General features: G+C 73.0%; 48 protein-coding genes and 3 pseudogenes (1 of these 51 running past the window's edge). 36 read left to right on the forward strand and 15 right to left on the reverse strand.

Features of this window, described 5'->3' with window-relative positions; translation table 11 throughout:
* Positions 1-1162, reverse strand: a 1162-nt coding sequence (locus tag ESG85_RS19245) for an IS110 family RNA-guided transposase (protein WP_128980783.1), incomplete at its 3' end; no start/stop codon positions are given.
* Between the two features lie 212 nt (positions 1163-1374).
* Between ESG85_RS19245 and ESG85_RS19255 the strand changes: the two genes are divergently transcribed.
* Entirely contained in the window at positions 1375-2613 is a 1239-nt protein-coding gene (locus tag ESG85_RS19255) for a cytochrome P450 (protein WP_128980889.1), read from the forward strand.
* 153 nt (positions 2614-2766) lie between these two features.
* Here the strand turns inward: ESG85_RS19255 and asnB are convergent, their stop codons facing one another.
* From asnB to ESG85_RS19280, 5 genes are all read right to left on the reverse strand, one after another.
* Positions 2767-4608, reverse strand: a complete 1842-nt coding sequence (gene asnB, locus ESG85_RS19260; RefSeq protein ID WP_128980891.1) for an asparagine synthase (glutamine-hydrolyzing) — start codon at positions 4606-4608, stop codon at positions 2767-2769.
* Positions 4609-4646: 38 nt separating this feature from the next.
* On the reverse strand, positions 4647-5144 hold the full coding sequence (locus tag ESG85_RS19265) for a hypothetical protein (RefSeq protein ID WP_128980893.1): 498 nt from the start codon (positions 5142-5144) through the stop codon (positions 4647-4649).
* Positions 5141-5479 carry a ferredoxin gene (locus ESG85_RS19270; protein ID WP_128980895.1) on the reverse strand — a complete coding sequence of 113 codons (339 nt, stop codon included), beginning with the start codon at positions 5477-5479 and terminating at the stop codon, positions 5141-5143. The genes ESG85_RS19265 and ESG85_RS19270 overlap by 4 nt, the downstream gene beginning before the upstream one ends.
* On the reverse strand, positions 5476-6678 hold the full coding sequence (locus ESG85_RS19275; protein WP_164986274.1) for a cytochrome P450: 1203 nt from the start codon (positions 6676-6678) through the stop codon (positions 5476-5478). Before ESG85_RS19275 ends, ESG85_RS19270 begins: the two co-directional genes overlap by 4 nt.
* 210 nt (positions 6679-6888) lie before the next feature.
* On the reverse strand, positions 6889-7920 hold the full coding sequence (locus tag ESG85_RS19280; protein WP_128980899.1) for a methyltransferase: 1032 nt from the start codon (positions 7918-7920) through the stop codon (positions 6889-6891).
* Between the two features lie 267 nt (positions 7921-8187).
* On the opposite strand from ESG85_RS19280, the gene ESG85_RS19285 reads away from it, so the two are divergent.
* The 3 genes from ESG85_RS19285 to ESG85_RS19295 are packed head-to-tail and all read left to right on the forward strand — an operon-like array spanning position 8188 to position 11259.
* Complete coding sequence (locus tag ESG85_RS19285) at positions 8188-8985, forward strand: SDR family NAD(P)-dependent oxidoreductase (RefSeq protein WP_128980901.1); 798 nt, start codon at positions 8188-8190, stop codon at positions 8983-8985.
* Complete coding sequence (locus ESG85_RS19290; RefSeq protein WP_128980903.1) at positions 8985-10166, forward strand: methyltransferase; 1182 nt, start codon at positions 8985-8987, stop codon at positions 10164-10166. The genes ESG85_RS19285 and ESG85_RS19290 overlap by 1 nt, the downstream gene beginning before the upstream one ends.
* Positions 10167-10194: 28 nt before the next feature.
* Positions 10195-11259: a methyltransferase gene (locus tag ESG85_RS19295; protein WP_164986275.1), complete on the forward strand. Its 1065-nt coding sequence runs from the start codon at positions 10195-10197 to the stop codon at positions 11257-11259.
* 62 nt (positions 11260-11321) lie between these two features.
* On the opposite strand, the gene ESG85_RS19300 is transcribed toward ESG85_RS19295, so the two are convergent.
* Positions 11322-11846 carry a MarR family winged helix-turn-helix transcriptional regulator gene (locus ESG85_RS19300; protein ID WP_128980907.1) on the reverse strand — a complete coding sequence of 175 codons (525 nt, stop codon included), beginning with the start codon at positions 11844-11846 and terminating at the stop codon, positions 11322-11324.
* Positions 11847-11978: 132 nt separating this feature from the next.
* On the opposite strand from ESG85_RS19300, the gene ESG85_RS19305 reads away from it, so the two are divergent.
* The 12 genes and pseudogenes from ESG85_RS19305 to ESG85_RS19355 all read left to right on the forward strand — a co-directional run bounded on the left by ESG85_RS19305 (position 11979) and on the right by ESG85_RS19355 (position 26954).
* Positions 11979-13715 (forward strand): MFS transporter, encoded by a 1737-nt coding sequence (locus ESG85_RS19305; protein ID WP_128980909.1) that lies wholly within the window; start codon positions 11979-11981, stop codon positions 13713-13715.
* A 286-nt stretch (positions 13716-14001) separates the two neighbouring features.
* Complete coding sequence (locus ESG85_RS19310; protein WP_128980911.1) at positions 14002-15657, forward strand: FAD-dependent monooxygenase; 1656 nt, start codon at positions 14002-14004, stop codon at positions 15655-15657.
* A gap of 171 nt (positions 15658-15828) precedes the next feature.
* Positions 15829-16452, forward strand: a complete 624-nt coding sequence (locus ESG85_RS19315; protein WP_128980913.1) for a hypothetical protein — start codon at positions 15829-15831, stop codon at positions 16450-16452.
* Between the two features lie 78 nt (positions 16453-16530).
* Positions 16531-18696: a multicopper oxidase family protein gene (locus ESG85_RS19320; RefSeq protein ID WP_128980915.1), complete on the forward strand. Its 2166-nt coding sequence runs from the start codon at positions 16531-16533 to the stop codon at positions 18694-18696.
* A gap of 125 nt (positions 18697-18821) precedes the next feature.
* Positions 18822-20210, forward strand: a complete 1389-nt coding sequence (locus ESG85_RS19325; RefSeq protein ID WP_219825200.1) for a cytochrome ubiquinol oxidase subunit I — start codon at positions 18822-18824, stop codon at positions 20208-20210.
* 26 nt (positions 20211-20236) lie between these two features.
* Positions 20237-21250 (forward strand): cytochrome d ubiquinol oxidase subunit II, encoded by a 1014-nt coding sequence (locus tag ESG85_RS19330; protein WP_164986276.1) that lies wholly within the window; start codon positions 20237-20239, stop codon positions 21248-21250.
* A gap of 774 nt (positions 21251-22024) precedes the next feature.
* A complete protein-coding gene (locus ESG85_RS19335) occupies positions 22025-23569 on the forward strand; it encodes a peptide MFS transporter (RefSeq protein WP_128980920.1) in 1545 nt (514 codons plus the stop codon).
* A 103-nt stretch (positions 23570-23672) separates the two neighbouring features.
* Positions 23673-24070, forward strand: a pseudogene (locus ESG85_RS19340) (transposase); the annotation flags it as partial.
* A 17-nt stretch (positions 24071-24087) separates the two neighbouring features.
* Entirely contained in the window at positions 24088-24228 is a 141-nt protein-coding gene (locus tag ESG85_RS35045; RefSeq protein WP_164986277.1) for a hypothetical protein, read from the forward strand.
* A gap of 106 nt (positions 24229-24334) precedes the next feature.
* Entirely contained in the window at positions 24335-25120 is a 786-nt protein-coding gene (locus ESG85_RS19345) for a DUF4253 domain-containing protein (RefSeq protein WP_246095159.1), read from the forward strand.
* A gap of 37 nt (positions 25121-25157) precedes the next feature.
* Positions 25158-26001: pseudogene (locus ESG85_RS19350) on the forward strand (IS5 family transposase).
* Between the two features lie 72 nt (positions 26002-26073).
* Positions 26074-26954 (forward strand): IS5 family transposase gene (locus ESG85_RS19355; protein WP_128980922.1). Its coding sequence is split into 2 segments (ribosomal slippage): positions 26074-26434 and positions 26434-26954, totalling 882 coding nucleotides; the frame shifts between segments, so codons are not numbered across the junction.
* Positions 26955-26985: 31 nt separating this feature from the next.
* Here ESG85_RS19355 and ESG85_RS19360 read toward each other — a convergent pair.
* On the reverse strand, positions 26986-27390 hold the full coding sequence (locus ESG85_RS19360) for a hypothetical protein (RefSeq protein ID WP_128980924.1): 405 nt from the start codon (positions 27388-27390) through the stop codon (positions 26986-26988).
* Positions 27391-27608: 218 nt separating this feature from the next.
* Positions 27609-28478, reverse strand: coding sequence for a hypothetical protein (locus ESG85_RS19365; RefSeq protein WP_128980926.1), 870 nt, complete (start codon positions 28476-28478; stop codon positions 27609-27611).
* 728 nt (positions 28479-29206) lie between these two features.
* Here ESG85_RS19365 and ESG85_RS19370 point away from each other — a divergent pair.
* The 5 genes from ESG85_RS19370 (at position 29207) to ESG85_RS19390 (ending at position 34772) form a co-directional block, all read left to right on the forward strand.
* Positions 29207-31249, forward strand: coding sequence for a DUF11 domain-containing protein (locus tag ESG85_RS19370; protein WP_128980928.1), 2043 nt, complete (start codon positions 29207-29209; stop codon positions 31247-31249).
* Between the two features lie 92 nt (positions 31250-31341).
* Positions 31342-31782, forward strand: a complete 441-nt coding sequence (locus ESG85_RS19375; protein ID WP_374050386.1) for a cell division protein SepF — start codon at positions 31342-31344, stop codon at positions 31780-31782.
* A gap of 736 nt (positions 31783-32518) precedes the next feature.
* The gene (locus ESG85_RS19380; RefSeq protein ID WP_246095175.1) at positions 32519-33784 is read left to right on the forward strand and encodes an AAA family ATPase; all 1266 of its coding nucleotides are present in this window, start codon (positions 32519-32521) and stop codon (positions 33782-33784) included.
* Positions 33771-34142: a nucleotide pyrophosphohydrolase gene (locus tag ESG85_RS19385; protein WP_128980932.1), complete on the forward strand. Its 372-nt coding sequence runs from the start codon at positions 33771-33773 to the stop codon at positions 34140-34142. Before ESG85_RS19380 ends, ESG85_RS19385 begins: the two co-directional genes overlap by 14 nt.
* 135 nt (positions 34143-34277) lie before the next feature.
* Positions 34278-34772: a DUF6099 family protein gene (locus ESG85_RS19390; RefSeq protein ID WP_181019069.1), complete on the forward strand. Its 495-nt coding sequence runs from the start codon at positions 34278-34280 to the stop codon at positions 34770-34772.
* Here the strand turns inward: ESG85_RS19390 and ESG85_RS36970 are convergent.
* A pseudogene (locus tag ESG85_RS36970) lies at positions 34769-34909 on the reverse strand (pyridoxamine 5'-phosphate oxidase family protein); the annotation flags it as partial. The gene ESG85_RS19390 and the pseudogene ESG85_RS36970 sit on opposite strands and share 4 nt — an antisense overlap.
* 291 nt (positions 34910-35200) lie before the next feature.
* Positions 35201-35383 carry a hypothetical protein gene (locus ESG85_RS19400; protein ID WP_128980934.1) on the reverse strand — a complete coding sequence of 61 codons (183 nt, stop codon included), beginning with the start codon at positions 35381-35383 and terminating at the stop codon, positions 35201-35203.
* A 378-nt stretch (positions 35384-35761) separates the two neighbouring features.
* Here ESG85_RS19400 and ESG85_RS19405 point away from each other — a divergent pair, with 378 nt between their 5' ends.
* From ESG85_RS19405 to argF, 9 genes are all read left to right on the forward strand, one after another.
* A complete protein-coding gene (locus ESG85_RS19405) occupies positions 35762-36349 on the forward strand; it encodes an SMI1/KNR4 family protein (RefSeq protein ID WP_128981178.1) in 588 nt (195 codons plus the stop codon).
* A 277-nt stretch (positions 36350-36626) separates the two neighbouring features.
* Positions 36627-36845, forward strand: coding sequence for a hypothetical protein (locus tag ESG85_RS19410; RefSeq protein WP_128980936.1), 219 nt, complete (start codon positions 36627-36629; stop codon positions 36843-36845).
* A gap of 312 nt (positions 36846-37157) precedes the next feature.
* Positions 37158-38099 (forward strand): metallophosphoesterase family protein, encoded by a 942-nt coding sequence (locus tag ESG85_RS19415; protein WP_128980938.1) that lies wholly within the window; start codon positions 37158-37160, stop codon positions 38097-38099.
* On the forward strand, positions 38096-38788 hold the full coding sequence (locus ESG85_RS19420; RefSeq protein WP_128980940.1) for a 4'-phosphopantetheinyl transferase family protein: 693 nt from the start codon (positions 38096-38098) through the stop codon (positions 38786-38788). Before ESG85_RS19415 ends, ESG85_RS19420 begins: the two co-directional genes overlap by 4 nt.
* A gap of 246 nt (positions 38789-39034) precedes the next feature.
* A complete protein-coding gene (gene mmuM / locus ESG85_RS19425) occupies positions 39035-39946 on the forward strand; it encodes a homocysteine S-methyltransferase (RefSeq protein ID WP_128980942.1) in 912 nt (303 codons plus the stop codon).
* Positions 39947-40053: 107 nt separating this feature from the next.
* Positions 40054-41724 carry a 3' terminal RNA ribose 2'-O-methyltransferase Hen1 gene (locus ESG85_RS19430; protein WP_128980944.1) on the forward strand — a complete coding sequence of 557 codons (1671 nt, stop codon included), beginning with the start codon at positions 40054-40056 and terminating at the stop codon, positions 41722-41724.
* Positions 41721-44270, forward strand: a complete 2550-nt coding sequence (locus tag ESG85_RS19435; protein WP_128980946.1) for a polynucleotide kinase-phosphatase — start codon at positions 41721-41723, stop codon at positions 44268-44270. The genes ESG85_RS19430 and ESG85_RS19435 overlap by 4 nt, the downstream gene beginning before the upstream one ends.
* 510 nt (positions 44271-44780) lie before the next feature.
* Entirely contained in the window at positions 44781-46013 is a 1233-nt protein-coding gene (locus tag ESG85_RS19440; protein WP_128980948.1) for an arginine deiminase, read from the forward strand.
* Between the two features lie 185 nt (positions 46014-46198).
* Complete coding sequence (gene argF, locus ESG85_RS19445) at positions 46199-47212, forward strand: ornithine carbamoyltransferase (protein WP_128980950.1); 1014 nt, start codon at positions 46199-46201, stop codon at positions 47210-47212.
* Positions 47213-47383: 171 nt separating this feature from the next.
* On the opposite strand, the gene ESG85_RS19450 is transcribed toward argF, so the two are convergent.
* Positions 47384-47830 (reverse strand): MerR family transcriptional regulator, encoded by a 447-nt coding sequence (locus ESG85_RS19450; RefSeq protein WP_128980952.1) that lies wholly within the window; start codon positions 47828-47830, stop codon positions 47384-47386.
* 48 nt (positions 47831-47878) lie between these two features.
* Between ESG85_RS19450 and ESG85_RS19455 the strand changes: the two genes are divergently transcribed.
* Positions 47879-48709: an MBL fold metallo-hydrolase gene (locus ESG85_RS19455; protein WP_246095160.1), complete on the forward strand. Its 831-nt coding sequence runs from the start codon at positions 47879-47881 to the stop codon at positions 48707-48709.
* A gap of 56 nt (positions 48710-48765) precedes the next feature.
* On the opposite strand, the gene ESG85_RS36015 is transcribed toward ESG85_RS19455, so the two are convergent.
* Positions 48766-49260 (reverse strand): ATP-binding protein, encoded by a 495-nt coding sequence (locus ESG85_RS36015; protein ID WP_246095161.1) that lies wholly within the window; start codon positions 49258-49260, stop codon positions 48766-48768.
* 391 nt (positions 49261-49651) lie between these two features.
* On the opposite strand from ESG85_RS36015, the gene ESG85_RS19465 reads away from it, so the two are divergent.
* The 4 genes from ESG85_RS19465 to ESG85_RS19485 all read left to right on the forward strand — a co-directional run bounded on the left by ESG85_RS19465 (position 49652) and on the right by ESG85_RS19485 (position 53742).
* A complete protein-coding gene (locus ESG85_RS19465; protein WP_128980954.1) occupies positions 49652-50479 on the forward strand; it encodes an enoyl-CoA hydratase family protein in 828 nt (275 codons plus the stop codon).
* A gap of 170 nt (positions 50480-50649) precedes the next feature.
* Entirely contained in the window at positions 50650-52896 is a 2247-nt protein-coding gene (locus ESG85_RS19475; protein ID WP_181019072.1) for a bifunctional salicylyl-CoA 5-hydroxylase/oxidoreductase, read from the forward strand.
* 166 nt (positions 52897-53062) lie between these two features.
* Entirely contained in the window at positions 53063-53356 is a 294-nt protein-coding gene (locus ESG85_RS19480; protein ID WP_128980956.1) for an ArsR/SmtB family transcription factor, read from the forward strand.
* A complete protein-coding gene (locus ESG85_RS19485) occupies positions 53353-53742 on the forward strand; it encodes a VOC family protein (RefSeq protein ID WP_128980958.1) in 390 nt (129 codons plus the stop codon). Before ESG85_RS19480 ends, ESG85_RS19485 begins: the two co-directional genes overlap by 4 nt.
* A gap of 30 nt (positions 53743-53772) precedes the next feature.
* On the opposite strand, the gene ESG85_RS19490 is transcribed toward ESG85_RS19485, so the two are convergent.
* On the reverse strand, positions 53773-54582 hold the full coding sequence (locus tag ESG85_RS19490) for a PaaX family transcriptional regulator (protein WP_128980960.1): 810 nt from the start codon (positions 54580-54582) through the stop codon (positions 53773-53775).
* A gap of 5 nt (positions 54583-54587) precedes the next feature.
* Positions 54588-56429 carry an AMP-binding protein gene (locus ESG85_RS19495; RefSeq protein ID WP_128980962.1) on the reverse strand — a complete coding sequence of 614 codons (1842 nt, stop codon included), beginning with the start codon at positions 56427-56429 and terminating at the stop codon, positions 54588-54590.
* 184 nt (positions 56430-56613) lie between these two features.
* Here ESG85_RS19495 and ESG85_RS19500 point away from each other — a divergent pair, with 184 nt between their 5' ends.
* Positions 56614-57671, forward strand: the 5' portion of a protein-coding gene (locus tag ESG85_RS19500; RefSeq protein WP_246095162.1) for an acyl-CoA dehydrogenase family protein. 496 nt of this gene lie beyond the right edge of the window; 1058 of the gene's 1554 nt are visible here — the first part of the coding sequence; its start codon is at positions 56614-56616; its stop codon lies beyond the right edge, outside the window.

The raw sequence follows: 57671 nt of genomic DNA on the forward strand, positions 1-57671 counted from the left end.
GGTTGTCGCGCAGGAGGGCCCACAGGACGCTGGCTCGTCGGCGGGCCAGGGCGATCACGGCCTGAACGTGCTTGCAGCCCTCGCCGCGCTTCTTGAGGTAGAAGTCTCGGTTCGGTCCCTCGCGGATGATGCTGGTCTGCGCGGACATGTAGAAGACCCTGCGCAGGCGGCGGCTGTAGCGCTTGGGCCGGTGGAGGTTGCCGGTTCGGCGGCCCGAGTCGCGTGGGACTGGCACCAGCCCGGCCGCGGAGGCGAGATGGCCGGCATCCGCGTAGGCCGCAAGGTCACCTGCAGCGACGATGAACTCGGCGCCGAGTATGGGGCCCATGCCGGGCAGGGACTCGATGATCTCGGCTTGCGGGTGGCTGCGGAACGTGTCGCGGATCTGCTTGTCGATCCGCTTGAGCCGGTCGTCCAGGTCCAGGATCTGCGTGGCCAGGTCGGCCACGATCTGGGCGGCGACGTCCTCACCCGGCAGGGCGGTCTGCTGGGCCTGGGCGGCTTCGAGTGCGGTTGCCGCGACGGCGTCGGCGCCGCGCACACTGCGGTTGGCGAGCCAGGCCGTGAGCCGCGCCCGGCCACGTCGGCGGATGGCGGCTGGGGTCTGGTAGCCGGTCAGCAGTACCAGCGCACCTTTGTGGGCGGAGTAGTCGAAGGCCCGTTCCAGGGCGGGGAAGACACCGGTCAGCACGTCGCGGAGTCGGTTGATCATTCGCACCCTGTCGGCCACCAGGTCGGTTCGGTGGGCGGTCAGCAGGGCAAGGTCCGCGGCGAGTTGGGCGGGCACTTCGATGGTGGCGAAGTCCCGGCGGTGGCGGGCGGTTTCCGCGATGACGTAGGCGTCGCGGGCGTCGGTTTCGGCCTCGCCCCGGTAGGCGCCGGACATGCGGTTGACCGTGCGGCCGGGCACGTAGACGGCCTGCTGGCCATGGGCCGCGAGCAGGGCAAGCAACAGCGCGGAGGACGTACCGGAGATGTCCACCGCCCACTGGACTTCGTCGGCCAGCTCCAGGATTTCGCCGAGTGCGGTCAGGATCTCCGACTCGTCGTTGCCGATCTTCTTCGACCACAGAGTCGCGCCGGTTTCGTCGACCACCGCCGCCCAGTGATGGCCCTTACCGGCGTCGATGCCGACCCAGACCCGGGCCCGTCGCTCGTTCACTCGCCCCTCCTCGTTCCGCACGGCGTGCCGTCGGCCCAAGGAACACCCCGCTGTCATCTCCGTAATCAGCGACCGCACAAGGCGCGCACATCTCAATCAGCAGTCAGGGCGCCCCGGAGAACCGGGCGGCCACTCCTGAGAAGCCACTGAAGGCAAGAACCCATAAGCCACACCCGGCCCTCCCGGGCCACCAAACAACTTACGGAGGACCCATGACCGCCGAGAGCACCGACACCGCCGGGCGCACCGACACCGCCGGGCGGGCCGAGCGGACCTTTCCGCTGCCCGTGCCGGATCCGCTGGAGCCCGCGCCCGCCTATGCCGAGCTGCGTGCCACCGAGCCCGTCGCCCCGGTGACGCTGCCGACCGGGCACCGGGCCTGGCTGGTGACCCGCTACGAGCACGTACGGCAGGTCCTCGCCGACCCGCGGTTCAGCAAGGCGGCGCTGACCGAGCCCGACGCGCCCCGGCTGCTGCCGGTCGCCAAGGGCTCCAAGTCCCTGTTCACCATGGACCCGCCGGAGCACACCCGGCTGCGCAAGCTGGTCGCCCGCGCCTTCACCGCCCGTCACATCGAGCGGATGCGTCCGCACGTCAAGGAGATCACCGACCGGCTGCTCGACGGCATGGCCGCCGACGGCGCGCCCGCCGACCTGATCGCCCACCTGGCCCAGCCGCTGCCGATCACCGTCATCTGCGAGCTGCTCGGCGTGCCGCTCGCCGACCAGGACCGGTTCCGGGTCTGGTCCGACGTCATGCTGTCCGTGTCCGCCCACTCGCCCGACGCGGTCATGGAGGCCCGGCGCGGCCTCAACGGCTACCTCGGCGAGCTGATCGCCGCCAAGGCGAAGGAGCCCGCGGACGACCTGCTCACCCATCTCATCGAGGCCCGCGAGGAGGACGGCGACCGGCTCTCCGAGGAGGAGCTGCTGGCCTTCGGCCACACCCTGCTCGTCGCCGGATACCACGCCACGACCGGCGAGCTGGTCGGCGCGCTGATCACGCTGCTGCGCGAGCCGGATCTGTGGGCGCGGCTCGTCGCCGACCGGAGCCTGGTGCCGGGCGCCGTGGAGGAGCTGCTGCGCTTCTCGGTGGCGGGCGGCGGCGCCGGCGCCATGCGCATCGCGACCGAGGACGTCGAACTCGGCGGGGCCACGATCCGCAAGGGCGACGCGGTCCTCCCGGCGATCACCTCGGCCAACCGGGACGAGCAGGTCTTCGCGGCGGCGGAGCGGGTCGACCTGGAGCGGGAGAGCAACCCGCACCTGACGTTCGGCCACGGACTGCACCACTGCCTGGGCGCCCAGCTCGGCCGGATGGAGCTCCAGCTGGCGCTCGAAGGCCTGCTCGACCGCTTCCCGGGACTGCGTCTCGCGGTGCCGACCGACGAGCTGACCTGGGTGTCCGGGATGGCGTTCCGCCGGCCGGCGCGGCTCCCGGTGGCCTGGTGACGCACCCACAACCGGGCCGTACCACCCCCAGGGCACCCGCCCCGCACCCCAGCGGGGCGCTCGCCCCCCCCGCACCATCTCGCCCCCCCGCACCATACGGAAGCTCCCCCGTCCGGCCCGGACGGGGGAGCTTCCGTGTGCTGCGGCCGGTGCTCAGACGGCCAGGTCGAGCCCGTACGACGCGATCCACTCGTCGAGGTGCAGCGCCATGTCGATCTCGATGCGGGTCAGTCCGGCCGCGGCCGTCGGGTCGCGGCGCACGTCCTCCACGACCGTCGGGTTCAGCAGCGGCAGCACGGCCGCGTCGCCGCCGGCCACCAGCTTCGCGAACCGCTCCTGGACGTAGCGGTCGTAGGCGGCGTCGTTGGAGATCGGGTAGCCCGTCTTCGGACGGTTGAGCACCGCCTCCGGCAGCAGGTCCTTCGCCGCCGCCCGCAGCAGGCTCTTCCACTGACCGTCGAAGGTCTTGAACTCGAACGGCGCGTTGAAGACGTAGTCCTGCAGCCGGTGGTCGCAGAACGGCACCCGGACCTCCAGGCCGACGGCCATGCTGAGCCGGTCCTTGCGGTCGAGCAGGGTGCGCATGAAGCGGGTCAGGAAGAAGTACGTCGACTCCCGGAACTGCCGGGCCCGGCCGCTCTCCCCGGGCATCCGCGGTACCGCGGCCGCCGCCTGCCGGTACTGCTCCGCCTGGTAGCCGCGGACGTCGACCCGGGTGGTGACCGGGCCGAACAGGGCCGGCATGCCGAGGTTGTGGGCGAGGCTCCACGGCAGGGTGCCGGGCTGCCCGTACTCGGGGTGGTGGAACCACGGGTAGCCGCCGAACAGCTCGTCCGCCGACTCGCCGGTGAGCGCCACCGTGGACCGTCCGCGGATCGCCCGGAACAGCAGGTACAGCGAGATGTCCATGGAGCCCGGGCCGGCGATGAGCACCGGCCAGTCGAGCGCCTGGACCACCGCGCGGCGGGTCGGGGCGTCGATCATCTCCGCGTTGCCGAGCAGGATGTGCCGGTGGTCGGCGCCGACGTGCTCGACGACCTGCCGGACGTACGGCGAGTCCGCGGTGGGATGGGTCAGGTCCGGCTCGAAGTTGTCCAGGTAGCCGACGAAGTCGACGTCGAACGAGCGGACCTTTCCGCTGCCGTCGCGCCGCTTGGCGAGCGACGCCAGGGCGGTGAGCGTCGAGGAGTCGAGACCGCCCGACAGCATCGTGCACAGCGGGACGTCGGAGACGATCTGCCGGGTGACGATGTCCTCGAGCAGCTCGCGCACCGTGCGGATGGTGGTGGGCAGGTCGTCGGTGTGCTCGTGCGCCTCCAACTGCCAGTACCGGCGCAGCCGGTGGCCGTCGCGGTTCACCCGCAGCACGTGCCCCGGAGCCAGCTCGGGCATCCCGGCGATCACGCCGGCGCCCGGCGCCTTCACCCCGCCGAACAGCTCGCGCAGCCCGTCGGCGTCGACCGTGCGGCTCGCCCGCGGATGGGCGAGGATCGCCTTCGGCTCGGAACCGAACAGCACCCCGCCGCCGGGCAGCAGCTGGTAGTACAGCGGCTTGATGCCGACGCGGTCGCGCACCAGGAGCAGCTCCTCGGTGCGCGCGTCCCAGATCGCGAAGGCGAACATGCCGTTGAGCCGGTCGACGAAGTCCTCGCCCCACTCCAGGTAGGACCGCAGCACCACCTCGGTGTCGCTGCGGGTGGTGAAGCGGTGCCCCTTGAGGACGAGTTCCTCCCGCAGCTCGCGGAAGTTGTACACCTCGCCCGCGTACGTCAGGGCCGCCTGGACCCGGCCGCCCTCCTCGGCGACCATGGGCTGCCGTCCGCCCTCCAGGTCGATGATGGCGAGCCTGCGGTGGCCCAGTGCGGCGTGCGGAGCGATCCACACGTCGCCGGCGTCGGGGCCGCGCAGGGTCATGGTCGTCGTCATCTCCCGTACGACGGCGGCCTCCTGACGCAGATCACGTGCGAAGTCCACCCAGCCGGCGATGCCACACATGCCAGCACTCTCCTTTGCTCTGTCCCGGCCGCGGCCGGTCAGCCGTCGACACCGAACCGGGTGCCGACCGCCGTGGACTGGACTTCCATCAGGACGTTCCCGCCGGCGTCCAGGGCCTGGCCCGTGCCGGTCGAGACGAAGCCGCCGTCGGGGCGGAACCGCGCCGTGTGCCGGATCCGCAGCTCGCTCAGCAGGCCGCCGTCGGCGTCCGACCGCAGGCCGCGGGTCACGTACACGAAGCCGTCGCCGGTCGGCTCCCAGGTGCCGATGCCGGTGTGGGTGTGCCGGTGGGTCTGCAGGATCAGCTGCCCGTCGGAGCCGAACGAGTAGTGCGCGTGCTCCACTTCGGGCACGCCCTCGATGGTGACGGTCACCGACCAGCTGCCGACCGGCGACGGTCGCCGGCCCTTGGGGCGGTGGTGCCCGCGGCCCTCGTCGTGCGCCACGGCCGGGGCCGCGGAGCCCACGGCGAGCGCCGAACCGAGGAAGCCGGCCCGTCTGAGCAGGGAACGGCGGGTGCTGCGCTGGGGTGTCATGGTCGTGCCTCTCTCGTCGCGCCTTCCGCGGCCGCCTCCCGGGCGGCCTCGACCGGCCGGCCGGTCGCCAGGTCGGTCAGGGTGATCGCCTCGGCCGGGCAGGCCTCGACGACCTCGATCAGCTCCGGGTCGGGATCGACCGGCTCGGCCGCGGGCCGGGTCCGGTGGTCCTCGCCCACGGAGAAGTACCGGGGTGCCGCAGCGGCGCAGATCCCGCTGCGCCGGCAGGACTTGTGCACGGAGATCCGCCACTGCCCGCCCGTCGCGCGCTGTCCGCCCGTCGTGGCCGGGGTGCCCGTCGCGTCCCGGCCCGTGACGGCCGTCTCCCCGCTCACCACGTCACCGGCAGGTTGACGAGGGCGCGGGCGGTGAGCCCGGTCTTCCAGGTCAGCCAGTCGGACCGCACCGCGAGCCGCAGCGTGTCCGGCACCCGCTCGATGAGGGTGCGCAGCGCGATCTGCATCTCCAGGCGGGCGAGCTGGGCGCCCAGGCAGTGGTGGATGCCGTAGCCGAAGGACAGGTGGACGTTCGGGGCGCGTTCGACGTCGAAGCGGTCCGCGTCGGCGAAGACGTCCTCGTCGTGGTTGGCGGAGCCCAGCGAGGCGATCACCGCCTCGCCCTTCCTGATCACGGTGTCGCCGATCGTCAGGTCCTCGGTGGCGACCCGCAGCTGGGTGCCGGTGAAGACGAACGGGTTGAACCGCAGCAGCTCCTCGACCGCGCCCGGGATCAGCTCGGGCTTCTTGCGCAGCAGCTCCAGCTGGTCCGGGTGGTGCAGCAGCGTGAACAGGGCGGTGCCGAGCGAGTTGGCGGTCGACTGGTGCCCGACCGTCATGATGATCATCGCGAAGTCCAGCAGCTCCTCCTCGGACAGCTGCTGCCCCTCGTCGCGGGCGTGCACGAGCACGCTCAGCAGGTCGTCGGCGGGCTCCTGGCGACGCTGCTCGATCAGCTCGCGCAGATAGCCGATGATCGAGCCGCGGGCCTCCTTCACCTCCTCGACGCTGTGGCCGCCGAGGCTGAAGATGACCTCGCTCCAGGCGTGCAGCCGGTCCACGTGCTCGTACGGAACGCCCAGCAGCTCGAAGATCACCTTGATGGGCAGGCTGAGCGCGTAGCAGGACATCAGGTCGACCGGGCGGGGAGCGACCAGGACCAGACGGATCTGCTCCTCGGCGAGCTCCTCGATGCGCGGGCGCAGCGCCTCGACCCGGCGGGCGGTGAAGGCCTGCATCACCAGGCGGCGCAGCCGCGAGTGGTCCGGGGCGTCCATGCCCAGGATCGTCTTCGGGCCGGGCGTGGTGTTGCCCATCCTCGGTGCCTCCGGCGCCTCGGCGGCGGCCCGGCTGAGCCGCGGGTCGACCAGGGCGGCGCGCACGTCGGCGTAACGGGTCAGGAGCCAGGCCCGGTCGCCGGTGGGCAGCGTCACCCGGGCCACCGGGGCCCGTTCGCGCAGCCGGCGGAACTCCTCCGGCGGCTCGAACGTGTCCGGCGCCGGGAAGGGGAAGGCCGGCGGTGTCTCGTCGATCGACATCGGAATCCCTTCGTGTGCGGGGGAGAGGGCGGTGGTGCGACCGGCGCGCCGGCGGCCCCTCCTCATGGAGCGGGTGGGAGCGGGGAGCGGGGGAGCGAGGAGCGAGGAGCGGGGAGCGGGGAGCGGGGAGCGAGTGGACGGTGCGGCAAAGCGCGCGCGGGCAGCCCCTCCGTCGCGAAGACCCGGAGGCGCCGCCCGTCACGCGTGGGGTTACTTCTTGATGCCGGCCACGAGGATGTCGTTGGTGTCGAGCAGCTGGGCGGAGGTCTCCGCGAAGCCCGCCTCGGCCATCCAGGAACGGCAGTCGTCGACCCGGTACTCGGAACCGCCGTGCGTGACGACCAGCATGGTGAGGCTGGTCAGCAGGTTGTTCAGCGGGCTGAGCTCGTCGTCGAGCATGGGGTCGTAGACGAGCAGCGTGCCGCCCGGCTTCAGGGCGTCGTACGCCGACTTGATGAGCTGCTTGCGGCGCTCCGGCGACCAGTCCTCCAGGACGTGGCCGATGATCACGACGTCGGCGGTCGGGACCGGGTCGGCGAAGAAGTCGCCGCCGTGGAAGGCGATCTTGTCCTTCAGGCCGAGGCCGCCGATGTGGTCCTCGTACGCCGGCTCGACGGCCGGCAGGTCGAAGACCGTGGCCTTCAGGTGCGGGTGGGCGTCGATCAGGGTGGCCGCCAGGTTGCCCCGGGCGCCGCCGACGTCCGTGACGGTCTTGACCTTGCTCCAGTCGAAGGCCTTGGCGAGCTCCGGTCCGACGGCCCAGTTGAGCGCGTCCATCATGGCGACGAAGTCCCGCATCTGCTCCTCGGAGCGGTACAGGTGCTTGAACATGTTGTCGTCGCCGTGGCCCTCGATCTGGGACTCACCGGTCTTCAGCGACTCGGTGAAGCCTCCCCAGGCGCCGTACAGCACGCTGTTGGAGCGGCTCAGGAAGCGCCCGACGTACGTCCGCCGGCCCTTGACCAGGTGGGTGTCGGCCGCCGCGGTGTTGCCGTAACGGCCGTTCTCGCGCGACAGCAGGCCCAGCTTGACCAGGGCGTTGAGGAACTCCCGGGCGCCGCGCTCGTGGAGACCGAGCTTGGTCCGGATCTCCTCCTCGGTGGCCGGCCCGCTGTCGCTCAGCACGGTGAACAGGTCGAGCTCGTTCGCGGTGAGCAGGATCTTCGCGCTGCCGAACGCCATGCCGAGCTGGATGATGCCGTTCAGGTCCAGGGATCCCTGCTCTTCACGGGTCTTGGTCATGCGCCGGTTCCTTTCCGGTGGTGTCGTGGCCGCGCCCGGTCTGGTGTGCACGCCCGGTGAACAGTCCGGACGTGGTGAGCACGCCCGGTGAACTATCCGGACGGGACCTCAATCCGAACTGGATTCCCGATGGACCGGCACTCGGGGCGAATCGCTCGAGTGACACTCCAGCCGCGATCTCCAAGCTGGGGTGCGGTGCCCGCGTGTGCGCGGCGCGGGCCCTGACGTGTCGACACCGGCGCAGCGCCGGAAAGGACGGGAGTTGCCATGGAACTCGGCCTGAAGGACAAGGTCGTACTGCTCACCGGCGGCAGCGGCGGCATCGGCCGCCCGCTCGCCCGCGCCTTCGCCGACGAGGGCGCCAAGGTCGCGCTGACCTATCTGAGCCGGGTGGAGAACGCCAAGGCGGTGGCCGCCGAGATAGCGGACGCCGGCGGGCAGGCGCTGCCCGTACACCTCGACATGACCGATCCCGCGTCCGTGCGCCGCGCGGTCGCGGAGGTCACCGAGGAGTGGGGCGGCATCGACGTCCTCGTGGTCAACGCCTCGGCCTCCGGCGGCCCCAGCCCGTACGCGCCCGCCTTCGACGAGATCCCGGCCGAGCGGTGGCTGCCTCCGCTGCGGGCGGAGGTGGAGGGCGCGTTCCACACCGTCCAGGCGACGCTTCCGGTGATGAAGCCGCGCGGCGGCGGCCGCATCGTGTTCATGTCGGCGGCCATCGTGCAGCGCGGACTGAAGGGCGCGGAGGGCTACGCGGCGAGCAAGTCGGCCCTGCACGGCCTGAGCCGCACGCTCGGCACCGAGCTCTTCGAGCACGGCATCCTCTCCAACGTCGTCGCTCCGGGACCGGTGGTGACGGAAGGCCTCCTGGAGAAGCTGCCCGAGGAGGTGCGCGGCCGGGTCGCCGGACTCGACAGCGAAGGCGCCCGCGCCGCGCTGAACAAGGCCATGCCGTTCCTGCACTTCTCCACCGTCGAGGACGTCGTCAACGCCACCCTCTTCCTCGCCTCCTCGGCCAACGGCAACATCACCGGCAACGTCCTCTACGTCGACGGCGGGCACTGATGGCCGCGACCGGACGGGACGGCGCCTTCAGCCCGCTGGGCGCGCTGCAGGAACTGCGGCCGTTCCAGTGGTCCGCCGGCCTGGTGGCCCGCGGGATGGCCGAGCTGCGGATCGCCGACGCGGTCGGCGACGGGCGGCGCACCACCGACGAGATCGCCGAGGCCGTCCGCGCGCACCGGCCCAGCCTGGAGCGCTTCCTGCGGGTGTGCGAGCTGCACCGCCTCGTCGCACCGGCACCGGCACCGGCACCGGCGCGGGAAGCGACAGGGGCGGTGACGCCGGAACCGGCACCCGACCCGGGAGCTCCGTCAACACCGCCACCCGCGGCGACGCCCGCGTCGCCACCCGCGTCGCCACCCGCGGCGACGCCCGCCGGGGCCGGAGGCGTCCGCCGCTGGGAGCTGACCCCGGCCGGCCACCTGCTGCGCTCCGACGTGCCGAACCTGCGCGGCTTCAGCATCGCCGTCAACGCGCCCGGCATGACCCGCCCCTGGGAGCTGGTCGCCGACGTCGTCCGCACCGGCCGCCCGGCCACCCGCACGGTCTGGGGCATGGACCACTGGGAGTACTACGCGGCCAACCCCGACGAGGCCCGGAGCTACGCCGAGACCTGCGCCTCGCTCTCCGTCGAGGCGGCCGAGGCCCTCGTCGCCAGCTGCGACCTGGCGGAGGAGCGGGAGATCGTGGACGTCGGCGGCAGCCCCGGCACGGTGCTCGCCCGACTGCTCCGGGAGGTCCCCGGCGCCCGCGGCGTGCTGCTCGACCTGCCCTGGGCCGTCGGCTTCGCGCGGGAGACCTTCGAGAAGGACGGCCTGACCGGCCGCGTGGAGCTCGTGGCCGGCGACTTCCGGCACGAGGTTCCCGCCGGAGGCAGCCTCTACCTGCTCAAGAACGTGCTGTGCGACCTCGACGACGAGGCGGCCGCGCAGCTGCTCGCGAACTGCGCCAAGGCCGCGGACCCGGGTGGCCGGCTGGTGCTGCTCGACTGGGAGTACACCGAGCACTCCTCCCACGTCCACGCCAACGACGTGGAGTTCATGGTGCTCACGGGCGGCCGGGCGCGCACCGAGGACCAGTACCGCGAGCTGCTCACGGCCGCCGGCTTCGCGCACTGCCGCCGACTGCCGCTGGTGGGCCACGAGCGCGCGCCCATCGCACTGATCGAATCCGTTCGGGCCTGAAGGCCCTCGCCGAACAAGGTGGTTGATGATGTCAGCTGATCCGGCAGTGGACCGGGTGGACGCCTGCGAGGGCGCGCCCGTGATCGGCCCGCCGCCCGCCCAGGCCGTCGCCGAGCTGGGCTGGGGCATGTGGGCCAGCGCCGTGGTGCAGGCGGCGGCCCAGCTGCGGCTCGCGGACGCGGTCGGCGACGAGCCGGCCTCGGTCGAGGAGATCGCCGCCGCGGTCGGCGCGGACGTGCCCGCGCTCACCCGGCTGATGCGGGCCCTGGTGGGCTTCCGCATCTTCCGCCAGGCCGCGCCCGGCCGTTACGCGCACACCGAGATGTCGCGGGCGATGCGCTCGGACGCGCCGGGCTCGGTGACGGACATCATGCTCACCGGCTCGCACTGGGGCTGGGAGATGTGGGGCAAGCTCGCCGAGAGCGTCCGTTCGGGGCGGTGCGCCTTCCAGGAGACGTACGGCAAGGACCTGTTCACGTACTTCCACGAGGACGACAACGCGGCCGGCGAGATGTGCCTGAACGGGTACGCGGCGCAGTCCCGGGCGATGAACCCGGGCGTGGTCGCGGCCCTCGACCTGGCCGGTGTGGAGACCCTGTGCGACGTCGGCGGCGGGCACGGCAGCCTGCTGAAGTCGCTGCTCGAGGGAAATCCGCACGTCAGGGGCGTGCTGTTCGACCGGCAGCACGCCATCTCCGCGGCGCTGCCCGAGCTGCGCGCGGGCGGCCGGCTGGGCGACCGGACCGAGCTGGTCACCGGCGACTGCTTCGAGGGCGTGCCCGAGGCCGACGTGTACGTGATCCGCCAGGTGCTGCACATGTGGGACGACGACGCCTGCCACACGGTGCTGACCAACTGCCTCAAGGCGGGCCGTCCGGGCGGGCGCGTGGTGCTGCTCGAACAGCTCGTGGCGGATCCGCCGGAGACTCCCTGGGACGCCCTGATGGACCTGCACATGCTGCTGGTGATGGGCGGCTGGGAGCGGACGGCCGAGGAGTACGGCGCGATGTTCGAGCGGGCCGGTCTCGCGTTCGCCGGGGTGGTGCCGAGCGGCACGCCGCTGCGTCTGGTGGTCGGCCGAATACCCGGGTGACGGGGCGGCGGCTGGTGCGTACGCTCGTGACGCACCAGCCCGCAACCGCCCGTACCGGGGCCCTACTTGGCCGCGGCAGCCCGCTTGGAGCCCTTGGCGGCGCTCTTGCCGGCCCGGAGCTTCACCGCCTCGTCGTGCGTGATCGGCGCGGCGGACCGGACGAAGTCGAGAACCGTCTCCAGCTCGCCCTCGGTGAACCGCTCGCACAGCTCGGCCAGCGAACTGCCGAGCGATTCGAACAGTGGGAAGACCTTCGCCTCCAGATTGGGCATCGGCGTGACGAGGACGCGCCGACGGTCCTTGGGATCCCGGTCGCGGCGTACGTGACCGGCCGCCTCCAGGCGGTCGATGACCCCGGTGATGGCTCCGGTGGTCACGCCGTTCTCCTCGGCCAGCTGCCCGGCCGCCATCGGGCCGCGGGCCACCAGCGCTCCCAGGCAGTTCAGGTCGAGCACGCTCAGCCCCAGCCGGTCGGCGACCGCCTGGTGGAAGAGCACCGAACGGCTCACCAGGGTGCGCAGTTCCTGGTCCACGGCCGCGGCCAGCTGTGCCCGATCCACATGCTCCGCACGTTCCGCGCTTGACATACGCCCCGTCCTTCCAGTTACCTTGCCTCATCGTTATCTCAGCAACTAAGATAACGAGCCAGAAAGACTCCTGCCTAGTAAGCATCCGAGTTGCTGAGTGTCCGGCCAGTCTAGATCAAAGAGAGGTGCACCATGCCGAACCCGTCCGCGGCATCCCCGCCCGTCGAGGGGGACCCGAAGCGCAAGGTCGCACTGGTCGTGGTGCTCTTCGCCGCGTTCATGGACCTGCTCGACTCCACGATCGTCAACGTCGCCATCCCGTCGATCCAGACCGACCTCGGCACCGGATACGCCACCGTCCAGTGGGTCGTCGCCGGCTACCTGCTGTCCTTCGCCGTCCTGCTGATCCTCGGCGGGCGCCTCGGCGACATGTACGGCCGCAAGAAGCTCTTCCTCACCGGCGTCGCCGGCTTCACCGTGGCCTCCGCCCTCTGCGGCTTCGCCGGCAGCCCGGGCATGCTGGTCGGCGCCCGCGTCCTCCAGGGCGCCATGGCCGCGCTCATGGTGCCGCAGGTGCTCTCCATCATCACCGCGGCCTTCCCGCCCAAGGAGCGCGGAGCCGCCCTCGGCGCCTTCGGCGGCGTCGCCGGTCTCGCCACCGTCGGCGGCCCGATCATCGGCGCCCTCCTGATCGACGCCGACCTGTTCGACACGGGCTGGCGGATGGTCTTCCTGATCAACCTGCCGGTCGGCATCCTGCTCTTCCTCGCGGCCTCCGCCGTCATCCGCGAGTCCAGGTCGCCCGAGTCGATCAAGCTGGACGTCGTCGGCACCCTGCTGCTCACCGCCGGACTCCTGCTGCTGCTCGTCCCGCTCGTCCAGGGCCGTGAACTCGGCTGGCCGCTCTGGTCCTTCGTCTCCATGATCGCCTCGGTGCCGGTGCTCGCCGTCTTCTGGGCGCACCAGCGCCGGCTCGGCGACCGGGGACGGCCCGGCCTGATCGTGCCCTCCATGTTCCGCAGCCGCTCCTTCACCGCCGGCATCATCGCCAACACGGTGTTCTTCGCGGTCACCATCGGACACTTCCTGATCTTCATCCTCTTCCTGCAGAACGGCCTCGGCTTCTCGGCCCTGCGGGCCGGCCTCACCGGAGTGCCCTGGTCCTTCGGCGTCAGCTTCGGCGCGGCCTTCTCCGCCACCGTCCTCACCGCCAAGCTCGGCCGCAAGGTCATGGTCATCGGAGCCGTCCTGCTCGCCGCCGGCCTGGCGGGCATCTCCCTCACCGTCCAGCTCCGCGGCGACGAGATCGGCTCCTGGTCGCTGCTCCCGGCCCTGCTCGTCGGCGGCCTCGGCATGGGCATGATCATCGCGCCGATCCTGGACTTCATCCTCACCGACGTCCCCGCCGAGCACGCGGGCTCCGGCTCCGGTGTCGTCAACGCCTTCCAGCAGGTCGGCGGCGCCCTCGGCATCGCGGTCATCGGCGCGATCTTCCTCGGCTTCCTCGGCGGCTCCGCCGACACCGCCGCCAAGGACGCCGGCGGCCGGCTCGGCACCGCACTCGTCCAGACCCAGGTCTCCGAGGACCAGCAGCACCGGATCACCGACGCCTTCGAGACCTGCTTCACCGAGCGCACCAAGGCCAAGGACCCGACGGTCGAACCGGCCTCCTGCGCCCCGCTGACCCAGGTCACCGACCCGCAGGCCGGCGCCGCCATCGGCGCGGCCGCCCAGGACGCCCGCCGCGAGGTCTTCTCCACCGCCCTGCAGCGGACCATCTACGCCCAGATCGGCCTGACCGCCCTGGTCCTGCTCCTGGTCCTGCTCTTGCCCAAGCAGGCCAGGCACCACGACGAGGCCTGGGAGGAGACGCCGGAGCAGGGCAACGAGCCCTCGGGCCCGGGCGTGGCGGAGCCCCGTACGGCCTGAGCACCAGCGACAGACCAGCACCACCCGATCGATCCAGCGTCACCCGCACGGCCTGGGCACCGCCCGCCGTTCCGGACGGCCGCGACCCCTCGGCGGCCGTCCGGACGGACCGGGGCGACGGCCGGCCCCGGCCGGAGGCCGGCCCCGCACCGCCCGCACCGCCCGGACCACCCGCACTGCCCGGACCACCCGCACCACCCGCACTGCCCGGACCACCCGCACTGCCGGACCACCAGCACCCCGTACCGCCCGCACCCGACCGATCGTCCCGAACGGAGAGGTACCCATGACTTCCGCTCCCACCGAGCAGACGCCCGTCCTGATCGTCGGCGGCGCCGTGGTCGGCCTGTCGACCGCGCTGTTCCTGGCCCGCCGCGGCATCCGACCGCTGCTCGTCGAGCGCCACCCCGGCGCCCTCGGCCACCCGCGGGCCCGCATCCTCAACCCCCGTACCGTCGAGGTCTTCCGGGCCGCCGGCCTGGAGGAGGAGATCTTCGCCGACCGCTCGCTCACCTCGGAGCTCAGCGAGAAGCTGATGGTCCGCGCCGAGACCCTGGCCGGCCCGGAGATCTTCTCCGCCCCCATGCAGGACGAGGCGCCCGAGCTCACCTCCGAGGTCACGCCCTGCACCTGGTGCTCCATCGACCAGGACAAGCTGGAGCGGATCGTCGCGCAGCGCGCCGCCGAACTCGGCGCGGACCTGCGCTGGTCCACCGAACTCGTCGGCTTCGAGCAGGACGAGGACGGCGTCACCGCGACCCTCCGCGACACCGGCACCGGCGCCGAGACGACCGTACGGACGCAGTACCTGATCGGCGCCGACGGCGTCCGCAGCGCCGTGCGCGAAGCCGCCGGCATCGCCGTCGAGGGCCCCGGCACCCTGATCCACACCGTCAGCGTCGTCTTCAAGGCCGACCTGACCGAGCCCCTGCGCGGCCGCGACCTCGGCCTCGGCTACTTCGACCAGCCCGACACCGGCACCCTGCTCATGCCGCTGGACGGCTCCCGCTGGGTGTTCTACACGCCCTACCACCCCGAGCGCGGCGAGCGCCTGGAGGACTTCGACGAGGCCCGCTGCGTCGAGGCGATCCGCGCCGCGATCGGCGTCCCCGACCTCGCCGTCGAGGGCCTCGAGGTCCAGGTCGAGAAGACCGGACAGAAGATCCTCGGCTTCGAGATCTCCGCCGGACTCGCCGCACGCTACCGCCGGGGCCGGGTCCTCCTGGTCGGCGACGCCGCCCACACCATGCCGCCCACCGGCGCGTTCGGCGCCGCGACCGGCATCCAGGACGCCGACAACCTCGCCTGGAAGCTCGCCTCCGTGCTGCACCGCACGGCCGGACCCGGACTCCTCGACTCGTACGAGGCGGAGCGCCGCCCCGTCGCCCGCTTCACCATCGACTACGCCCTCGCCGAGCTCCAGGAACGCTCGCACGACGGCGAGTCCGACGGCCGCCCCAGCTACGCGGCCGCCATCCTCGGCCAGCTCTACCCGGGCGGCGCGCTGCTCCCCGAGGACGGCGACACCACCGAGGACGGCACCGCCCTGCCGCCCGCGCTCGACCCCCGCGTCCTCGGCCGGCCCGGCACCCGCGCCCCGCACGTCACCGTGCGCTGCCGCGGCAAGGAACTGTCCGCCCTCGACCTGTTCGGCGAGGCGCCCGTCCTCCTCACCGGCCCCGACGGCACCGGCTGGGAGCACGCCGCAGGCCCGGCCGCGCAGAGGCTCGGCATCGACCTCGACGTGTACCGGATAGGCGGCGACTTCGTCACCGACCCGGCGGGCGACTGGGCCTCGCGGTACGGCGTGGACGCCGACGGCGCGGTGCTCGTACGCCCCGACGGCTACGTGGCCTGGCGCTCGGCCGGCGCGGCCGGCCAACCGCAGGCCCGCCTCGAAGAGGTCCTCGCCCAGGTCCTCGACCGCGCCCCGCACGCCTGACCCGCGCCCGCCGCCTGACCCGCGCCGCCCTCCGTACGACACCCACCGCACGCACCTCACCCGCACCGCGCACGCCAAGCACACCGCGCACGACTCCCGCACCGCGCGGAGCACGCACCGCACGCACCGCGCACAGCACGACCAGCACCGCACGAACGGAAGGAACCGACGATGACCACCCAGGAGAAGACCTTCGACGGCGCGCTCGGCGCGGTCACCACCGGACTGCTCAAGTTCGTCGGCGGCGCGTCCGAACTGACGCTGGCCGCCGGACCCAAGGACAGCGAGCACCTCTACCAGGGCAGCTTCTCCGGTCTCGTACCGGAGATCGACACCACGGCGGGCGTCGTCACCGTCCGCTACCCGCGCCGGCTGCACCCGTTCTCCGTCCGCCGCCACAGCGGCAGCCTCACCCTCCACCCGACCGTGGCCTGGGCGATCGAGGTCGACGGCGGCACCGGGCGGCTGACCGCCGACCTGTCCGGCCTCGTCCTGACCCGGCTCGACCTCGGCAGCGGCGCCAGCCACGTCTCCATCTCGCTGCCCCGGCCGCGCGGCACCGTGCGGATCCGCGTCGCCGGCGGCGTCAGCAACGTCAGCCTGCGCCGGCCCCAGGACGTCGCCGCCCGGATCGCCGTCAGGGGCGGCGTCTCCCAGCTGACCTTCGACAGCCAGCACCTGGGCGCCGCCGGCGGCGGGGCCACCTTCGCCGGACCGGCCTACGACTCCTCCGAGGACCGCTACGACATCGAGGTGCTCGGCGGAGCCAGCGCCCTCACCGTCGACCGGGCCTGACCCACCACCCCACCCGTCGAGGAACCCGCCCGAGGGCCGTGAGCGCCCCCGGGCACGTTCCACTGATCGGAGCAAGGAATGTATCTCGCGATTTCCATTTTCGACTTCATCGTCTCGTTGGTGCTCTTCCCGGTCTGGCTGCTGGCCGCGCTCACCGTCCGGCGACTGGGCACCCGCCCGGACACCAGGCGGCTGCGCCGCGGCGCCCGGATCGCCGTCGTCCTCACCGTGCTCGGTTTACTGCTCGCCGCCGGCCGGCTGCTGACCTTCTCCTGGATGGCCGGCATCAATTGGGAACTGGTCGGTGACCGGCGCGTCGTCACCACCCTGCTGCTGCTCCTGCCCGGGGTGCTCGCCACCCTCGTGCTGAGCCTGCCGAAGGTGTGGTCGGCGGCCCGGCGCAGCGGCCCCGAGGAGCCCAGGGCCCTCGCCGCGCCGCGCGTCACCGTCCCGCCGCAGCTGGCGGCGTTCGGCGCGCTCGGCGGCTTCTTCGAGAAGTTCCTGCCGCCGGACCGCCCCGTCGCGCTCAACTACCCCGTCTACGGGCTGATCCTGGTCGCCGGCGCGAGCTGGCTGATCCTCCGTGGCCGCCGCCGCGCGGAGCGGATCGCCGGCGGCACGACCGCCCCGCGGGGCACGCGCGGCCGGCGGATCGCGGTACGGCTCGGCACCACCGTCGTCGTCCTCGGCGTCGTCGGCACCCTGCTCACCCTCGAGTCCCAGCGCAGCCGCTTCCCCGACACCTTCTCCATGATGAAGGGCACGATGGACTACGGCGGCGGCACCGTCTTCGCCGCCGAGGGCCACGACGGCCACGGCGCACACGCCGGACACCAGGGCTCCGCCACCGGCACGAACGCGAACACCCACGCCCTCGGCGTCCACGGCAGCGGCCACCCCGCCGGTCACTCCGCCGGCACCCCGGCCGCCGCCCCGGTCAGCGTGGACGCCCTCAAGGGCCCGAAGACCGGCACGCCCGACCGCCGGTTCACCCTCACCGCCCAGGAGGCCAAGGTCAGGCTCTCCTCGGGCCGTACCGTCGACGCCTGGACCTTCAACGGCCAGATCCCCGGGCCCGAACTGCGCATGAAGCAGGGCGAGCTCGTCGAGATCACCCTCGTCAACAAGCTCAAGGACACGCCCGTCAGCACCCACTGGCACGGCCTCGACGTCCCCAACGGCGAGGACGGCGTCGCCGGCGTCACCCAGGACGCCGTCCAGCCCGGAGGCACGTACACCTACCGCTTCCGCGTGAAGGAACGCGGCACGTTCTGGTACCACTCCCACCAGTCGTCCTCCGAGCAGGTGCACCGAGGCCTGTTCGGCCCGATGGTCATCGACCCCGTGGAGCAGCCCCGGCCGGTCGACCAGGACGTCACCGTCCAGGCCCACACCTGGGACACCTCCCAGGGCTCCGCGACCGCCCTCGGCACCTCCGACACCCTGGAGCACCGCACCGCGCGCCCCGGCCAGAAGCTGCGGCTGCGCCTGATCAACAGCGACGTCCTGACCCGGACCTTCACCCTCACCGGCGTGCCGTACACCGTCACCTCGATCGATGGCATGGACATCAACCAGCCCGGTGAACTCACCGACCGCCGCCTGGTGGTCGCCGGCGCCGGACGCCTCGACGTCGAGTTCACCATGCCGGACACCCCCGTCCGGCTGGCCTACGAGGACTCCCCGAAGGCGGGCATCGCCTTCTCCGCCGACGGCAAGGGAACCGTCGAACCCCGTTTCGACGGCGACGAGTTCGACAAGACCACGTACGGCAAGCCCGGCTCGCAGCCCTTCGGCCCGCGCAGCACGTACGACCGCACCTTCAACCTCGTCCTCGACGAGTGGCTGGGCTTCTACGACGGCACCTTCGCGCTCCGCCAGACCATCAACGGCCGGGTCTTCCCGGACGCCCCGATGCTCATGGTCAAGGAGGGCGAGCTGATCCGCGTCCGCTTCCTCAACCGGGGCCAGGAGGACCACCCGATGCACCTGCACGGACACCACGTGCTCGTGCTCAGCAAGAACGGCAAGCCGCTCACCGGCAGCCCGATCTGGCAGGACACCGTCCTGGTCCGCCCGGGCGAGGCCTGGGAGGTCGCCTTCAAGGCCGACAACCCGGGCATCTGGATGGACCACTGCCACAACTTCACCCACGCCCAGCTCGGCATGGTCATGCACCTCGCGTACGAGAACGTCACCACGCCGTACACCGTCGGCGGCAAGTCGGGCAACCGCCCGGACTGACCCCCGGCTCCCGGAAGAGGCACAGGACTCACCGGAGAGACACGGAACCGCACCGAGGGAGGCCGGCCGGACCGGCGGGCCTCCCTTCGCCGTACCCGAACCCGAGAGGCAATCCCGTGGACGACGTGCTGGTACTCGCACGCCTTCAGTTCGCGATCACGGCCATCGCACACTACGTCTTCGTCGCCCTCACCCTGGGCCTCGTCACCTACCTCGTCGTCATGCAGACCCGCTGGGCCGTCACCGGCGACGAACGGCACCGCCGCCAGACCCGCTTCTGGGGCCAGCTCTACCTCGTGAACTACGCCCTCGGCATCGGCACGGGCATCGTGATGGAGTTCCAGTTCGGCCTGGTGTGGAGCGGACTCACCCACTACACCGGCAACGTCTTCGGAGCCCCGCTCGCCATCGAGACCCTCGTCGCCTTCTTCGCCGAGTCCACCCTCCTCGGACTGTGGATCTTCGGCTGGGACCGGATGGGCCGGGTGGCGCACACCGTCGTCCTGTGGCTGGTCGCCCTCACCGCCTGGTCCTCGGTCTACTTCGTCCTCACCGCCAACGGCTTCCTCAACCACCCGGTGGGCTACGAGATCGTCGACGGCCAGGTCAGGCTCACCGACTTCACGGCCCTGCTCACCAACACCAACGCCCTGTCGGCGACCGCGCACATCATGGCCGGGTCCATGGTCACCGGCTCCTTCTTCGTCATCGCCGTCAGCGCCTGGCACCTGCGCAGGCGCACCGGCCACGAGGAGTTCTTCTGGTCCTCGATGAAGCTCGCCCTGCCGCTCGCGCCGGTGTTCGTCGCGCTGACGGCAGCGCTCGGCGGCGTACAGATCGGCTTCTCCGTGGAGCAGACCCCGACGAAGTACGGCGAACGCTCACCCGAGACCGCCGCCGTCGTCCGCGGCTTCACCGAGCGCTTCGGACCCGGCGACTACCTGCCGCCGGAGATCAGCCGCACCGCCGAGGTCCTCATGGTCATCCCGGCGCTGTTCATGGGCGCCCTGACCGTCCTCGCCGTCCTGTTCATGGTCAAGCGCAACCTGATCCGCCGCAAGGTGCTGCTGTGGCTGCTCACCGCGGCCCTCGTCCTGCCGTACCTCTCCAACGTCTCCGGCTGGGTCTTCCGCGAGGTGGGCCGGCAGCCCTGGGCGGTCTACGGCGTGCTGAAGACCGAGGACGCGATCACCCCGGGCCTCACCTCCGGCACCGTCCTGACCTCCCTGCTCGTCTTCGGCGGCCTGGTCGCCCTCCTGGTCCTCGTCGACTGGGCGCTGCTGCTCCGCTTCGCGCGCCGCGGCCCGGACGCCACCCAGCTGGGCCGGGCGCCGGAGGAGGACGGCGAGGACCGGGACGGGCCGGGCGGGGGAGCCGGGAGAGCCGGGGGAGCCGGGGGCACGGGGGGAGCCGGGGAAGCGGGGGGAGGCTCGGGCGTCCCGGGTCAGACCACCGCACCGGGCGTGTCCTCGTCGCCCACGTCCCCCTCCTCGCCGACCATCCGCACCTTCTGATCGCGCCGAGCGCACTGGAGTTCACCGTGTGGCACATCGTCTGGTACACGTTGCTGGGACTGCTCCTGGCCGGCTACCTCGCCCTCGACGGCATCACCCTCGGCACCGGGATCGTCGGCCGTGCACTGGCCCGTGACGAGGCCGAGCGGCGCACCGTCGCCGCCGCCACCGGCCCGTTCTTCCTCGGCAACGAGGTCTGGCTGATCGCCGCGGGCGGCATCGTCCTGGGCGGCTTCCCCGGCCTGGAGTCCAGCGTCATCAGCGGGCTGTACCCGCTCGTCGTCCTCGCCGTCGGGGCGCTGCTGGTCCGGGAGGCGGCGACGCAGTTCCGGCGCCGGGTGCCCGGAGCCCGCTGGCGTGGCTTCTGGGACGGCCTGGTCCTGCTCACGTGTCTGCTGCTCGCCCTGACCTGGGGCGCGCTCGGCGGCGCCCTGCTGGGCACGCTGCCGCTGCGCGGCGGCCACCTCGACATCGACCCGAGCCTGTTGCTGCGTCCCGTACCGGTCCTGTCGGCCCTCACCGCGGTCGCCGTGTTCGCCCTGCACGCCACGGTGTTCCTCGCGGTGCGTGCGGCCGGCCCCCTCGCGGAGCGCGCCGTGTCGGCCGCCGGCCGCCTCGCGCCCGCGGCGGCGGGCCTCGCCGTCCTCACCGCCGCGGCCGCCGTGGCCGACGGGAACGCACGCGACGGCCTGCTCAGTCCGCTGCCCGCGGCCCTGCTCCTGCTCGCCGCCGTCGCCGCCCTGCTGCTCGCGCCGCGGCTCGCTGCCCATGGCCGCCGCGGCCTGGCGCCGCTCGCCAGCGGCTTCGCGGCCCTGGCGCCGGTACTGATCCTCGGCGCCGCCCACTACCCGCAGGCCCTGGTCAGCGGCGCCGGCCCGCACGAGAACCTGTCGGTCGCCGAGGCCGCCGCCGACCCGTCGACGCTGGGCGTCGTCGGCCCGGTGGTACTTTTCGTCCTGCCCGTACTGCTCGCCTTCCAGGCGATGCAGTGGTGGGCCTTCCGCGGCAGGACGGACGACCGCTCGCCGGCGTACTTCTGAGTCCCGGTCCCGAGCCGTGGCCCCGAGTCCTGGTCCTGAGTCCTGGTCCTGAGTCCTGATCGCGAGGCTGGTCCTGAGCCCTGATCCCGAGGCTGGTCCTGACTCCTGATCGCGAGGCCTGATCCCGAGGCCTGCTTCCGAGTCCTGGCCCCGAGGCTGGTCCTGACTCCTGATCGCGAGCCCTGGCCCCGAGTCCTGGTCCCGAGGCCTGCTTCCGAGTCCTGATCGCGAGTCCTGGCCCCGAGTCCTGATCCCGAGGCCCGCTTCCGATCCCCGTCTCCGAGACGCTGCCCCTGACGAGCCGGACCCGAGCGAGCTCCGAGGACGGCCGGGTTTCCTTCGGGGAGAGGGAAACGGCTCACGGAGCGCATTCCCGGAGCGGCCCCCTGGAGCGGATCCCCGGAGCGGAACCCCCAGCGGTTCCCGGGCGTCCCGGGCCCTCCGGGAGGACGGCTCGCGGAGACCGGGGTGCGGCCCGGCGCCCGCCGCCGTACGACTCCCGCGCTCCGGCCCGTCCCCTCGACCCGCGGCGCCCGGTACATCCCCCGGCCGGGCGCCGCGCGCACTCCTCCCACCGCGACGGCCACCGCCCCCTGCCACGCCCTGCCGTCACGCGCCGCCCGGCAGTTCCTCCCGAGCGATCCTCGAGCCGTCCCCGAACCCCTGCGGCCAGATTCACCGGACGACCGACCGACCGACCGTCACACGACAGTCCCGTGACCGTCCCCCGTCCGTCCGACGGCGGTACAGCCGCACGCCCGCAGGGAGGAACCCATGGCCGCCCCGATCCGACCGCCCGCCGCCGACGCGCGGCCCGAGCAGCCCGGCAGCGACCGGCAGACCGGCACCGCCCCCCAGCCGCGCGACGCCGCCCGGCGCACCGGACTCCTCGGCCGGCCGCGCTGGTTCACCACGCTCTTCCTCACCGACGTCTGGGAGCGCTTCAGCTTCTACGGGATGACCGCGGTCCTCGTGCTGTACGCGACGGAGGACACGGCGAGCGGCGGCCTCGGCCTCGCCGCCGGCGACGCCGGGATCCTGTTCGGCGCGTACATGGCGGCCGTCTTCCTCTCCTCGCTGCCCGGCGGCTGGATCGGCGACCGCATCCTCGGCACCCAGCGCGCCGTCCTGTACGGCGGCGTGCTGATCGCCCTCGGCCATGTGTCGATGGCCGTGCCGGTCACCGGCTCCGTCTACCCCGGTCTGCTGCTCATCGCCGGCGGCACCGGACTGCTCAAGCCCAACATGGCCGGACTCCTCGCCGCGTTCTACGACCGCGAGGACCGCGCCGGCCGCGACGCCGGCTTCGCCGTCTTCTACATGAGCGTCCAGGTCAGCGCCCTGATCTCGCCGCTCGTCGTCGGCGCGCTCGGCGAGGGCGTGAACTGGCACCTCGGCTTCGGCGTCGCCGCCCTCGGCATGGGCGCCGGACTGCTCCAGTACGCCCGCGGCATCCGGCACTTCGGCGAGATCGGCCGCGCGCCGGAGCGCGCCGCGACGCCCGCCGAACGCAGCCGCGTGCTGCGGGTCGCGGTCGCCGCCGTCACCGTGGTAGTCGTCGCGTACGGCACCGACATCGCCCTCGGCACCTTCCGGATGCCGCACGTCATGATCCTCGTCGGGCTGCTCGCCGTGGCGTCGCCGGCGATCTGCTTCTGGCGGCTGCTGCGCAACCCGCTCCTCACGGCCGTGGAGCGGGTCCGGGTCCGCACGTACATCTGGCTGTTCCTGGTCTCGGCGGTGTTCTGGGCGCTGTTCCTGCAGGCCGGCTCGGCGTTCTCGCTGTTCGCGAAGCACTCCACCGACCGCGAGGTCTTCGGCCGCACCCTGCCCGCGAGCTGGTTCCAGTCCGCGATCCCGCTGTTCGTGCTGATCATCGCGCCGGTGTTCGCCTGGCTGTGGACCCGGGCGGGCGACCGGCTGTCGACCGCGGCCAAGTACGCCGTCGGCATGGGCGCGACGGCCACCGCGTACCTGGTGATGGCCTCGGCCGCCACGCTGGCCGCGGACGGCGCCCAGGTGTCGCCGCTGTGGCTGCTCGTCGCCTTCCTTCTGCTGGCGGCCGGTGAGGTCTCCTTCGGGCCGGTCGGCATGAGCGCCTCCACGGCGATCGCCCCGGCCACCTTCGTGAGCCAGATGGTGGGCCTGTTCTGGCTCTCCGGCGCCCTCGGCGGCGGCATCGGCGCCAACGCCCTGAAGGTCTCCGGCGACCGCGTCCCGGGCCCCGGGTTCTTCCTCGGCCTCGCCGCCGCGGCCCTGGCGACCGGCGCGGTCCTCCTCCTGCTCCGCCGGCCCCTCACCCGCCGCCTCGGCGTCTGAGAGGCGGGTTCGTGAGCCTTTGACAGGTTCTGTCGTCGCCTGATGGTGTGGGGGCAGGGCGGAATCTGCCGGTCCGTAGCCGCTCGTCTACTGGTGTGATGATGTGAGTGAACGCAAGCCGTACCCCAGCGACTTATCGGACGAGCAGTGGGCGTTGATCGAGCCGGTGATCACCGGGTGGAAGTACCGGCACCGCTCGGTCAGCGGCCATCAGGGCGCCTACGAGATGCGCGAGATCGTCAACGCGATCCTCTACCAGGGCCGGACCGGCCGCCAGTGGGCCTGCCTCCGGCACGACCTGCCGCCCAAGAGCGCGACGTACTACTACTTCGCCGCCTGGCGGGACGACGGAACCGACCAGGTCATCCACGAGCTCCTGCGCTGCCAGGCCCGTGGACGGGCCCGCCGATGAGAGGACCCGCCCTGGTGGTGCTGGACACCCAGAGTGTCCACGCGGCCGCCGGGGTCCCCGCGTCCACGACCGGCCGGGACCCGGCGAAGCCGCAGGCGGTGGCAGCGTGAACGTCAAGCCCCTCCTCGACGCGCTCGGCCTTCAGGAGGACGCCGCCCGGACCATGGCCGACGACCTCCGCACCCAGATCGAAGAACTGCACGGCCGGCTGCGGGGGGCACCGACGGAAGTCGCTGACGAGCGGTGACAGAGCTGCTACAGCTAGGGCGATTCGTTTGGATCACCGATGGCGGAGGCGTCCCTTGGGCCCTGCGGGCAGCCGCGCTGTCAGCACCACGGTCTACGGTGCGACCATGTCGTTTGTCCTGCCCGATGGTCTGCCTCCGGGCCGGTTCCTGTCTTCCGGTCCCGCACGCGTGTGGGTCTCTGACGAATTTCCTCAAGACGTCGATCAGCTGTGGCCTCGCCTGCTGAGCGAGCAGAAAGCCCGTCGCCTGGTTCCGCTCCTGTGCTGGCCCGATGCCCTGGGAAGGCCGCTCGGCCTGGACCACGTCGATGCCGTCCGCCTGGAGGAGGTGCTGGCCACGGACTTCGCCGAGTACCGGCGCAGGAGGCTGCCCTTCTGGACGGACCCGACACCGGCCCCAGCGCCTGAGGGAGTCGAACCATGGCCACACGACCCCGGGCCGCCCTTCGAGCAGTGGCCGGGCCTGGCACCGCAGATGCCGGCTGCGTCCGCAGACCCGAAGCCCGAGGAAGCGGCGGCAAGCCTGCTGTCTTGGTTCATCGAGACGGGGCGGTTCGGGCTGGACGAGTGTCGACTCATGCTTGTCCCTGCCCGTCGCGGCAGCGATGCTCTGGCGTCGATCGGCTGGTCTGCGGAGGCACCGCTGCCTCTGCTGTGTGCACTGCTGCGGAGCTGGGAGGACCGCTTCGGCGCCCGGATCGTGGCGGTGTTCGGCAGCGAGCTGCACGTGTCGGTCGCGAGGCCGCCCGTCGAAGCGGAGCACGCGAACCTGCTCGCTTTGGAACACGTGCTCTCGACCGCGAACAACATCATCGACGACCCGCCCACACCGTTCCCCGAGTACGCGATGGACCTCGTGGGACGGACTCGCTGGTCGTTTTGGTGGGACTAGGCATGACGGCCGTGCTGCCTGCGTCGTTGGTGCGGGTGTGCAGTTGACTGATGCCCAGTGGGCGAGGATCGAGCCGTTGCTCCCGGACCGGACGCCGAAACGTGGGGCCGGCGGAGAGACCATCGCGAAGTGATCGACGCGATCGCCTGGAAGTTCCAGACCGGCTCGCAGTGGGTCCACCTGCCGGCGAAGTACGGCAACTGGCGAGGCGTCTACAACCGGCTGCGGATGTGGGCCGTCGACGGCACGTGGGAGCGGGTCTTCACCGCGCTCATCGCGCAGGCCGATGCCGAAGAAGACCCCAACTGGGCCGTCTCGGTCGACTCCACCATCGTGCGCGCTCACCAGAACGCGGCCGGGGCCCGCAAGAAGGGGCCCCGGCCGGCGAGCCCGACGACCACGCCATCGGCCGGTCCCGCGGCGGACTAACCACGAAGATCCATCTCGCATCCGATGCCCGCTGTCGGCCTCTGGCCTGCTATCTCACGGCCGGACAGGCCGGCGATGCGCCGGCCTTCCCTCAGGTGATGGCCCGACTGCGAGTTCCGCGTCGACGAGGACGGCCCCGCACCAGGCCAGACCTGGTCCTCGCCGACAAGGCGTACTCCTCACGCGCGATCCGCGACCATCTCCGCAGGCGCGCGATCCGCGCGGTGATCCCGATCCCGGCCGATCAACGCGGTCACCGGCTTCGTCGCGGAAGTCGCGGCGGCAGGCCCCCGGCATTCGACCGCGAGGCATACAAACAGCGGAATACGGTCGAACGCTGCATCAACTGCTTGAAACAGTGGCGAGGGCTCGCGACCCGCTGTGAGAAGACCGCGACCATCTACCTGGCCGGACTCCACGTCGCGGGCATCTTTCTCTGGTCTGCCCGGTGATCCGAACGACAGGCCCTAGGCAGTGTCCGGCGGATCACGTGACTGTCGTATTACCGGATCGTTGTTCCCGGTATGGGGCGGGGCGATCTGACGAATGCCGAGTGGGACCGGTTGGAGCCGCACCTGCCGGCGTCGGGGCAGCGTGGCGGCCGCTGGAGCAATCACCGCAGGGTGATCAACGGGATTCTGTTCCGAGTTCGGACCGGGATCCCGTGGCGTGATCTGCCGGAACGCTACGGCTCCTGGAAGACCGTTTATGAACGGCATCGCCGCTGGTCGGCGGACGGAAGGTGGGACCGGATACTTCAAGCGGTCCAGGCTGACGCCGATCTGGCGGGCCGCCTCGACTGGGGCATGGTCGGTGTCGACTCAACGTCCTGTCGTGCTCACCAACACGCGGCCGGAGCCCGCAAGTCCAGGCCGCGGATCCCGAAAAAAGAACGACGCCCCGGCACCACCGCCCCGATGAGGGTCTTGGGCGGTCCCGGGGCGGCCTGACGTGCAAGATTCACCTCGCTGGCGAGGGCGGCTGTCGCCCCCTGGCTCTGTTGATCACGCCGGGCCAGTGGGGTGACGCCCCGCAGATGATCGAGGTCCTGAACCGGATCCGCGTTCCACGACCGCTGGGTGGACGGCGGCGTACCCGGCCCGACCACGTGAGCGGCGACAAGGCATACAGCTCCCGCCGTAATCGCAGCTACCTGCGAGGACGCCGCATCAAGCACACCATCCCGGAGCCGAAGGACCAGCGAGCCAACCGCCAGCGACGGGGCAGCCAGGGCGGTAGACCAACACGCTTCGACCGTGAGCACTATCGGCGTCGCAACGAGGTCGAACGGACTATCAACCGGCTCAAGAACTCCCGTGCCGTCGCGACCCGTTACGACAAACGGGCCTACGTCTTCCACGGAACCGTCACCGCAGCAACCATCCGACTATGGCTCCGCCCGTGATCCGGAGGACGGCATGGAGGGGCGGAAACGCTCAGCGCGCGTCGAATGCCGCCTGCAACGCGTCCTCCGTGGGAGCTATGACAACCGCGCTTCCCTGAAGCTCCGCAGGAAGGTGACGACGCTCCGTTTCGTGGAAGATTAGTGCTGCACCGTCCTGGGGAACGATGGAGGCTCCGAGGGCTGCGGCCAGCCGGGCGAGAACGCCGAGCATCGCGCCACGGGCAAAGTGCGTCGCCGTCACGCACGGCATCCCGCTTTCGCCGTGGGACTCGTGATACAGGTCCGCCTCGCCCCCGTCCTCTGCACGGAGCTGGGAGAAGCCCTCCTCCGGACCGCCCGCCACTACGTACGGCTCCGTCACATGCCGAAACTGTTCGGCGTCCAACGCGACAACCTCGCTGTCTACGAACCGGAGCAGGAAGATGCTGTAACTCACGGACACACTCTGCCATCGTCATGATCCGCCGGACAGCGCCTAGGGCCATCCCACGTTGGTGGAGATCGTTTCCCATGTTCCTGGCGTACTGCGTGGTGCTTACGGCGTAGCTTCGGGGCAGTCGGCTGGGACCCATGTGGCGGTGGAGGCCACGGATCGAGGGAGGCATGACCGCACACCTGCACCCGGCCGGGCCCGAGACCTCGGCACCGGATGGCTTACCGCTGCCGCGTAAGGATGTACCGCTCACCCGAATCCGGCTCGCCGATCCAGGTGAAGACCGTCGGGTGTTCCTCCGTACCGCCGATGTCCCAGCCGAAGGACAGGCCCTCGCAGTCCACGATGCTGAGCTCGTACGGCCGACCGACACCGTCGTTCTCGGTCAACTGCCATTTCCCGGTGCAGTTGGAGGCACCGGACTGCTCACCCGTGGCCTCGTACTCGTTGACGCCCTTCGCCGTCACCGTGCCGTCCGCCTCGAAGCGGAGGCTTCCGCCGTCGCCGTCCGTCCAGGTGCCGACCATGTCGGCTTCAGCGAGCCGGGGCGGTTTGTAGATCTTGAGGATCCCCGAGCCGTACGCCGCGACCCCGACCGCAAGCGTCACCGCGAGCAGCCCCAGACCGCCCAGCGCCACGCCCCCGAGCACCCGCCATCGGGCCCCGGGCTTTCCGGGGTTCCCCGCCGCCCGAGCGCACAGGGTCGCGGGTGCCAGCCCGACGATGAGGCTGAGGGCAAGGACGGGATAAACGAGCAGGTCGCCGGGGCCGTCGAAGCCGGCCAGGAGCATGCAGGAGCCGATGAGCAGCGCCAGGGCGGCGGCAACGACCGCCACAGTGGCCAGGGTGAGCTGCCAGCTGTCGCGCCGCCCCGTACGGCGGGCCACCGCACGCCCGAGGAGGACGAGGGGAAGCACCGCCATCGCCGAACCGGCCAGCCCTGCGATCATCGAAATGACTGCCAGCAGCACGAGCGCGAATATGGCGCCGAACAGCCATCCCAGGCCGCCTTCGCCTCCGTGGGACTCGGACTGCAAGCTGTACAGGACGGCGACCAGCGCGGCGATCACGGCCTCAGCCCCGATTGCCACAGCCCCGACGGTGAACACCGCAGCGTTCCCGCCGTCCGGAGGCCGCACGGGCATGAACCCCTGCGGCGGCACACCCGGATTCCCAGGAGCCCCCGGCGGTGTCAGCCCCCATGTCGGCGGCGTGGTCTGCGTCATGCGTCCCCCTATGTCCAGGCACATCATGCACCTGGGCACACCGGCGTGATCAAAGGGGGTGCCCCCATGTCTTTCGTCAAGCCTGAGCTGGTCATGTAGCCGATGCGACCGGACCCCAACGGGCCCGGGACGTCTGCGAAGCCCTCGATCACGAACTGCTGCCGAAGAACATCGAGGGCACCCGCCAAGCTGAAACGCCTGGTCAAGCTCGGCATCCTCACCGAGATCGACACGGGCAGCTTCGCCAGGAAGCAATAGCCGACCGAGCCCCGCGACCAGCGGTCCTGCCCCAACCTCACCGGGAAACGGACATCAGATCACGAACCGCCCTCTGAGAGGGAGCGACTTCCGTAGGGGACGAGGGCGCGGGCGCGTGCCTCGCGCGGGCGCCGGCGCGCGTCTCACGAGGACGCGGGCGCGTGCCTCGCGCGGGCGCCCGCGCCGGGCTTCGCGCGCTCCCTCTGCCGGGTGGATCCGGCGCGGCCAGTGGGACGCAGGGCGGCACGGCCCGAGGGGCGGAGTCGGAGGGGGACCGGAAGGTGTGGGTGCTGTGCCCCTTCCCGTACGCCGTGGACACGGAGGTTCCTCCTCGCATGACCGCTCACGCACACCTCAGACCGGCGTGGCGGCGCCGCGGACCGGGCGGCAGGGCCACGGCCCTGGTCGCGCTCGGGCTGGCGGCCGCCCTCGCCCTGCCCGGCACCGCGTTGGCCGCGCCCGGGGACCTGGACCCGGAGTTCGGGACCGACGGACGGGTCACGACGCCCGTGACCGGATTCGCGGAAGGCCGCGACATCGCCCGGCAGTCCGACGGCAGACTGGTCGTGGCCGGCACCAGCGAGGCCGGCTTCACCCTCGCCCGCTACGACGCGGACGGCGGCCTCGACGGCGGTTTCGGCGGCGGGGACGGCATCGCGACCAGCGACTTCGGCGGCGGCAGCCACTCGGCGAACGGGGTCGCCGTCCAGCCCGACGGCAAGATCGTCGTCGTCGGCACCACCGAGGTCGTCGACGAGGGCGGCGGCTGCTGCTTCTTCTCCGTGGCGCGGTATCACGCCGACGGCAGCCCCGACACCGGCTTCGGCGACGGAGGACTCGTCCGGATCGAGGAGTTCGGCGGCTCCGCCGACGGCGCCGACGTGGCGCTGCTGCCCGACGGCCGGATCGTCGCCGCCGGCAAGGGCGGTGGCGGCGGTTTCGCCCTGGTCCGGCTGAACGGCGCCGACGGCAGCCTCGACACCACCCTCGGCGGCGACGGCGCCGTGGTCGCCGGCTTCACGCCCGCCTCTCCGCAGGACGCGGGCGGCATCGCCCGCGGCCTCGCCGTCCAGCCCGACGGCAAGGTCGTCTCCGTCGGCTACGTCGGCAACACCGCCTTCGACATCGGTCTGGCCCGCTACACCACCGACGGCACCCTCGACACCACCTTCAGCGGGGACGGCACGGTCACCGCCGACTTCGGCGGCACCGAGTTCGGCAACGCCGTGGCCGTCCAGCCGGACGGCCGGATCGTGGCCGCCGGCGCCGGCGGCTCCGGCGTCGCCCTGCTCCGCTACCTCGCCGACGGCAGCCCGGACACGGGCTTCGGCACCGGCGGCCGTACCTCCGTCGCGTTCCCCGGCGACCGCGGATCGGCCAACGCCCTGGCGCTCCAGACCGACGGCAAGATCGTCGTCGCCGGACTCGCCGACGACCCGAACAGCACCGAGTCCAACGACTTCGGCGTCGCCCGCTTCACCCCGAACGGCACCCCGGACACCGGATTCGCCGGCGACGGCTTCGCCGTGACCGGCTTCGGCGACTTCGACGAGGCGCGCGCCGTCCTCGTACAGCCGGACGGCAGGATCGTCGCCGCCGGATACGGCGCCGGCTTCGCCTTCGCCCTCGCCCGCTACGAAGGCGGCGGCAGCACCCCGCCGCCCACGCCCCAGGCCGATCTGACGGTGCGCAAGACCGGCAGCGCCACCGTGAGCATCGGCGACCGCGCCACGTACACGGTGACCGTCACCAACTCCGCGAGCTCCACCGCCACCGCCACCGGCGTCACCCTGACCGACACCCTCTCCGGCGCCGGCGTCACCCTGGTGTCCGCCACCCCGAGCCAGGGCAGCTGCACCACCACCGGCACCAGCGCCACCTGCGCCCTCGGCTCGCTCGCCGCCGGCGCGAGCGCCACGGTCACGGTGACCGCCGAACCCCGCGCCACCGGCACCCTCACCGACAGGGCCACCGCGAGCGGCAGCCCGCAGGACCCGAACGCCTCCGACAACACCGCCACCGCGACCACCTCCGTGAACAACGCGCGCGGCTGCACCGTCATCGGCACGAGCGGCGCCGACACCCTGAACGGAGGCTTCGGCAACGACGTCATCTGCGGCCTCGGCGGCAACGACACCATCCGCGCCAACTACGGCAACGACACGGTCCACGGAGGCTTCGGCAACGACAACGTCGACGGAGGCTTCGGCGACGACACCCTCCACGGAGACCAGGGCAACGACACCCTGAACGGCTCCTACGGCAACGACCGCCTCACCACGACCGACGGGGTCACCGGCAACGACTCCGCCAACGGCGGCTACGGCTCCGACACCTGCACGACCGACCCGGGCGACACCCGCCTCAGCTGCCCCTGACCTCGGCGAACCGGCCCGGACGCGCGAGAATCGCCGTCCGGGCCGGAGACGGTTCGTGTCGGTGTTGGGCCGAACGGGTGAGGGGCGGGAGGATGGGGCGCATGAGTAGGTACGAGAGGTACGACGTCACCGACGAGCAGTGGGAGGGCCTGGCACAGGTCGTGCCCCTGCGCGGCCGGGACGAATGGCCGTCCAGGGTGGACCATCCCACCATCCCCGACCGGTACGAGGCCGCCGCGCAGCGCCGCATGGTCGTGCTGCGGGTCCAGGTCTTCGCCGACGCCCGCGAGGTCGCCGAGTACCTCATCGCCCAGATCCCCGTGCTCCTCGACCTCACGAGCGCGGACGCCGACGTCGCCAAGCGCATCCTCGACTTCAGCAGCGGCGTCGTCTTCGGACTCGGCAGCGGCATGCACCGCGTCGACCGCAACGTCTTCCTCCTCGCACCGGCCGGCACCGAGGTCGAAGGCTCCGCTGACGAGAACGCCGAGGACGGCGAGCATGCCGACGAGGGTGCGATCCCTCGTTCGTAGGAAGGTCGTTCAGCCGTAACGGTTCGTCGTCCGGACGGCTGCGTACCGTCCGGACATGACCACCACCGGCGGCACCGCATCCGACCGCACGCACGACCCCGACACCGCGTACGGTCCCGGGCGTACCCGTACTTCCGACGGCCCGTACGGCCCTGACGCCGCGTACGGTCCCGGGCGTACTCGTACTTCCGACGGCCCGTACGGCCCTGACGCCGCGTGCGAAGGCGCTGACGACGCGTATGGCTCCGACGGCCCCTACCGCCCCGGCCGAAGGGCCGGCGGCGCGGCCGGCGGCGTGACCGGCACCGCGGCCGACCCGGCGGCGCCCGGGACCGTCCCGTCCCAGGGACGGGCACGGGTCCCCGCGCCCGTCCACGGACGACCCCTGAGCCGCGACGGCGCGCAGGGCCGGCCCGTGGGTCCGGATGCCGCGCAGGGCCGGCCCCCGGGCCCCGATGCCACGCAGGGGCGGACGCTGGGCCCCTCGCCCGCGTCCACCACCGGTCCGCTGCCCGCAGCGACCCGCACACCCGGCCCGCGTCCCGTCCCCGCCGTCGAGTCACCGTCCCGGCGCGGGCCGCTGCCCGTGACCGGGGCGCCGACGGCCGCCGCGCGGGCCTCCGGCGCGCGGGGCTCCGACACGTCGGCCTCCGGCGCGCGGGCCTCCGGCGCGCGCGGCTCCGACACGTCGGCCTTCGCCGCGTCGGCACCAGCCGCGCGCGGCGGGGGCGGTCGTGTGCCGGTGACGGCGGCCCGGCCCGCCGTCACCGAACTGCGCCTCTCCGCCTTCGGCCCGCACCGCGGAACCGTGGTCCCGCTCGGGCCCGTGACCCTGCTCCGGGGACCGAGCGGCAGCGGCAAGTCCACCGCCCTGCGCGCGTACGAGCTCCTGGCCACGCTCGGCGCGGGCGCGGGCCTCGCCGAAGCGCTGCCCGACGCGGCCGACCTGGTGCCGGAACGCGCCCGGCCCGACGCGCAGGGCAGGCGCGGCTTCCGGATCGGCTGCACCGTCGACGGCCCCGCGGGCCCGGTCCACCTCGACCTCGCCGTCCAGGTCGAACCCGCCCTGCGGATCGTCGGCGAACGTCTCACCGGCCAGGGCCGCACCCTCCTCACCACGGCCCTGCGCGACCCCGGCCGGGGCACCGTCCACGCCGAATGGCACACCGCGGGCAGCACGCCCGTCACCCGGGCCCCGTTCCCCGACGACCTGCTCGGCACCGCCCTGCTCCCGTTGCGCGTCGCCGGCAAGACGCAGGGACAACGGGACGTCCTCGCCGCCGCCGAACAGGTCGTCGTCGGGCTGCGCTCGGTCTTCCCCTGCGACCCGCGGCCGCGCCGCATGCGCGCGCCCGTGCCGGTGGGCGCGGGCCGGCTGCGGCGCGACTGCCGCAACCTCGCCGAGGTGCTGCACCGCACGGCCCACGAATGCACCCGCCGGCACGCCCGCCTCACGGCACTCGCGGCCGCCGCCTGCGCGGGACCGGTGACGGCCGTCGGCTTACGGGAGATGGCCGACGGCTCGCTCGTCCAGGCCGTCCTCGAGCGCGCCCAGCGCGGCGCGGCCCCGGCCACGCCGCTGAGCCGCCTCGGCGACGGCGAACTGCGCTCCCTCGCCTTCGGACTCGTCCTGCTCACCGGGCCGGGGGTGCTCGCGATGGACCCGGTCGCCGAGGTGCCGCAGGCCATGCAGACCCTCACCGTCCTCGCCGACGGCCTGGACCGCGACCTGGACGGCGGGCAGACGCGAGCGCTGCTGACCCTGGCGACGGAGATCTGCGCCGGCGGCCACCTGCGCCTCGTGGGCACGGTGGGGGAGGGCACCGCACTCCCGGCGGACGCGACGGTGGCAGGGGTGGGGGAGGCGGAGGCCGCGTCGCGGGCGGAGCCCGCTCCGGGGGCGGGGGAAGCGGCCGGCCCGCCGGGGCCGACGACGTCACCGGCAGGTGCGGGGGACCCGGCGGTGATCTCGGTGGTAGACCTGGTGCGTGACCGAACATGACGTACCCGGCCTGCAGCGCCGCCTCGCGGCCTTCGCCGCCGCCCGCGACTGGCAGCCCTATCACACGCCGAAGAACCTGGCCGCGGCGCTGAGCGTCGAGGCCGCCGAACTCCTGGAGATCTTCCAGTGGTTGACGCCGGAGGAAGCGGCCGCGGTGATGGCGGACCCGGACCGGGCGCACCGGGTCACCGACGAGGTGGCCGACGTCCTGGCCTATCTGCTGCAGTTCTGCGAGGTGTTGGGGATCGACCCGCTGGCGGCGCTCTCGGCCAAGATCGACCGCAACGAACTCCGTTTCCCGGTGCGCGGAGACCGCGCAGAGGACGCCGGCGACCATGATCGTCACTCTTCGGAGTGATCGAGTTTTCCCCATCGGGCTTCCTGTCCACAGATTTCCGAATTCCTCTGGTGTTTGGGCTCAGTCGGCCTCACGCTGGGTAATGGAATGAGTGAGCGGGAAGCACGGTAAGTCCGGGGAACGGGGGCGGCGTTGATGGAAGCGGAGCGATTGATCGCGACAGGTCGGCATGCGCTGGCCGAGAGTCGTGTGGCGTGGGACATCGTGGCGGAGGCCTGGCAGGCCCAGGCCCTCGCCCAGGCGATAGGCAGTCATCTCGCGCTGTGCGGCCCGCTGGAGCTGCGGAGCGAGGCACGAGGACTGAGCGAGACGGTCGGCGGACGGGGCGCGGTCGACCACCCGGCACTGCGTGCGGGCGGTCCACGCGCCGCGCAGCTGACCGGCGTCGGGGACGCGCGAGTGGCACTGACCGCTCTGGGCGCGCTCCTCGGGGAGGTGGGCATCGCCCTGGTGGGCGTGGCCTGTGCCACCGACGACGAGGGGCTCTACTGGCAGTGCATCGAGGCCATCGACGCCGCTGACGAGGCCGGTGACCGGGTCCGCGCGATGCTCCGCCGTCTCGCCGTCCGCGACCGCGACCGCCCTCCCGACCGGACCCGCGGCCGAGCGGGCCCGACCGCGGGCCGTTAGGAGGTGCCGGCCACCCATGCCCCGTCGCGCATGACGACCCGGCCGCGCAGTTCGGGCGTCCCGCGCCAGGCGCGCACCGTCTGCGGCGCCGCGCGCAGATACAGATAGGGGGACTTCTCCTGGCGCGGATCCCAGCCGGGGCGCCGGCCGGCAGCTCCGGGTGCAACCGGCGCCCCGGCGCTGAAGAGCTCGATGCCCAGAAGCCGTCCGTGTGCGTCGCAGCCGAGTACCGCCGCGCCGTCCTCGGCGGACACCTGCCGGACGGCCTCGCCTGGGGCGATGCCGTCGACGAGGGAGATGTACGCCATGTTCGCTGAGGCGTCGTACTCGACCCGCGAAGCGGCCCTGCCCGTTGCTCGCCGACCTGCGGACTCAGGTCCCGGCTCTCCAGGGAGCGTACTGACGTCGCGGGATCGCCAGGGCGGAGCCTAGGCGGGGGTGTCGTCGTGGTGGGACGCCGGGCGGGAGGGGGTGGAGGACTGGAGTTCGGCGTCGAGCTGGGACAGGTCGGCGGTCAGGGCTGCCATGAGTTCCTCCATCTGCTGCAGCAGCCCCTTCGGGGCGCCGCCCGACGGCTGTACGGGCTGTTCCTGCGCGGCTTCCTGGGACATGGCGGCCTCCTCGGCCCGGGCCCTTCGGTGCGGGAAGGGCCGTCAGAGAGAACGACGCACCGGCAACGGCCGCCGGCGCGCGGGCCGGGCGGTCCGGCTCCGCCCCAGCCAACGACCCCCGCCCGCCCCTGGTCACTGGCCCACGGGGCCGCGGCCCGCCACAGGGTCGGATATTCACCCGACCGAGCCGGTGGAGATCGTCCGCTGACGAAACGGTTGACGCGGGGGGCGAGGAAGGGCGGGATCACCGGTCGCACGGTTGCCGGGAGTCCTCGGTCGCCGGGAGTCCTCGGTCCGTTCGGGCGCTGAGCGGCCACGCCTTGCCGCAGGATGACCGGCGGCTTCCTTCTCGACGGCATGGGCCGGAACGGATCCGGGATGATGTGCGACATGTACACGGAAACCTGTGACCCGGCGGAGCTCGCCGTCCTCCGCGAGGTCTTCGCCTCCCGTCCCGAGGCGCTGCCGCCGGCCGGCTGGGAGACGGTGCGGGCCTTCGAGGCGGAGCACGGCGTCGTGCTTCCCGAGCCGTACCGCACGTTCGTCGCGGAGGTCTGCGACGGGCTGCGCGCGGGTCCGCCCTTCTGCGGTCTGCTGCCCCACGGGGACATACCCGACGACTGGGGTGCGGGCCGCCCCGAGCGGCCGCTCGCCGAGCCGTTCCCGCTCACGGAGGCGTGGCTTTGGGAGGAGGACGAGGGGGAGACCGAGGGCGAGGCGGAGCTGGAAGCACGGATGGACGCCGTGTACGACCGTGGCTCGCTGCTGCTGGGCACCGACGGGTGCGGCATGTACTGGCACCTCGTCGTCACCGGGCCGCAGCGCGGGCACGTCTGGCTGATCGACGACTGCGCCGCGATCCCCTTCGGCACCCGGCCGGGCACCTGCCTGATGCCGGGCACGCCCGGGTTCGCGGGGTGGGCGGCCCACTGGGCCGAGGGGCGGCCCTGGTTCGCGGAGGACTGAGACGCGGGCTGCGCCGACGGGCGCCCGGTCAGGCTCGCGGCGGCCGTCGATCACCCGGCGGCGGCAACGGCACCATGGGCGGGGTACGGACCCGGCCTCCAGCCCGCCTCTCCGCCGGTCTCGCTGCCCGACCGGGTGGCCGGCGCGCGGGTGGGCCGATGGTTCCGAGGAGCTGTCCGAGGCGATCATGGTTAGTGCTCCGGTCGGCCGGGCATGACCCGGCCAGGACCCATGGGGTCGCACATCTGTGCGTCATAGTGATACGGGGGAGGACGTCATGGCTTTCGTCTGGTTTTTCGGGGTTCTGGGTGGCGCGTGCCTGCTGCTCATCGTCACGCTCATGCGCCGCAACGGGCGGCGGACGGAGACGGCGGAGGGGCTGCGCATCGAGGAGCAGGCTCGTATTCAGGCACATGAGGACCGTGTGTCCTACAACTCCCTGTCCGTGCACTCCTCGATGCCCACGGCAGGCGACGCCTACCAGCGGCGTCGCTGAGACCCGCCGACCAGCCCGACGCCCCGGTCACGTCGTGACCGGGGCGTCCGTGTCACCGGCGGACGTCCGTGCCGGCGCCCTGCGCCGCGCCGCCGCCCGCCGGGGCGAACCCGCTTCCGGGCACCGCCAGTTGGGGCGGGCTCCGGGAAGGTACGGTCGACCTGAAGGGACCGTCCCTCATCGACGGCACCGCCGGTGGCGGGCTTCCGGTGGGACGGGCGCGCACCCGTGGCCACGCGCCCGTGGCCACGTCCGTCCGGCGCGCCCTCCCGCCGCGCCGGGACCGACCGACCCGAAGACAGGAAACGCGGCATGACCGACGGCACGACCGAGAGCAAGGGCCGCCTGCTGGCCATCAGCGACCTGCACGTCGCCTACCGGCAGAACCGGGCGATCGTGGAGTCGCTGCGACCCACGACCGACGACGACTGGCTGCTCGTCGCCGGCGACGTCGGCGAGATGTCCGAGGACATCGAGTGGGCCCTGTCGCTGCTGAGCGAGCGCTTCGCGCGGGTGGTGTGGACACCCGGCAACCACGAGCTGTGGACGCCGAAGGAGGACCCGGTCCAGCTGCGCGGCCAGGCGCGGTACGAGCACCTGGTCGCCCTGTGCCGCCGCCTCGGCGTCCTGACGCCGGAGGACCCGTACCCCGTGTGGCACGGCGCGGGCGGTCCGGTCACGGTGGCGCCGCTCTTCGTGCTGTACGACTACTCGTTCCGCGTGCCCGGCGTCACCACCAAGGAGGAGTCCCTCGCCCGCGCCGAGGAGAACGGCATCGTCTGCACCGACGAGTTCTTCCTCCACCCCGACCCGTACCCCAGCCGCGAGGCCTGGTGCGAGGCCCGCGTCGCGCTCACCGAGAAGCGCCTCGAAGAATGCGACCCGGAGCTGCCGACGGTGCTCGTCAACCACTACCCGCTCGTCCGCGAGCCCACCCGGATCCTGCGCTACCCGGACTTCGCGCAGTGGTGCGGCACGGAGCGGACCGCGGACTGGCACCTGCGCTTCCGCGCCCGCACGGTCGTCTACGGCCACCTGCACATTCCCCGGACGACCTGGCACGACGGGGTGCGCTTCGAGGAGGTGTCGGTCGGCTACCCGCGCGAGTGGAGCCGGCCCCGCCACCCGGCGGTCGGCCTCCGCCGCATCCTGCCCGAGGAGGCCGGGACCGACGAGCCGAAGCCCGACGAGCGCCTCGAGCCCGAGGAGCGGGGCGCGCCGGGGGAGCGGGGCGCGCCGGGGGAGGGCGCGTGATCGGACGCCTGGTGCCGGACGGCGTCGTCGCCGTGCACGCCTTCGAGGACGTCGCCGAGCCGGGCGACCTCCACCCCGAGGAGGCCGCGCTGATCGCGAGGGCCGTGGACGCCCGGCGCCGCGAGTTCACCACCGCCCGATGGTGCGCCCGGCAGGCCCTGGCGGGCCTGGGCGCGCCCGCCGCCGCGCTGCTGCCCGGCCCGCACGGCGCGCCGATCTGGCCCGAGGGCACCCTCGGCAGCATCACCCATTGCGCGGGCTTCCGCGCGGCCGTCGCCGCCCGCTCGGCCGCCGTCACCGCCCTGGGCATCGACGCCGAACCGAACGCGCCCGTGCCCGACGGCGTCCTCGAGGTCATCGCCCTGCCCGGCGAGCACCGCCACCTCCGCGAGCGGGCGCGGACGGAACCCGAAGTGCGCTGGGACCGGCTGCTGTTCAGCGCGAAGGAGTCCGTGTACAAGTCCTGGTACCCCTGGACCGGTCAGCGCCTCGCCTTCGAGGACGCGGCCCTCACCTTCACCCTGGACCGCCGTGGGGACGGCGGCGGCGGCCGCCGCGGCCTCGGGGGCGGCTTCACCGCCCGCATCCTGCGCCCCGCCCCGTCGCCGTCCGCCGCCCTGCCCGACCGGCTCGAAGGACGCTGGCTCGCCCAGGAAGGACTCCTGCTCACCGCGATCACGGTGGTCTGAGCCGTCGCCCGGGGTAGGGACAAGGCGGGGAGGTACCGTGCAGAGAGGAGAGACGATCTCCGCGCGGACCCGAAAGACCGCAGGCCGAGGGACCGAGGGGCCGCGGACCGCAGGACCGCAGGACCGCAGGAACGAGAGACCGAGGACTGTAGGACCGAAGGACTGGGGGACCGCGGGCCCGCAGCCGCCGGGATCGCGCAGCGCAGGACCGTTCGACCGTTCGACCGTTCGCAGCAGGGGTGACCGATGAAACCGGACCGTTCGCTCGCCGCCGCCCTCCGCGAAGGGGCGCTCGTCCTCGACGGAGGCCTCTCCAACCAGCTGGAGGCCCAGGGCTGCGACCTGTCCGACGCGCTGTGGTCCGCGCGGCTGCTCGCCGACGCGCCCGAGCAGATCGAGGCGGCGCACGCCGCTTACGTACGCGCCGGGGCCCAGGTCCTCATCACGTCCAGCTACCAGGCCACCTTCGAAGGCTTCGCCCGGCGCGGCGTCGCGCGCGCGGAGACGGCACGGCTCCTGCTCCGCAGCGTGGAGCTCGCGCGGGCGGCGGGGGAGCGGACGGAGCGGGAGATCTGGGTCGCTGCCTCCGTCGGGCCGTACGGGGCGATGCTCGCCGACGGCAGCGAGTACCGCGGTCGCTACGGGATGTCGGTCGCCGAGCTCGAACGCTTCCACCGGCCCCGCATCGAGGTCCTGGCCGAGTCCGGGGCCGACGTCCTCGCCCTGGAGACGGTTCCGGACGCCTACGAGGCCGAGGCGCTGCTGCGGGCCGCCGGCCGGTCCGGGGCGGTGCCGGTCTGGCTCTCGTACACCGTGGACGGCGCGCACACCCGGGCCGGCCAGCGGCTCGAGGACGCCTTCGGGCTCGTCGCGGGGCTCGACCAGGTGGTCGCGGTGGGCGTCAACTGCTGCGACCCGGCCGACGCCGGGCACGCCGCGGAGGTCGCGGCCGCGGTGTCCGGCAAGCCGGTCGTCGTCTACCCCAACAGCGGGGAGCGCTGGGACGCGGGCACCCGGCGCTGGCACGGCGGCACGACCTTCGCGCCCGCCACCACCGCCGGGTGGCGCGCCTCCGGGGCCCGCCTGATCGGCGGCTGCTGCCGCGTGGGCCCGGACACCGTGGCCGCCCTGGCCGCGAGCGTGTCCGGCCACCCGTAAGCCGAGGACGGCGCCCGTCCCCCTGGCCCGGGGGAAGCAGGCTCCCGACCCCGTCCCCTCGTGAAATGCGTTGTGGCCGACGCGCGCCAAAGGTCATGCTGGAACGCATGCTCCTGACGATCAGCACCACCGGCACCCCCGAGAAACCTGCCACTGACCTGGGCTTTCTCCTGCACAAGCATCCCGGGAAGGCGCAGTCCTTCTCGACCTCGCACGGCACGGCGCACGTCCTCTACCCCGACGCCGGCCCCGAGCGGTGCACCGCCGCCCTGCTGCTCGAAGTGGACCCCGTGGCGCTCGTGCGCCGCAGCAGGGGCAAGGGCCGGGGCGGCGCCCCGGACGCGGCGCTCGCCCAGTACGTGAACGACCGCCCGTACGCCGCCTCCTCGCTGCTCGCCGTCGCCCTCGCGAAGGTGTTCAAGAGCGCCCTGCACGGCAGTTGTGCCGCGCTGCCGGAGCGGGCCGCCGCCCCGCTGCCGCTGCGGATCGAGGTCCCCGCGCTGCCCGCGCGCGGCGGCGCGGAGCTGGTCACGCGGCTGTTCGGCCCGCTCGGGTGGGAGACGGTGACCGCCGAACCGGTGCCGCTCGACCCGGAGTTCCCCGAGTGGGGCGACTCCCGCTACGTACGGCTCGTCCTCGAGGGCGAGTTGCGGCTCGCCGACGCGCTCAACCAGCTCTACGTGCTGCTGCCCGTGCTCGACGACGCCAAGCACTACTGGGTCGCGCCGGACGAGGTGGACAAGCTGCTGCGCGCCGGTGACGGCTGGCTCGCGGACCACCCGGAGCAGAGGCTGATCACCAGCCGCTATCTGTCCCGCCGTTGGGGCCTGACCCGCGAGGCGACCGAGCGGCTGGAGCTCGTACGGCTCGCCGAGGCGGACGGCCTCGCCGTCGAGGACGTCGACAACGCGGTCGACGAGACCAGGGACACCGAGGAGCGGCCGGTGCCGCTCGCCGAGCAGCGCCGCGAGGCGATCCTCGCCGCCCTGCGCGCCGCCGACGCCACCCGCGTCCTCGATCTCGGCTGCGGACAGGGCCAGTTGGTGCAGGCGCTGCTCAAGGACGTGCGGTTCACCGAGGTCGTCGGCGTCGACGTGTCGGCGCGCGCCCTGGCGATCGCCGCGCGCAGGCTGCGCCTGGAGCGGATGGGCGAGCGGCAGGCCGCCCGCGTCAAGCTGCTCCAGGGCTCGCTCGCGTACACCGACAAGCGGCTGACCGGCTACGACGCGGCCGTGCTCAGCGAGGTCGTCGAGCACCTCGACCTGCCGCGACTGCCCGCGCTCGAGTACGCGGTGTTCGGCTCGGCCCGGCCGCGGACGGTGCTCGTGACGACGCCGAACGTCGAGTACAACGTGCGCTGGGAGTCGCTGCCGGCCGGACACGTCCGGCACCACGACCACCGCTTCGAGTGGACCCGGGAGGAGTTCCGGGCCTGGGCGGCCCGCGTCGCGGAGACGTACGGGTACGAGGTCGGGTTCACGCCCGTCGGACCCGACGACCCGGAGGTCGGCCCGCCGACGCAGATGGCGACCTTCACCCGCGCCGAGGAGAACAGCGGCGAGGCCAACAGCCAGGGCGGCGGCCGGGTCAACGGCGAGGCCGACGGCCAGGGCAGCGGACAGGGCAACGACCAGGCCAACGGCCGGAGACCCGCCCGCGACACCGCCACCGCCACCCACACCGACACAGCCGCAGAAACCGGCAACGCCGCCGGAACCGCCACCGACACCGCCACCGAAACCGACACCGAACCGAGCGAGAAGCAGGACGCGGCATGACCGACACCATCGAGACCCCGAGCCGTAGGCTGCCCGTCACCGATCTCTCCCTCGTGGTCCTGATCGGCGCGACCGGTTCCGGCAAGTCGTCCTTCGCCCGGCGCCACTTCAAGCCGACCGAGATCGTCTCCTCGGACTTCTGCCGAGGACTGGTCGCCGACGACGAGAACGACCAGAGCGCCAGCAAGGACGCCTTCGACGTCCTCCACTACATCGCCGGCAAGCGGCTCGCCGCCGGGCGGCTCACCGTCGTCGACGCCACCAACGTGCAGCGCGAGGCGCGCCGGCAGCTGGTGGGGCTCGCCCGCGAGCACGACGTGCTGCCGATCGCGATCGTCCTCGACCTGCCCGAGTCGGTGTGCGCCGAGCGCAACGCGGCCCGACCGGACCGCGCGCACCTGCCCCGGCACGTCATCCAGCGGCACCGCCGCGAACTGCGCCGCTCCCTGAAGGGCCTGGAACGCGAGGGCTTCCGCAAGGTGCACGTGCTGCGCGGCGTCGCCGAGGTGGAGGCGGCCGAGGTCGTCCTGGAGAAGCGGTTCAACGACCTGCGGCACCTCACCGGGCCGTTCGACATCATCGGCGACGTCCACGGGTGCCGCTCCGAACTGGAGACCCTGCTCGCGAAGCTGGGCTACGTCGACGGCCGCCACCCGGAGGGGCGGACCGCCGTCTTCGTCGGCGACCTGGTCGACCGCGGACCGGACAGCCCGGGCGTGCTGCGCCGCGTCATGGACATGGTGGCCGCCGGGGACGCGCTGTGCGTGCCCGGAAACCACGAGAACAAGCTGGGCCGCTGGCTGCGCGGTCGCAAGGTGCAGGAGACCCACGGCCTCGCCGAGACGATCGAGCAGCTGGGGCGCGAACCGGAGGCGTTCCGCGCCGAGGTCGCGGCCTTCGTCGACGGACTGGTCAGCCACTACGTCCTCGACGAGGGCAGGCTCGTGGTCTGCCACGCCGGTCTGCCGGAGAAGTACCACGGCCGCACCTCCGGCCGGGTGCGCTCGCACGCCCTCTACGGGGACACGACCGGCGAGACGGACGAGTTCGGGCTGCCGGTGCGCTACCCGTGGGCCGAGGACTACCGGGGACGGGCGACCGTCGTCTACGGGCACACGCCCGTCCCGAACACCTCGTGGATCAACAACACCATCTGTCTCGACACGGGTGCCGTGTTCGGCGGCAGGATGACCGCGCTGCGCTGGCCGGAGCGCGAGCTCGTCGACGTACCGGCGGAGAAGGTCTGGTACGAGCCGGCCAGGCCGCTCGCGACCGAGGCGCCAGGCGGTCACCAGGGCCGGCCGCTCGACCTGGCCGACGTGCACGGCCGGCGGATCGTGGAGACGCGGCTGATGGGCAACGTGGCGGTACGGGAGGAGAACGCGGCGGCCGCGCTGGAGGTCATGAGCCGGTTCGCCGTCGACCCGCGGCTGCTCGCCTACCTGCCGCCGACGATGGCGCCGACCGCCACGTCGAAGGCGGAGGGCTACCTGGAGCACCCGGCCGAGGCGTTCGCGCAGTACGCGGCCGACGGCGTCGGGCGGGTCGTGTGCGAGGAGAAGCACATGGGGTCGCGGGCGGTGGCGCTGGTGTGCAGGGACGCCGGGGCGGCGCGCGAGCGCTTCGGTGCAGACGGCCCGACCGGCGCGCTGCACACCCGTACCGGACGGCCGTTCTTCGACGACCCGGAGACCACCGAGCTGGTCCTCGGGCGGCTGCGGGCGGCGATCGGTGCCGCCGGGCTCTGGGACGAGCTGGACACCGACTGGCTGCTGCTCGACGGCGAGCTGATGCCGTGGTCGCTGAAGTCGGCCGGACTGCTGCGCTCGCAGTACGCGGCGGTCGGCGCGGCGTCGCGGGCCGTGTTCCCCGGCGCGCTGGGGGCGCTCGAACAGGCGGCCGCACGCGGCGTGCCCGGGCTCGACGGGCTGCTCGGCCGGCAGCGCGAACGGGCCGTGGACGCGGCGGCGTTCACGGAGGCGTACCGGCGCTACTGCTGGCCGACGGACGGTCTGGAAGGCGTGCGCTTCGCACCGTTCCAGGTGCTCGCCGTGCGCGGGCGTTCGCTGGCCGCCGTGCCGCACGACGAGCAGCTGGCCTGGCTCGACCGGCTCGTCGAGCACGACCCCACCGGACTGCTCCAGGTCACGCGGAGGCTCGTGGTCGACCCGGCCGACGAGACGTCCGTACGGGCCGGGACCGACTGGTGGCTCGAGCTGACCGCGGCCGGCGGCGAGGGCATGGTCGTCAAGCCGCTCGCGGCCGTGGTCACGGGTTCCGACGGACGCCCGGTGCAGCCGGGCGTGAAGGTCCGCGGCCGGGAGTACCTGCGGATCATCTACGGCCCGGAGTACACCCGTCCGGACAACCTGGCGCGGCTGCGCGAGCGGCACCTCGGCCACAAGCGCTCGCTGGCCCTGCGCGAGTACGCGCTCGGCCTGGAGGCGCTGGACCGGCTGGCGGCCGGCGAGCCGCTGTGGCGGGTCCACGAGGCGGTGTTCGCGGTCCTGGCCCTGGAATCGGAGCCGGTCGACCCGCGGCTGTGACGACGGGGTGACGCGGGCGCGGACGGGCTGCCCGGCGGTGGGGGCGGGGCTTGCGCGCGGGCGGGCGCCGTCCGGGCCCGTCCGTGGGCGCATGCGGTTGACCTTCGCACAGGGGGCGCAAGGGGGCTGAAAGCAGCGCTCCCTCGCGCCCCTCGTGCTCGCTCCCGGCCGCGTCGACGCGATTCTTCCGGTGCCTCTGGCGTTCTTCACCCTACGGAGCGACGGACCCCGGCCCGCGTCGTCCGGACCCCGGCCCGCCCGTCCGGACGACGGGCCGCCGACCCGGACGACCCTGCCCGCGTCACCCCCGGGTGCGCCGGGCTCGGGCCTGCCAAGGACGGGTGGCTGACCTTCGCCCTCCTCGGCAGCGTCCCGGTGCTGCCCGTGACCCTGGTCGTCGTCATCGTCGTCATCGTCGCGTCGGCCTGAGCCGCGTCGGCGAAGCGCGTCAGCGGGATCTGACACGCCGAGAACCACACGCGCGCCGCGCCGCTCCGTCAGGATGGGTGCATGGGATTCCATGTCGATTCCGAGACCGGGCGGCTGCGCCGCGTCATCCTGCACCGCCCCGATCTGGAGCTGAAGCGGCTCACCCCGAGCAACAAGGACGCCCTCCTCTTCGACGACGTGCTGTGGGTGCGCCGCGCGCGGCAGGAACACGACGGCTTCGCCGACGTGCTCCGGGACCGCGGGGTGGCGGTGCACCTCTTCGGCGACCTCCTGCGCGAGACGCTGGAACTGCCCGCGGCCCGCGAACTCGTGCTGGAACGGGTCTTCCACGAGAAGGAGTACGGCCCGCTCGCCGCCGACCACCTCCGCGCGGCCTTCGACTCGCTGGACGCCGGTGCCCTGGCCGAGGCGCTGGTCGGCGGAATGACGAAGCGGGAGTTCCTGGCGGCGCACCGCGAGCCGACCTCGGTGCGCTTCCACGCCCTCGACCTCGACGACTTCGTGCTCGGCCCGCTGCCGAACCACCTCTTCACCCGCGACACCTCCGCCTGGATCTACGACGGCGTGTCGATCAACGCGATGCGCTGGCCCGCCCGGCAGCGCGAGACCGTCCACTTCGAGGCGATCTACCGGCACCACCCGCTGTTCACCGGCCCGACGGCGGGCGACTTCCACCACTGGTCGGAGGGACAGTCCGACTACCCGTCGACGATCGAGGGCGGCGACGTCCTGGTGATCGGCAACGGTGCCGTCCTCATCGGCATGAGCGAACGCACCACCCCGCAGGCCGTGGAGATGCTGGCGCGCGGCCTGTTCGCGGCGGGCTCGGCGCGCACCATCATCGCCCTCGACATGCCGAAGCGCCGCGCCTTCATGCACCTGGACACGGTGATGACGATGGTGGACGTGGACACCTTCACCCAGTACGCCGGGCTCGGCATGCTCCGCTCGTACACCATCGAGCCGGGCGACGAGGGCCAGTCCCTGCGGGTCACCGACCATCCGCCGGAGCAGATGCACAGCGCCATCGCGGCGGCGCTCGGGCTCCAGGACATCCGGGTGCTCACCGCCACGCAGGACGTCCACGCGGCGGAGCGCGAGCAGTGGGACGACGGCTGCAACGTCCTGTCCGTGGAGCCGGGCGTCGTCGTGGCGTACGAGCGCAACGTCACCACGAACACGCATCTGCGCAAGCAGGGCATCGAGGTGATCGAGATCCCGGGGAGCGAGCTGGGCCGAGGGAGGGGCGGCCCACGCTGCATGAGCTGCCCGGTGGAGCGCGACGCGGCGTAGGAGCGGGCAGGAACGGGGCAGGAACGGGGCAGGAACGGCGTCCGGCCCGGCGGCGCGGGTCGGGCGCGTGCCGTGGGGAAGGGCGACGACCCGGGGGCTGTATAAGAATGCGAAAGTACGTATACTTCCTAGGGTCTCGTCCCCGGGGCGTCCCCGACCGTACCCACCCCCCTCAGGAGGGCCTCATGGCCACCGACCTCACCGGCCGCCACTTCCTCAAGGAGCTGGACTTCACCGCCGAGGAGTTCCGCGGCCTGCTGGACCTCGCCGCCGAGCTCAAGGCGGCCAAGAAGGCGGGCACGGAGGTGCAGCGGCTGCGCGGCCGGAACATCGCGCTGATCTTCGAGAAGACCTCGACCCGCACCCGCTGCGCCTTCGAGGTCGCCGCCGCCGACCAGGGCGCCTCGACGACCTACCTCGACCCGTCCGGCTCGCAGATGGGCCACAAGGAGTCGGTCAAGGACACCGCGCGGGTCCTCGGCCGGATGTTCGACGCCATCGAGTACCGGGGCGACAGCCAGGCCGCCGTGGAGGAGCTGGCCGAGTTCGCCGGCGTGCCGGTCTACAACGGGCTGACCGACGACTGGCACCCGACGCAGATGCTCGCCGACGTCCTCACCATGACCGAGCACAGCGACAAGCCGCTCGACGGCATCGCCTTCGCCTACCTCGGCGACGCCCGCTTCAACATGGGCAACTCCTACCTGATCACCGGCGCGCTGCTCGGCATGGACGTCCGGATCGTCGCCCCGAAGGCGTACTGGCCGGCCGAGGCCTTCGTCGCCGAGGCGCACCGCCTCGCCGAGACCAGCGGCGCCACGGTCACGCTCACCGAGGACATCGCCGAGGGCGTGCGCGGTGCCGACTTCGTCGCCACGGACGTGTGGGTCTCCATGGGCGAGCCCAAGGAGGTCTGGGACGAGCGGATCACCGCCCTCGCGCCGTACTCCGTGACCATGGACGTCCTGCGCGCCACCGGCAACCCGGACGTGAAGTTCCTACACTGCCTGCCGGCCTTCCACGACCTCGGCACCGCGGTCGGCCGCGACATCCACGAGCGGCACGGCCTCACCGAACTCGAGGTCACCGACGAGGTCTTCGAGTCCGCCCACTCGGTCGTCTTCGACGAGGCCGAGAACCGCATGCACACCATCAAGGCGGTCATGGTCGCCACCCTCGGCGCCCCGGCCGGCGCCTGACCGAAGCCGGGCGGTGCGCCGGCACCCGCGTGTCCGGGGCCGCGAGCCCGGAGTCACGTGTCCGGAGCCGCGTCTCCGGGGCCGCGTGTCCGGGGCCGCGCTCGAACCCGCGCGCCCGGGTCCGCGCGCCCGGGGTCGCGTCTCCGGGGCCGTGTGTCCGGGTCCGCGCGCTCAGACGGGCGGCGCGGGCGCGGGCGGTGTGTCCGCGTCCGCCGTCCCGTGCTCGCGGGGGACGTTGCCGACCGCGCGTCTGAAGTCCGGGCAGTCGACGATCGGTTCGTGCGCGCACACGGACGCGTGGCGCAGGCTGTCGCGCAGCCGGGTCAGGCGGCCGATCTGCTCGTCGAGGTCGTCCGCCCTCGCCGTCATCCGGGCCCGGAGGTCCGCGTCCGACGGGCGCGCCACGACGAAGCGGTGGATCTCGGCGATCGACAGTCCCGCGCTCCGCGCGCAGGTGATCATCGTCAGGCGCTCCAGGACCCCGGGGCGGTAGGTGCGCCGCAGGCCGTTGCGGCCGTCGGCGGTGATCAGTCCCCGCTTCTCGTAGTAGCGCAGCGCCGAGGGCGCGAGCCCGGAACGGCGGGCGACCTCGGCGATGTCCAGCAGGGGTGCGTCCATTCCGGTCTCCTTGACTTGAAGCGCGGTTGAAGTCGCAGCCTAGTCGCCATGAAGATCCTGAAGGTCCATCACCTCAACTGCGGATCGGTCCGCACCGTCGACCCCACCTACGAAGGCCCCGCGGCCGCGCCCGCCGTCAACCACTGTCTCCTCGTGGAGACCGAGGCCGACGGTCTGGTCCTGGTCGAGACCGGCCTCGGCCTCGGCGACGTCCGCGATCCCGGGGCGAGCCTCGGCGCCGACTGGATCGCCATGGCCGCGCCCGTGCTCGACGAGGAGGAGACGGCGGTCCGGCAGGTGGCCCGTCTCGGTCACGATCCCGCCGCCGTCCGCCACATCCTCCTCACCCACCTCGACGTGGACCACTGCGGCGGGCTGCCCGACTTCCCCGGCGCCCGCGTGCACCTGCTCGCCGGCGAACTGGCGGCCGCGCGCGCCGACGCCTCCGGGCACCGCTACCGATCGGCCCACTGGGCCCACGAACCCCGCTGGGTCACGTACGACCCCGAGGACGCCGCGGTCACCGAGGACTGGTTCGGCTTCGCCTCCGTACGGCTCGACGGCCTGCCGTCCGAGTTCCGGCTCGTCCCGCTCGGCGGCCACACCGCGGGCCACGCCGGCGTCGCCGTACGGGACGGCGACCGCTGGCTGCTGCACTGCGGCGACGCGTACTACTACCACCGCGAGATGACGGCGGCGAAGGAGCCGCACCCGGTGATGGACCTCGTCCAGACCGGCTCCGAGGTCCACCGCGAGCTGCGGCTCGGCACCCAGGCCCGGCTGCGCGAGCTGGTCCGCGACCACGGCGACGAGGTCGAGGTCTTCTCCGCCCACGATCCCTGGGAGTTCGCGCGCCTCCGCGCGGCCGCCGGGGCGTAGGCGCGGGGAGGAGCCGGCTGCGGTCCGGCGCGACGACGCGACCCCGATGACCTGCCTCAGCTGTCCCGGCCGGCACCGCGGCGGCGCTGCGTCGGGACCGCGGGCAGTGCCGGCAGCGTGAACCACACCGCCTTGCCGTGCGCGGTGGGGCGGTGGCCGCAGTCGCTGCTGAGCGCCCGGATCAGGAGCAGCCCCCGGCCGTGTTCCTGCCAGGGGTCGACCGGGGCGACGGGCCCGGGCCCGATCAGTTCGCCGGGGCCCGCGGGGCGGCGGTCGTGGACCTCTATCTGGCAGCCGCCGGTCGCCGGGAACAACTCGACGACCAGCTCGATCGGCCCGTCGCCCGGGGTGTGCTCCACGGCGTTGGCGACCAGTTCGGCGGTGAGCAGCTCGGCCGTGTCGCTGTCGGCGGCGGCCCGCTCGGCGCCCTCGATCTCGGTGAGGGCGGAGCGGACGAGGGCGCGGGCGATCGGCACGGCGGCCGTGGTGTGCGGCAGCTCGACGGGCCAGGCCGCGGGCCGGGGGACCGGGGGACCGGGGGCAGGGGACACGGCGGGGTTCCGTTCGTGCTCGGCGGGTGGGGGAGTAGGGGGGGCGGGAGAGCGGATGGAGCGGGCGGAGTGGGCGGAGTGGGGGAGCGGGTGGAGTGCATCGGGGGTGGGGGAGCGGGTGGAGTGCACCGGGAGCGGGGTGGGGCGGGGTGGGGCGGGGGGCGACACCGGAGGGGCGGGGTCGCTTTCCAGCCTACGGAGCCGGAAATCCGGACACAGAGGCGGTCGCCCGCAGGTGCGGGGACGTGCGTCCGGTCCCTGGCGGGACCTTCGTCGGCGCGTCCCGCCCCCTCGTCGTATTGCGTACTCGTGACGACAGTCACGTATGAGTGATACCCTCCAGGAGGTGCTGCCGTACCGGTACGTGCACACAACAGGGAGGTCCTCCCGAATGAGCCCCTTCACCGGCTCCGCGACCCGGACCGAACGCTGGCGCCATCTGCGCCTCACCATCGACGACGGCGTCGCGACGATCACGCTCGCCCGCCCCGAGAAGCTCAACGCCCTCACCTTCGGCGCCTACGCGGACCTGCGCGACCTGCTCGCCGAGCTGTCGCGCGAGCGGGCCGTCCGCGCCCTGGTGCTCGGCGGCGAAGGCCGCGGCTTCTGCTCCGGCGGGGACGTCGACGAGATCATCGGTGCCACCCTCTCCATGGACACCGCCCAGCTCCTCGACTTCAACCGGATGACCGGCCAGACCGTCCGGGCCCTGCGCGAGTGCCCCTTCCCGGTGATCGCCGCCGTCCACGGCGTCGCCGCGGGCGCCGGGGCCGTCCTCGCCCTCGCCGCCGACTTCCGCGTCGCCGACCCCACCGCCCGCTTCGCCTTCCTCTTCACCCGCGTCGGGCTCTCCGGCGGCGACATGGGCGCCGCCTACCTCCTGCCCCGCGTCGTCGGCCTCGGCCACGCCACCCGGCTGCTGATGCTCGGCGACCCCGTCGGCGCCGCCGAGGCCGAGCGGATCGGCCTGATCAGCGAGCTGACCGAGGAAGGAGCCGCCGGCGCCCGCGCCGCCGTCCTGGCCCGCCGCCTCGCCGAGGGCCCCGCCCTGGCCCACGCCCAGACCAAGGCCCTGCTCACCGCCGAGCTCGACATGCCGCTCGCCGCCTCCGTCGAGATGGACGCCGCCACCCAGGCCCTCCTGATGCACGGCGAGGACTACGCCGAGTTCCACGCCGCCTTCACCGAGAAGCGCCCGGCGAAGTGGCGGGGACGGTGACCGCCGTGCGGGACGGGCGGGAGGGGCGGAACGCGCCGGACGGGCGGGACGGGCGGGACGTGCGGGACGTGGGGGACGGGCGGATCAGGCCGGACGGGCGGGACGTGCCGGACGTGCCGAAGGACGCGCCGAACAGACGGAACGCGCCGGACGCGCCGGCCGGACGGCCGCTGCGCGTCGCCGTCATCGGCGGCGGACCCGGCGGCCTCTACGCCGCCGCGCTGCTCAAACGCGGCGACCCCGACCGCGAGATCACCGTCTGGGAGCGCAACGCGCCTGACGACACCTTCGGCTTCGGCGTCGTCCTCTCCGACGAGACCCTCGGCGGCATCGCCGACGCCGACCCCGACGTGTACGCGGCCCTGCGCCGCGAACTCGTGCGCTGGGACGACATCCACATCGCCCACCGCGGCCGGCTCCTCACCTCCACCGGCCACGGCTTCGCCGCCCTCGGCCGACGCCGGCTCCTGGAGCTCCTGCACGCCCGCTGCACCGCCCTCGGCGTACGACTCCGCTTCCGCACCGAAGCCCCGCCCGCCGCCGAACTCGCCGCCTCCCACGACCTCGTCGTCGCCGCCGACGGCGTCCACAGCCGCACCCGCGAGGCACACGCCGACACCTTCCGGCCCACCCTCACCACCCACCGCTGCCGCTACATCTGGCTCGCCGCCGACTTCGCCCTCGACGCCTTCCGCTTCGACATCGCCGAGACCGAACACGGCGTGATGCAGCTCCACGCCTACCCGTACTCCGCCGACTCCTCCACCGTCATCGTCGAGATGCGCGAAGAGGTCTGGCACGCCGCCGGCTTCGACGAACTCGACGAGAGCGAGTCCGCCGCCCGCTGCGCCAAGATCTTCGCCGACGCCCTGTACGGCCGCGCCCTGCGCTCCAACAAGTCCGCCTGGACCGCCTTCCGCACCGTCGTCAACGCCCGCTGGTCGCACGGCAACACGGTGCTCCTCGGCGACGCCGCCCACACCGCGCACTTCTCCATCGGCTCCGGCACCAAACTCGCCGTCGAGGACGCCGTCGCCCTCGCCGCCCACGTCGCCGCCCACCCCGGCAGCCTCCCCGACGCGCTCGCCGGCTACGAGGCCGAGCGCCGCCCGGTCGTCGAGTCCACCCAGCGCGCCGCCGCCGCGAGCCTCCGCTGGTTCGAGGAGCTTGGCGGTCAACTCGACCGACCGCCACGCCAGTTCGCGTTCAACCTGCTCACCCGCAGCCGTCGGGTCACCCACGACAACCTGCGCCTGCGCGATCCCGCCTTCACCTCCGCCGTCGAGACCGAGTTCGGCTGCCCGCCCGGCACGCCGCCCATGTTCACGCCCTTCCGGCTCGGCCCCCTGACCCTGCGCAACCGGGTCGTGGTCTCGCCCATGGACATGTACGTGGCGGAGGACGGCGTTCCCGGCGACTTCCACCTCGTCCACCTCGGCGCCCGCGCCCTCGGCGGCGCCGGGCTGGTCATGACCGAGATGGTCTGCGTCAGCGAACGCGGCCGGATCACGCCCGGCTGCGCCGGCCTGTGGACCGACGCGCAGGCCGAGGCCTGGTCCCGGATCACCGCCTTCGTCCACGCCCAGGCCCCCGGCACCGCGATCGGCGTCCAGCTCGGCCACTCCGGCCGCAAGGGTTCCACCCGGCGCATGTGGGAGGGCATCGACCAGCCGCTGCCCGACGGCAACTGGCCCCTCGTCGCCGCTTCCCCGCTCCCGTACCGGCCCGGCGTCAACCAGACCCCGCACGCCCTCGACCGGTCCGGACTCGCCGCCGTACGCGAGGAGTTCACCGCCGCCGCCCGCCGTGCCGCGCGGGCGGGCTTCGACCTGCTCGAACTCCACTGCGCCCACGGCTATCTGCTCTCCGGCTTCCTCTCGCCGCTCACCAACCACCGCACCGACGCCTACGGCGGCGACCTCGCCGGCCGGCTGCGCTTTCCGCTCGAAGTCTTCGACGCGGTACGGGAGGCGTGGCCGGCCGACCGGCCCATGACCGTCCGGATCTCCGCCACCGACTGGGCCGAGGGCGGCACCACCGCCGACGACGCCGTCGAGATCGCCCGCGCCTTCGCCGCCCACGGCGCCGACGCCCTCGACGTCTCCACCGGCCAGGTCGTGCCCGACGAGCGCCCCGAGTACGGCCGCTCCTACCAGACGCCGTACGCCGACCGGATCCGCTCCGAGCTCGGCGTCCCGGTCATCGCGGTGGGTGCCATCTCCTCCTGGGACGACGTGAACTCCCTGCTCCTCGCCGGCCGCGCCGACCTGTGCGCCCTCGCCCGCCCCCACCTCTACGACCCGCACTGGACCCTGCACGCCGCCGCCGAACAGGGCTACGAGGGCCCCGCGGCCCCCTGGCCGGCCCCGTACCGCGCGGGCAGCCGCCGCCCGCCGACGGGCCGCAAGGACCCCTGAGCGAGGGTCCCTGCGTGAGGGCGCGTGGGCGAGGACCCCTGAGCGAGGGTCCCCGAACCCAGGCCCTGAGCGGACCGGGGGCCCGTGACGGAAGCGGGCGGTGAGTGAGCTCGCGGCCTCGTCGATCCACTTGATAGGCAAGTCGGTGCTTGCCTATGGTGGCGCCATGGCGGACGATGTGTTCAAGGCCCTGGCCGATCCCACCCGCCGGCTCATCCTCGACGGGCTGGCGGAGCGGGACGGACAGTCCCTGTTCGAGATCTGCGCCCGCCTGGCGGCCCGGCACGGCGTGGCGATCTCCCGGCAGGGAGTGAGCCAGCACCTCGCGGTGCTCGAGGCCGCCGGCCTGGTCAGGACCCGGCGCGAGGGCCGCTACAAGTTCCACGACCTGAACACCGAGCCGCTCGAACGCGTCATGAGCCGGTGGCTCAGGACCGACACCCCGGAGAGCACCCCATGAGGATCAACCTGACCAGCGTCTTCGTCGACGAACAGGACAAGGCGCTGCGCTTCTACACCGATGTGCTCGGCTTCCAGAAGAAGACCGAGGTGCCCCTGGGAGGCCACAGCTGGCTGACCGTGGTGTCGCCGGACGAGCCCGACGGCGTCGAACTGGTCCTGGAGCCCAACCAGCACCCCGCCGCCAAGGCGTACCAGGACGCGCTGGCCGCCGACGGCATCCCGGTGAACTCCTTCGCCGTCGACGACGTCCACGCCGAGTTCGCCCGCCTGAGCGCCCTCGGCGTCCGCTTCACCCAGCCGCCGGCCGACATGGGCCCGGTGATCACCGCGATCCTCGACGACACCTGCGGCAACCTCATCCAGATCGCCGAGTACAAGGACTGACGGCCGGCGGTCACGCCCGCACGGGACGCCCTACGCCCGCACGAACTCCCCGCCCCGCGCGTGCAGGAGTTCGTGCAGGGCCAGGAAGACCTCCGCCGAGCGGGCGCCCGGCCAGTTCTCCGGCAGGAGTTCGAGCGGCAGCACCGGGTCCGCGTAGGGGAGGCGGCGCCACGAGTCCAGGGCGGGCAGATAGGCCCGGTAGGCCTCCTCGGGAGTCGGCCGCCGCCCCGCCGACCAGGCGCGCAGCACCGGCTCGTGGACGTCGAGGAACTCCTCGTGGAGCTTGGCGATGGACGGCAGGTCCCACCAGCGGGACACCGCCTCCGCCGTCGCCGCGAAACCGAGGTGCTCGCCGCGGAACAGGTCCACGTACGAGGAGAGCTCGAGCCGCTCCAGGGTGTGCCGGGTCTCCTCGAACAGCCGCGCCGGGGCGATCCAGACGCCCGGAGCCGCCGTGCCGAAACCGAGCCGGGCGAGCCGCGAGCGCAGCAGGTGCCGCTTGTGCCGCTCCGCCTCGGGGACGGAGAAGACGGCGAGCACCCAGCCGTCCGCCAGGGCGGGCTCGGTACGGGCGTAGATCCGCCGGTCGCCGTCGTCCAGGAGCATCCGCGCGTCCTCCGACAGCGCGTACCCGGCGGCGCCCTCCGCCGTCCGCCGGGGCAGCAGCAGCCCGCGCCGCTTCAGCCGCGACACCGAGGAGCGCACCGAGGGCGCGTCGACGCCGAGCACGGCGAGGAGCCGGATCAGCTCCGCCACCGGGAACGGCGCGCCGTCGGGCAACCGCCCGTAGGCGCCGTACAGGGAGACGATCAGGGATCGGGGAGTGTGCTGCTCGGCCACGGTGATCACTTTAGGACCACGGATCCCACCCCGTCGTCCCGCTCGTCCTTCCCGGTCCGCTCGTCCTTCCCGGTCCGCTCGGCCCGCCTGGCCGGCTCGGCCCGCCCGGCCGGCTTGTCCTTCCCGGTCCGCTCGTCCTTCTCGAACCGCTCGGCCCGCCCCGCGGGCTCGCCCTCCGCCGTCTGCGCGTCCGTCCCCGGCCGCCGGCCCGTTCCCCCGTCGTCCCGCAGCCGGTAGCGCTGGATCTTGCCGGTCGCCGTGCGCGGCAGCTCGTCCAGGAACACGATCTCGCGCGGCGCCTTGTACGGCGCGAGCCGGGCCCGTACGAAGGTCCGCAGCGCGGTCGCCGTGCTCCCGTCGCGCGGCACCCCGTCCCGTACCACCGTGTACGCCACCACCACCTGCCCGCGCAGCTCGTCGGGCCGGCCGATCACGGCCGTCTCGACGACGTCCGGGTGGGCGAGCAGCGCCTCCTCCACCTGGGGACCCGCGATGTTGTAGCCGGCCGAGATGATCATGTCGTCGGCGCGCGAGACGTAGCGGAAGTAGCCGTCGGGGTCGCGGACGTACGTGTCGCCCGTGACGTTCCAGCCGTCGTGCACGTAGTCCGCCTGGCGCGGGTCGGCGAGATAGCGGCAGCCGACCGGTCCGCGCACCGCGAGCAGGCCCTCCTCGCCGTCCGGCAGGTCCTTCAGGCCCGTCCCGTCGCGGCCGACCACCCGGGCCTGCCAGCCGGGCACGGGCCGGCCGGTGGTCCCGGGGCGGATCTCGCCGTCCGCGGCGGAGATGAAGATGTGCAGCAGCTCGGTCGCGCCGATGCCGTTGATCAGTTTCAGGCCGGTCCGCTCCCGCCAGGCCTCCCAGGTGGCCGCCGGCAGGTTCTCGCCGGCCGACACGCAGCGGCGCAGCGAGCCGAGGTCGTGGTCGTGGCCGGGCTTGTCGAGCTCGTCGAGCATCACCCGGTACGCGGTCGGCGCCGTGAACAGCACCGACACCCGGTGCCGGTCGATCGCGGCGAGCAGCTGCTGCGGCCCGGCCTGTTCGAGCAGCACCGCGCGGGCCCCGGCGCGCAGCGGGAAGACGACGAGCCCGCCGAGACCGAAGGTGAAGCCGAGCGGGGGCGAGCCGGCGAAGACGTCGTCCGGCCGCGGGCGCAGGACGTGCGCGGAGAAGGTGTCGGCGGCGGCCAGCACGTCGCGGTGGAAGTGCATGCAGCCCTTGGGCCGCCCGGTGGTGCCCGAGGTGAAGGCGATGAGCGCCACGTCGTCGGCGGCGGTCGGCACCGCCTCGAACCGGGTCGGCCTGCCCCTGGCCAGGCTGAGCAGGTCGTCGGCCCCGTCCCCGCCGAACGGCGTGACGCGCAGCCCGGGCACCTCGGCCTCGAGCAGCTCGTCGAGGGCGCGCACGTCGCACAGGGCGTGGCTGCAGCGCGCCATCTCGCACATCACGGCCAGCTCCCCGGCGCGCTGCTGGGCGAGGACGGTGACGGCGATCGCGCCCGCCTTCATCACGGCGAGCCAGCAGGCGGCGAGCCAGGGAGTGGTGGGGCCGCGCAGCAGCACCCGGTTGCCGGGGCGGACGCCGAGGTCGTCGACGAGCACGTGCGCGAGGCGGTCGACGCGCTCGCGCAGCTGCCCGTACGACCAGACGTGGCCCTCCCCGTCCCGGAACACCTCGCGGTCCGGGCCGAATCGTTCCACCGTACGGTCGAGCAGCTCGGTGCCGCAGTTGAGCCGTTCGGGATACGTGAGGGAGGGCAGCTCGAAGAGGAGGTGCGGCCATTGCTCCGCGGGTGGTAGATGGTCGCGGGCGAAGGTGTCCAGGTGCGCCGAGGGCGTCAGCTCCATGCGTCCGTCCCCCTGTCGGTGGGGTCGTCGTGGATCTTCGGATGTCCGTCGAAATCGTCGTGACGGGGTCGACCGTGGCTCCACGAGCGTATCGTGATGGTGACGACAGTCAACGGTTCGCGATACAGGTGCTCGTCCGCAGGCGTCCGCCCGGCGCCCGGCGGACGCGCCGGAGAGGGCCCCGATGGCCGCATTCTCGCTCGATCCGGAACAGACCGCCTGGTGTGCCGAGCTGCGCGCGCTCGCCGCCGAGCAGCTGCGGCCCCTCGCCGACAAGGGCGCACCGGGCCGCGTCAACCGTCCCCTGGTCGCCGCGCTCGGCGCCCACGGCCTGATCGGCCGCCTCTTCGACTCGGGCGCCCTCGACCTGTGCCTGATGCGCGAGTCCCTCGCCCACGCCTGCACGGAGGCCGAGACCGCCCTGGCCCTCCAGGGCCTCGGCGCCCACCCGGTCGCCGCCTTCGGCACCCCGGACCAGCGCGCCCGCTGGCTGCCCGAGGTCGTCGCGGGCCGCGCCGTCGCCGCCTTCGCCCTCTCCGAACCGGGCGCGGGCTCGGACGCGGCGGCGCTGGCCCTGGAGGCCGTACCGGACCCGGACACGGACCCCGGCGGCCCGCCGCGCTGGCGGCTGTACGGCGAGAAGCGCTGGATCTCGAACGCACCGGAGGCGGACCTGATCACGGTCTTCGCGCGCACGGGCGACGGGACGGGCGGGAGCGCGGGTGGAGGTACGGGCGGGAGCGGGGGGAGCCGTACGGGCGGGGGCGGGGGACGCCGTACGGGCGGGAGCGCGAACGGCTCCCCCCGCCCCGGAACGGGCTCCGGCCCCGACGGCTCGCGCCCCGGTTCCGGCTCCGGCCCTGACGGCTCGCGCCCCGGTTCCGGCTCCGGCCCTGACGGCTCGCGCCCCGGTTCCGGCTCCGGCCCTGACGGCTCGCGCCCCGGCTCCGCGGGCGTGACCGCCTTCCTCGTGCCCGCCGACCGTCCCGGCCTCTCCGGTGAGGCCCTCGACATGCTCGCCCCGCACGCGCTCGGCTCCCTCGTCTTCGACGGGGTGCCGGTCGGGCCCGAGGACGTGCTGGGGGAGCCCGGCCAGGGCTTCCGGGTCGCGATGCACACGCTCAACCTCTTCCGGCCCAGCGTCGGCGCCTTCGCCGTCGGGATGGCGCAGGCCGCGCTCGACGCCGCCCTCGCCCACACCGCCGCGCGCCCCGCCTTCGGCGGCGTCCTCGCGGACCTCCA

Origin of the sequence: Streptomyces roseicoloratus (assembly GCF_004117935.1) — a bacterium.
In the GTDB taxonomy this organism is placed as follows: domain Bacteria; phylum Actinomycetota; class Actinomycetes; order Streptomycetales; family Streptomycetaceae; genus Streptomyces; species Streptomyces roseicoloratus.

Coding starts and splice junctions, on each gene's coding strand:
- argF (WP_128980950.1), top strand. CDS start 46,199: ATGGCCACCGACCTCACCGGCCGCCACTTCCTCAAGGAGCTGGACTTC.
- ESG85_RS19335 (WP_128980920.1), top strand. CDS start 22,025: ATGGCCGCCCCGATCCGACCGCCCGCCGCCGACGCGCGGCCCGAGCAG.
- ESG85_RS19450 (WP_128980952.1), bottom strand. CDS start 47,830: ATGGACGCACCCCTGCTGGACATCGCCGAGGTCGCCCGCCGTTCCGGG.
- ESG85_RS19465 (WP_128980954.1), top strand. CDS start 49,652: ATGAGCCCCTTCACCGGCTCCGCGACCCGGACCGAACGCTGGCGCCAT.
- ESG85_RS19455 (WP_246095160.1), top strand. CDS start 47,879: ATGAAGATCCTGAAGGTCCATCACCTCAACTGCGGATCGGTCCGCACC.
- ESG85_RS19370 (WP_128980928.1), top strand. CDS start 29,207: ATGACCGCTCACGCACACCTCAGACCGGCGTGGCGGCGCCGCGGACCG.
- ESG85_RS19305 (WP_128980909.1), top strand. CDS start 11,979: ATGCCGAACCCGTCCGCGGCATCCCCGCCCGTCGAGGGGGACCCGAAG.
- ESG85_RS19275 (WP_164986274.1), bottom strand. CDS start 6,678: ATGTCGATCGACGAGACACCGCCGGCCTTCCCCTTCCCGGCGCCGGAC.
- mmuM (WP_128980942.1), top strand. CDS start 39,035: ATGAAACCGGACCGTTCGCTCGCCGCCGCCCTCCGCGAAGGGGCGCTC.
- ESG85_RS19400 (WP_128980934.1), bottom strand. CDS start 35,383: ATGTCCCAGGAAGCCGCGCAGGAACAGCCCGTACAGCCGTCGGGCGGC.
- ESG85_RS19285 (WP_128980901.1), top strand. CDS start 8,188: ATGGAACTCGGCCTGAAGGACAAGGTCGTACTGCTCACCGGCGGCAGC.
- ESG85_RS19415 (WP_128980938.1), top strand. CDS start 37,158: ATGACCGACGGCACGACCGAGAGCAAGGGCCGCCTGCTGGCCATCAGC.
- ESG85_RS19405 (WP_128981178.1), top strand. CDS start 35,762: ATGATGTGCGACATGTACACGGAAACCTGTGACCCGGCGGAGCTCGCC.
- ESG85_RS19265 (WP_128980893.1), bottom strand. CDS start 5,144: ATGACACCCCAGCGCAGCACCCGCCGTTCCCTGCTCAGACGGGCCGGC.
- ESG85_RS19295 (WP_164986275.1), top strand. CDS start 10,195: ATGTCAGCTGATCCGGCAGTGGACCGGGTGGACGCCTGCGAGGGCGCG.
- ESG85_RS19255 (WP_128980889.1), top strand. CDS start 1,375: ATGACCGCCGAGAGCACCGACACCGCCGGGCGCACCGACACCGCCGGG.
- ESG85_RS19320 (WP_128980915.1), top strand. CDS start 16,531: ATGTATCTCGCGATTTCCATTTTCGACTTCATCGTCTCGTTGGTGCTC.
- ESG85_RS19480 (WP_128980956.1), top strand. CDS start 53,063: ATGGCGGACGATGTGTTCAAGGCCCTGGCCGATCCCACCCGCCGGCTC.
- ESG85_RS19495 (WP_128980962.1), bottom strand. CDS start 56,429: ATGGAGCTGACGCCCTCGGCGCACCTGGACACCTTCGCCCGCGACCAT.
- ESG85_RS19345 (WP_246095159.1), top strand. CDS start 24,335: ATGTCGTTTGTCCTGCCCGATGGTCTGCCTCCGGGCCGGTTCCTGTCT.
- ESG85_RS19440 (WP_128980948.1), top strand. CDS start 44,781: ATGGGATTCCATGTCGATTCCGAGACCGGGCGGCTGCGCCGCGTCATC.
- ESG85_RS19435 (WP_128980946.1), top strand. CDS start 41,721: ATGACCGACACCATCGAGACCCCGAGCCGTAGGCTGCCCGTCACCGAT.
- ESG85_RS19280 (WP_128980899.1), bottom strand. CDS start 7,920: ATGACCAAGACCCGTGAAGAGCAGGGATCCCTGGACCTGAACGGCATC.
- ESG85_RS19315 (WP_128980913.1), top strand. CDS start 15,829: ATGACCACCCAGGAGAAGACCTTCGACGGCGCGCTCGGCGCGGTCACC.
- ESG85_RS19375 (WP_374050386.1), top strand. CDS start 31,342: ATGGGGCGCATGAGTAGGTACGAGAGGTACGACGTCACCGACGAGCAG.
- ESG85_RS19430 (WP_128980944.1), top strand. CDS start 40,054: ATGCTCCTGACGATCAGCACCACCGGCACCCCCGAGAAACCTGCCACT.
- ESG85_RS19310 (WP_128980911.1), top strand. CDS start 14,002: ATGACTTCCGCTCCCACCGAGCAGACGCCCGTCCTGATCGTCGGCGGC.
- asnB (WP_128980891.1), bottom strand. CDS start 4,608: ATGTGTGGCATCGCCGGCTGGGTGGACTTCGCACGTGATCTGCGTCAG.
- ESG85_RS19410 (WP_128980936.1), top strand. CDS start 36,627: ATGGCTTTCGTCTGGTTTTTCGGGGTTCTGGGTGGCGCGTGCCTGCTG.
- ESG85_RS19485 (WP_128980958.1), top strand. CDS start 53,353: ATGAGGATCAACCTGACCAGCGTCTTCGTCGACGAACAGGACAAGGCG.
- ESG85_RS19300 (WP_128980907.1), bottom strand. CDS start 11,846: ATGTCAAGCGCGGAACGTGCGGAGCATGTGGATCGGGCACAGCTGGCC.
- ESG85_RS19390 (WP_181019069.1), top strand. CDS start 34,278: ATGGAAGCGGAGCGATTGATCGCGACAGGTCGGCATGCGCTGGCCGAG.
- ESG85_RS19290 (WP_128980903.1), top strand. CDS start 8,985: ATGGCCGCGACCGGACGGGACGGCGCCTTCAGCCCGCTGGGCGCGCTG.